The sequence below is a fragment of the Micromonospora sp. NPDC007230 genome (assembly GCF_042869115.1).
Lineage (GTDB): Bacteria > Actinomycetota > Actinomycetes > Mycobacteriales > Micromonosporaceae > Micromonospora.
Genome location: NZ_JBIAFE010000010.1, coordinates 172,706 through 229,503, shown reverse-complemented (window position 1 = coordinate 229,503; position 56,798 = coordinate 172,706). Strand labels below are relative to the sequence as shown.

50 protein-coding genes (2 of these 50 running past the window's edge) are annotated in these 56,798 nt (G+C 72.5%); 14 read left to right on the top strand and 36 right to left on the bottom strand.

Annotation, left to right across the window (positions count from 1 at the left end; genetic code table 11):
• On the top strand, positions 1 to 853 hold the 3' portion of the coding sequence (locus tag ACFYML_RS16945; RefSeq protein WP_387421490.1) for an RDD family protein. The gene continues 191 nt to the left of window position 1, outside the view; the window shows 853 of its 1,044 coding nt (coding positions 192-1,044); its start codon lies off the left edge, out of view; it ends in the stop codon at positions 851 to 853.
• Positions 854 to 878: 25 nt separating this feature from the next.
• Here the strand turns inward: ACFYML_RS16945 and efeB are convergent, their stop codons facing one another.
• The 15 genes from efeB to ACFYML_RS16870 all read right to left on the bottom strand — a co-directional run bounded on the left by efeB (position 879) and on the right by ACFYML_RS16870 (position 17,906).
• Positions 879 to 2,192: an iron uptake transporter deferrochelatase/peroxidase subunit gene (efeB, locus tag ACFYML_RS16940; protein WP_387421489.1), complete on the bottom strand. Its 1,314-nt coding sequence runs from the start codon at positions 2,190 to 2,192 to the stop codon at positions 879 to 881.
• Positions 2,189 to 3,322, bottom strand: coding sequence for an iron uptake system protein EfeO (efeO, locus tag ACFYML_RS16935; protein ID WP_387421488.1), 1,134 nt, complete (start codon positions 3,320 to 3,322; stop codon positions 2,189 to 2,191). Before efeO ends, efeB begins: the two co-directional genes overlap by 4 nt.
• A gap of 30 nt (positions 3,323 to 3,352) precedes the next feature.
• Positions 3,353 to 4,234 (bottom strand): iron uptake transporter permease EfeU, encoded by an 882-nt coding sequence (gene efeU, locus ACFYML_RS16930; protein WP_387421487.1) that lies wholly within the window; start codon positions 4,232 to 4,234, stop codon positions 3,353 to 3,355.
• Between the two features lie 294 nt (positions 4,235 to 4,528).
• Positions 4,529 to 6,028, bottom strand: coding sequence for an adenosylhomocysteinase (ahcY, locus tag ACFYML_RS16925; protein ID WP_387421486.1), 1,500 nt, complete (start codon positions 6,026 to 6,028; stop codon positions 4,529 to 4,531).
• A 301-nt stretch (positions 6,029 to 6,329) separates the two neighbouring features.
• Positions 6,330 to 7,481 (bottom strand): mannose-6-phosphate isomerase, class I, encoded by a 1,152-nt coding sequence (gene manA / locus ACFYML_RS16920; RefSeq protein WP_387421485.1) that lies wholly within the window; start codon positions 7,479 to 7,481, stop codon positions 6,330 to 6,332.
• A gap of 2 nt (positions 7,482 to 7,483) precedes the next feature.
• The gene (locus ACFYML_RS16915) at positions 7,484 to 8,494 is read right to left on the bottom strand and encodes a cation diffusion facilitator family transporter (RefSeq protein ID WP_387421484.1); all 1,011 of its coding nucleotides are present in this window, start codon (positions 8,492 to 8,494) and stop codon (positions 7,484 to 7,486) included.
• 28 nt (positions 8,495 to 8,522) lie between these two features.
• Entirely contained in the window at positions 8,523 to 9,719 is a 1,197-nt protein-coding gene (locus ACFYML_RS16910) for an SIS domain-containing protein (protein WP_387421483.1), read from the bottom strand.
• Positions 9,716 to 9,925 carry a Trm112 family protein gene (locus ACFYML_RS16905; protein ID WP_387421482.1) on the bottom strand — a complete coding sequence of 70 codons (210 nt, stop codon included), beginning with the start codon at positions 9,923 to 9,925 and terminating at the stop codon, positions 9,716 to 9,718. The genes ACFYML_RS16910 and ACFYML_RS16905 overlap by 4 nt, the downstream gene beginning before the upstream one ends.
• Positions 9,926 to 10,134: 209 nt before the next feature.
• Positions 10,135 to 11,139 carry a hypothetical protein gene (locus ACFYML_RS16900; RefSeq protein WP_387421481.1) on the bottom strand — a complete coding sequence of 335 codons (1,005 nt, stop codon included), beginning with the start codon at positions 11,137 to 11,139 and terminating at the stop codon, positions 10,135 to 10,137.
• Positions 11,140 to 11,378: 239 nt separating this feature from the next.
• Entirely contained in the window at positions 11,379 to 12,065 is a 687-nt protein-coding gene (gene nfi / locus ACFYML_RS16895; protein WP_387421480.1) for a deoxyribonuclease V, read from the bottom strand.
• The gene (locus ACFYML_RS16890) at positions 12,062 to 12,229 is read right to left on the bottom strand and encodes a hypothetical protein (protein WP_387421479.1); all 168 of its coding nucleotides are present in this window, start codon (positions 12,227 to 12,229) and stop codon (positions 12,062 to 12,064) included. Before ACFYML_RS16890 ends, nfi begins: the two co-directional genes overlap by 4 nt.
• Before the next feature lie 160 nt (positions 12,230 to 12,389).
• Positions 12,390 to 12,833, bottom strand: a complete 444-nt coding sequence (locus ACFYML_RS16885) for a hypothetical protein (protein WP_387421478.1) — start codon at positions 12,831 to 12,833, stop codon at positions 12,390 to 12,392.
• The gene (locus tag ACFYML_RS16880) at positions 12,830 to 17,110 is read right to left on the bottom strand and encodes a toxin glutamine deamidase domain-containing protein (RefSeq protein ID WP_387421528.1); all 4,281 of its coding nucleotides are present in this window, start codon (positions 17,108 to 17,110) and stop codon (positions 12,830 to 12,832) included. Before ACFYML_RS16880 ends, ACFYML_RS16885 begins: the two co-directional genes overlap by 4 nt.
• Before the next feature lie 24 nt (positions 17,111 to 17,134).
• Positions 17,135 to 17,491, bottom strand: a complete 357-nt coding sequence (locus ACFYML_RS16875; RefSeq protein ID WP_387421477.1) for a hypothetical protein — start codon at positions 17,489 to 17,491, stop codon at positions 17,135 to 17,137.
• A 1-nt stretch (position 17,492) separates the two neighbouring features.
• A complete protein-coding gene (locus tag ACFYML_RS16870; protein WP_387421476.1) occupies positions 17,493 to 17,906 on the bottom strand; it encodes a YbaB/EbfC family nucleoid-associated protein in 414 nt (137 codons plus the stop codon).
• A gap of 80 nt (positions 17,907 to 17,986) precedes the next feature.
• Between ACFYML_RS16870 and ACFYML_RS16865 the strand changes: the two genes are divergently transcribed.
• Complete coding sequence (locus ACFYML_RS16865) at positions 17,987 to 19,219, top strand: SUKH-3 domain-containing protein (protein WP_387421475.1); 1,233 nt, start codon at positions 17,987 to 17,989, stop codon at positions 19,217 to 19,219.
• A gap of 43 nt (positions 19,220 to 19,262) precedes the next feature.
• Here ACFYML_RS16865 and ACFYML_RS16860 read toward each other — a convergent pair whose 3' ends face one another.
• Positions 19,263 to 20,702: an aldehyde dehydrogenase family protein gene (locus ACFYML_RS16860; RefSeq protein ID WP_387421474.1), complete on the bottom strand. Its 1,440-nt coding sequence runs from the start codon at positions 20,700 to 20,702 to the stop codon at positions 19,263 to 19,265.
• A 140-nt stretch (positions 20,703 to 20,842) separates the two neighbouring features.
• On the opposite strand from ACFYML_RS16860, the gene ACFYML_RS16855 reads away from it, so the two are divergent.
• Together ACFYML_RS16855 and gabT are read left to right on the top strand one after the other, a co-directional pair.
• Complete coding sequence (locus ACFYML_RS16855) at positions 20,843 to 22,279, top strand: gamma-aminobutyraldehyde dehydrogenase (protein WP_387421473.1); 1,437 nt, start codon at positions 20,843 to 20,845, stop codon at positions 22,277 to 22,279.
• 3 nt (positions 22,280 to 22,282) lie between these two features.
• The gene (gene gabT / locus ACFYML_RS16850) at positions 22,283 to 23,554 is read left to right on the top strand and encodes a 4-aminobutyrate--2-oxoglutarate transaminase (protein WP_387421472.1); all 1,272 of its coding nucleotides are present in this window, start codon (positions 22,283 to 22,285) and stop codon (positions 23,552 to 23,554) included.
• A 133-nt stretch (positions 23,555 to 23,687) separates the two neighbouring features.
• On the opposite strand, the gene ACFYML_RS16845 is transcribed toward gabT, so the two are convergent.
• The 9 genes from ACFYML_RS16845 to ACFYML_RS16805 form a co-directional block, all read right to left on the bottom strand.
• On the bottom strand, positions 23,688 to 24,176 hold the full coding sequence (locus tag ACFYML_RS16845) for a hypothetical protein (protein ID WP_387421471.1): 489 nt from the start codon (positions 24,174 to 24,176) through the stop codon (positions 23,688 to 23,690).
• A 134-nt stretch (positions 24,177 to 24,310) separates the two neighbouring features.
• Complete coding sequence (locus tag ACFYML_RS16840) at positions 24,311 to 25,195, bottom strand: SDR family NAD(P)-dependent oxidoreductase (protein WP_387421470.1); 885 nt, start codon at positions 25,193 to 25,195, stop codon at positions 24,311 to 24,313.
• Positions 25,196 to 25,342: 147 nt separating this feature from the next.
• Positions 25,343 to 26,356 (bottom strand): agmatinase, encoded by a 1,014-nt coding sequence (gene speB, locus ACFYML_RS16835; protein ID WP_387421469.1) that lies wholly within the window; start codon positions 26,354 to 26,356, stop codon positions 25,343 to 25,345.
• Positions 26,353 to 27,555: a saccharopine dehydrogenase family protein gene (locus ACFYML_RS16830; protein WP_387421468.1), complete on the bottom strand. Its 1,203-nt coding sequence runs from the start codon at positions 27,553 to 27,555 to the stop codon at positions 26,353 to 26,355. The genes speB and ACFYML_RS16830 overlap by 4 nt, the downstream gene beginning before the upstream one ends.
• Entirely contained in the window at positions 27,555 to 28,976 is a 1,422-nt protein-coding gene (locus tag ACFYML_RS16825; protein ID WP_387421467.1) for an NAD(P)/FAD-dependent oxidoreductase, read from the bottom strand. The genes ACFYML_RS16830 and ACFYML_RS16825 overlap by 1 nt, the downstream gene beginning before the upstream one ends.
• Positions 28,973 to 29,809, bottom strand: coding sequence for an ABC transporter permease (locus ACFYML_RS16820; protein ID WP_387273468.1), 837 nt, complete (start codon positions 29,807 to 29,809; stop codon positions 28,973 to 28,975). The genes ACFYML_RS16825 and ACFYML_RS16820 overlap by 4 nt, the downstream gene beginning before the upstream one ends.
• A gap of 58 nt (positions 29,810 to 29,867) precedes the next feature.
• A complete protein-coding gene (locus tag ACFYML_RS16815) occupies positions 29,868 to 30,776 on the bottom strand; it encodes an ABC transporter permease (RefSeq protein ID WP_387421466.1) in 909 nt (302 codons plus the stop codon).
• The gene (locus ACFYML_RS16810; protein WP_357437153.1) at positions 30,773 to 31,927 is read right to left on the bottom strand and encodes an ABC transporter ATP-binding protein; all 1,155 of its coding nucleotides are present in this window, start codon (positions 31,925 to 31,927) and stop codon (positions 30,773 to 30,775) included. The genes ACFYML_RS16815 and ACFYML_RS16810 overlap by 4 nt, the downstream gene beginning before the upstream one ends.
• Before the next feature lie 5 nt (positions 31,928 to 31,932).
• The gene (locus tag ACFYML_RS16805) at positions 31,933 to 33,117 is read right to left on the bottom strand and encodes a PotD/PotF family extracellular solute-binding protein (protein ID WP_387421465.1); all 1,185 of its coding nucleotides are present in this window, start codon (positions 33,115 to 33,117) and stop codon (positions 31,933 to 31,935) included.
• 205 nt (positions 33,118 to 33,322) lie between these two features.
• On the opposite strand from ACFYML_RS16805, the gene ACFYML_RS16800 reads away from it, so the two are divergent.
• The 4 genes from ACFYML_RS16800 (at position 33,323) to ACFYML_RS16785 (ending at position 37,458) form a co-directional block, all read left to right on the top strand.
• The gene (locus tag ACFYML_RS16800) at positions 33,323 to 33,835 is read left to right on the top strand and encodes an Lrp/AsnC family transcriptional regulator (protein ID WP_073832829.1); all 513 of its coding nucleotides are present in this window, start codon (positions 33,323 to 33,325) and stop codon (positions 33,833 to 33,835) included.
• Between the two features lie 184 nt (positions 33,836 to 34,019).
• Positions 34,020 to 35,366, top strand: coding sequence for an aspartate aminotransferase family protein (locus tag ACFYML_RS16795; RefSeq protein WP_387421463.1), 1,347 nt, complete (start codon positions 34,020 to 34,022; stop codon positions 35,364 to 35,366).
• Entirely contained in the window at positions 35,351 to 36,082 is a 732-nt protein-coding gene (locus tag ACFYML_RS16790) for a pyridoxamine 5'-phosphate oxidase family protein (protein ID WP_387421462.1), read from the top strand. The genes ACFYML_RS16795 and ACFYML_RS16790 overlap by 16 nt, the downstream gene beginning before the upstream one ends.
• Positions 36,082 to 37,458: an NAD(P)/FAD-dependent oxidoreductase gene (locus ACFYML_RS16785; RefSeq protein ID WP_387421460.1), complete on the top strand. Its 1,377-nt coding sequence runs from the start codon at positions 36,082 to 36,084 to the stop codon at positions 37,456 to 37,458. Before ACFYML_RS16790 ends, ACFYML_RS16785 begins: the two co-directional genes overlap by 1 nt.
• 161 nt (positions 37,459 to 37,619) lie before the next feature.
• On the opposite strand, the gene ACFYML_RS16780 is transcribed toward ACFYML_RS16785, so the two are convergent.
• Positions 37,620 to 37,991 (bottom strand): DUF3499 domain-containing protein, encoded by a 372-nt coding sequence (locus tag ACFYML_RS16780; protein ID WP_073832831.1) that lies wholly within the window; start codon positions 37,989 to 37,991, stop codon positions 37,620 to 37,622.
• Positions 37,992 to 38,145: 154 nt separating this feature from the next.
• Here ACFYML_RS16780 and ACFYML_RS16775 point away from each other — a divergent pair, with 154 nt between their 5' ends.
• On the top strand, positions 38,146 to 38,595 hold the full coding sequence (locus tag ACFYML_RS16775; RefSeq protein ID WP_091260118.1) for a metallopeptidase family protein: 450 nt from the start codon (positions 38,146 to 38,148) through the stop codon (positions 38,593 to 38,595).
• 92 nt (positions 38,596 to 38,687) lie between these two features.
• On the opposite strand, the gene ACFYML_RS16770 is transcribed toward ACFYML_RS16775, so the two are convergent.
• The 3 genes from ACFYML_RS16770 to ACFYML_RS16760 form a co-directional block, all read right to left on the bottom strand.
• Positions 38,688 to 38,948 (bottom strand): WhiB family transcriptional regulator, encoded by a 261-nt coding sequence (locus ACFYML_RS16770; RefSeq protein ID WP_013284161.1) that lies wholly within the window; start codon positions 38,946 to 38,948, stop codon positions 38,688 to 38,690.
• Between the two features lie 1,118 nt (positions 38,949 to 40,066).
• Positions 40,067 to 42,574: a bifunctional FO biosynthesis protein CofGH gene (locus ACFYML_RS16765; RefSeq protein WP_387421458.1), complete on the bottom strand. Its 2,508-nt coding sequence runs from the start codon at positions 42,572 to 42,574 to the stop codon at positions 40,067 to 40,069.
• Positions 42,575 to 42,724: 150 nt separating this feature from the next.
• Positions 42,725 to 43,696 (bottom strand): hypothetical protein, encoded by a 972-nt coding sequence (locus tag ACFYML_RS16760; protein ID WP_387421457.1) that lies wholly within the window; start codon positions 43,694 to 43,696, stop codon positions 42,725 to 42,727.
• A 161-nt stretch (positions 43,697 to 43,857) separates the two neighbouring features.
• Here ACFYML_RS16760 and cofD point away from each other — a divergent pair, with 161 nt between their 5' ends.
• Both cofD and ACFYML_RS16750 read left to right on the top strand, forming a co-directional pair.
• The gene (gene cofD, locus ACFYML_RS16755) at positions 43,858 to 44,805 is read left to right on the top strand and encodes a 2-phospho-L-lactate transferase (protein WP_387421456.1); all 948 of its coding nucleotides are present in this window, start codon (positions 43,858 to 43,860) and stop codon (positions 44,803 to 44,805) included.
• A complete protein-coding gene (locus tag ACFYML_RS16750) occupies positions 44,802 to 45,890 on the top strand; it encodes a coenzyme F420-0:L-glutamate ligase (RefSeq protein ID WP_387421455.1) in 1,089 nt (362 codons plus the stop codon). The genes cofD and ACFYML_RS16750 overlap by 4 nt, the downstream gene beginning before the upstream one ends.
• A 150-nt stretch (positions 45,891 to 46,040) precedes the next feature.
• Here ACFYML_RS16750 and ACFYML_RS16745 read toward each other — a convergent pair whose 3' ends face one another.
• Together ACFYML_RS16745 and ACFYML_RS16740 are read right to left on the bottom strand one after the other, a co-directional pair.
• Positions 46,041 to 47,048, bottom strand: coding sequence for an ArsR/SmtB family transcription factor (locus tag ACFYML_RS16745; RefSeq protein WP_387421454.1), 1,008 nt, complete (start codon positions 47,046 to 47,048; stop codon positions 46,041 to 46,043).
• Positions 47,049 to 47,311: 263 nt separating this feature from the next.
• On the bottom strand, positions 47,312 to 48,349 hold the full coding sequence (locus ACFYML_RS16740) for a hypothetical protein (RefSeq protein ID WP_387421453.1): 1,038 nt from the start codon (positions 48,347 to 48,349) through the stop codon (positions 47,312 to 47,314).
• A gap of 39 nt (positions 48,350 to 48,388) precedes the next feature.
• On the opposite strand from ACFYML_RS16740, the gene ACFYML_RS16735 reads away from it, so the two are divergent.
• Positions 48,389 to 48,973: an NUDIX hydrolase gene (locus ACFYML_RS16735; protein ID WP_387421452.1), complete on the top strand. Its 585-nt coding sequence runs from the start codon at positions 48,389 to 48,391 to the stop codon at positions 48,971 to 48,973.
• A 31-nt stretch (positions 48,974 to 49,004) separates the two neighbouring features.
• Here the strand turns inward: ACFYML_RS16735 and ACFYML_RS16730 are convergent, their stop codons facing one another.
• A complete protein-coding gene (locus tag ACFYML_RS16730; protein ID WP_387421450.1) occupies positions 49,005 to 50,096 on the bottom strand; it encodes a mannose-1-phosphate guanylyltransferase in 1,092 nt (363 codons plus the stop codon).
• Between the two features lie 64 nt (positions 50,097 to 50,160).
• Positions 50,161 to 51,306 (bottom strand): glycosyltransferase family 1 protein, encoded by a 1,146-nt coding sequence (locus ACFYML_RS16725; RefSeq protein WP_357436516.1) that lies wholly within the window; start codon positions 51,304 to 51,306, stop codon positions 50,161 to 50,163.
• Between the two features lie 149 nt (positions 51,307 to 51,455).
• On the opposite strand from ACFYML_RS16725, the gene ACFYML_RS16720 reads away from it, so the two are divergent.
• On the top strand, positions 51,456 to 52,145 hold the full coding sequence (locus ACFYML_RS16720) for a TIGR03089 family protein (protein WP_387421449.1): 690 nt from the start codon (positions 51,456 to 51,458) through the stop codon (positions 52,143 to 52,145).
• Between the two features lie 40 nt (positions 52,146 to 52,185).
• On the opposite strand, the gene ACFYML_RS16715 is transcribed toward ACFYML_RS16720, so the two are convergent.
• Positions 52,186 to 54,174, bottom strand: coding sequence for an acetoacetate--CoA ligase (locus ACFYML_RS16715; RefSeq protein WP_387421448.1), 1,989 nt, complete (start codon positions 54,172 to 54,174; stop codon positions 52,186 to 52,188).
• 201 nt (positions 54,175 to 54,375) lie between these two features.
• The gene (locus ACFYML_RS16710; protein WP_387421447.1) at positions 54,376 to 54,894 is read right to left on the bottom strand and encodes an acyl-CoA thioesterase; all 519 of its coding nucleotides are present in this window, start codon (positions 54,892 to 54,894) and stop codon (positions 54,376 to 54,378) included.
• Between the two features lie 23 nt (positions 54,895 to 54,917).
• On the opposite strand from ACFYML_RS16710, the gene ACFYML_RS16705 reads away from it, so the two are divergent.
• Complete coding sequence (locus tag ACFYML_RS16705; protein WP_387421446.1) at positions 54,918 to 55,568, top strand: hypothetical protein; 651 nt, start codon at positions 54,918 to 54,920, stop codon at positions 55,566 to 55,568.
• 117 nt (positions 55,569 to 55,685) lie between these two features.
• Here the strand turns inward: ACFYML_RS16705 and ACFYML_RS16700 are convergent, their stop codons facing one another.
• Positions 55,686 to 56,798, bottom strand: the 3' portion of a protein-coding gene (locus ACFYML_RS16700) for an acyl-CoA dehydrogenase family protein (protein WP_387421445.1). Its footprint extends 48 nt past the window's final position; 1,113 of the gene's 1,161 nt are visible here — the last part of the coding sequence; its start codon lies off the right edge, out of view; the stop codon is at positions 55,686 to 55,688.

Genomic DNA, 56,798 nt, shown 5'->3' with positions numbered 1-56,798 from the left:
GTGGGACATCGTGGACGCCGCGCTGTCCGGCGCGTTGCAGACGGTGCTGGTGGTCGTCGTGCTGGTCGGCTACCCGGTGCTGATGGAACGCTTCGTCGGCGGCCGGACGCTCGGCAAGCTGGCCGTGGGGCTGCGGGTGGTCCGCGCCGACGGCGGCCCGGTGGGGATCGGCCAGTCGCTGACCCGGGCCCTGGTCGGCGTCGCGGTGGAGTGGCCGGGCCTGGTGCTGCCGCTGCTGAGCTGGGTGGCGAGCGTGACCGTGATGCTGACCGACCCGCGCGGGCGACGGCTGGGCGACCTGGTGGCCGGCACGCTGGTGGTGCACACCCGAGGCGCGGGCAGTTGGCGCCCGGCTCCACCGGCCGTGCCGCCGCTGCTCGGCTGGGCGCGGAGCCTCGACCTGACCCGGGTGGACGACGGGTTGGCCCTGGCCGTGCGGCAGTATCTCGGCCGGGTGCACCAGCTCGCCGAGCCGGACCGCCGCCGGCTGGGCCGGCAGCTCTGGGCCGAGGTCGCCGCGGTCACCTCGCCGCCTCCGCCGTGGGCCGCGCCCGAGCCGGCGTACCTGGCCGCCGTGCTGGCCGAGCGTGGCCGGCGCGCCGCCTACCGGCTGGGACGTACCCGAATGGTCACCGCCGCCCTCTGGCCGGAGCTGGCCCCGCCGACCGCAGCCACGGCACCGCCCGCAAGCCCGCCGCCCGCAGCGCCGGCCGCGGCCCCGCTGCGGCCCGCCGCGCCGGCACGCGCCGTCCCCACCCAGCCCGATCCGGTACGCGGACAGCCCACCCCGGTCGAGGCGGAGCCCTCACCCACCTGGCCCCGGCCGGCCCGAACGGATCTCGTTGATCGCTGACGGGTGACCGGCCCGGGTACGGCGGTCAGGAGAAGAGGGCGCGACCCCACCAGTCGGCGGCGTCGCGGACGCCCGGCGGGCAGGCGAAGAGCCCGCTGGAGACGTGCCGCAGGTACTCGTTCATCGCGTCGTTCCGGGCGAGCCGGGTCTGGATCGGCACGAACTGCCGGCGCGGGTCCCGCTGGTACGCCATGAAGAAGAGCCCGGCGTCGAGCCGGCCCAGACCGTCCGAGCCGTCCACGAAGTTGTAGCCGCGACGCAGCAGGTGCGCCCCGTTGTTCAGCGCGGGGTGGGCGAGCCGGACGTGCGCGGTCTCGGCGATCACCGGCTGCCCGTCGTCGCCCTTGGCGGCGAAGTCCGGCTCGTCGAACTCGCCGGCCCGGCCCAGCGGGGCGCCAGTGCCCTTGGTCCGGCCGACGATCTGCTCCTGCTCGGCCAGCGAGCTGCGGTCCCACGTCTCGATCAGCATCCGGATCTTGCGGGTGACCAGGTACGACCCGCCGGTCATCCAGTCCGGCCCGTCGCCGGGCTGCGCCCAGAGCTGCTCCCGGAGCAGGGTGGCGTCCTCGGCCTTCAGGTTGGCGGTGCCGTCCTTGAAACCGAACAGGTTGCGCGGGGTGGCCTGGTCCCGCGAGGTCGACGAGGTACGCCCGAAGCCGAGCTGGGACCAGCGGACGCTGACCACACCCATGCCGATCCGGGCCAGGTTGCGGATGGCGTGCACCGCCACCTGCGGGTCGCTGGCGCAGGCCTGGACGCAGATGTCCCCGCCGGAGATCTCCGGCCGGAGCGCGTCCCCGGCGAAGTGCGGCAGGTCGGCGAGGGCTGCCGGACGCTTGTCGGCGATGCCGAACCGGTCCTTGCCCTGGGCGTCGCGGAACAGCGTGGGGCCGAAGCCCACGGTGAGGGTGAGCTGCGACGGGGGCAGGCCGAGCGCCTCGCCGGTGTCGTCGGGCGGAGCCTCCGGGACGCCGCCGACCGCACCGACCAGGCCGGCGTCCTTGCCCGCGGTCATCCGGGCCGCGGCGGCGGTCCACTCCTGCAGGAGCGCGACGAGCTTCGCCCGGTCCTTGGTGATCACGTCGAACGCGACGAAGTGCAGCCGGTCCTGGGCCGGGGTGGTGATGCCGGCCTGGTGCTCGCCGTGGAACGGCACCGCCCCGGCGGCCTTGTCGGTGGCCGCCGCGTGGTCGCCGCCGCCGAGCAGCGCGCCCGCTCCGCCCGCCACTCCGGCCACGCCGGCCACGCCGACCCCGGCCAGGGTGATGGCCCGCCGCCGGGACAGGGTGGTCCCGGTGCTCTGCTCGCTCATGGCGTCACCTTCCGACCCGGTCGTCATCGGGCGACGACTGCGGCCACCTTGCTGACCGGCTCGGCCAGCGCGTTGATGCTGTCGGAGAGCTCCTTCAGCTCGGCCTTGCTGAGCTGGGTGTGGAGCTTCCAGCCGTCACCGGCTCGGTGCTTGCCGAGGGTCGACTCCACGTTGGCGAACTCGGTGTCGAGCTGCTTGACCAGCTCGGGCGAGCGCTGCTCCAGCGCCGGGCGCAGCGCGGCGATCGCCGCCTTGGAGCCCTCCAGGTTGGCGTTGAAGTCCCAGAGGTCGGTGTGCGAGTACCGCTCCTCCTCGCCGGTGATCTTGCCACTGGCCACCTCGTCGAGCAGCGCCTTGGCGCCGTTGGCGAGCTGGAGCGGGGTGAGCTTCTCGGCGTTGGCCTTCGCCACCAGGGCCTTGACGTCGGCGACCAGCTGGTCGGCGATCGGCCCGTCCTTGCTGATGTCGCCGCCGGTCCAGAGGTCCTTCTCGAGCCGGTGGTAGCCGGTCCACGCCATGCCCTCCTCGACGACCTCCTCCCGGCCGTCGATCTTCGGGTCGAGGTCGCCGAAGCTCGCCGCGACCGGCTCGATCCGCTCGAAGTAGGTCCGGGCGACCGGGTACAGCGCCTTGGCCTTCGCCACGTCGTTGGCCTTGACCGCGGCGGCGAACTCCTCGGTCTTGGCCAGGAACGCGGCAGTCTGGCTGTTGACGTAGCGCTGGTAGCTGGCGGTGGCCTCGCTCAGCGCGGCGTCGGGGGCGACGGAAGCGGCGGTGCCGCTGACCTTCAGCGCGCCCCGGATGCCCCGGCCGCTCATCCCCGGCTTGCAGGCCGTCTCGTACGTCCCGGCCGGCAGCTCGACCCGGAGCTCGCGGCTCAGGCCGGGAGCGATGTTCTCCACCTCGCCCATCACCCGGTCACCGGTGGCGTACACGTAGAACTCGTTGACCTTGGACCCGGAGTTGGTCACCTTGAAGGTCACCTGACCGGCCTCGATCTCCGTGGTGCCCACCTCACAGGCGCTGTCGGTGGCCTTGACCGCGATCGGCCCGCCGGACTTCGCGTCCGGCTTGTCGTCGCCACCACTGCAGCCGGCCAGGCCGGCGACGGCGAGCATCCCGGCGGCGGCGGGCACGACGAATCGAGTGGTACGCATCGGTGGTGTGTCTCCTCAGGAAACGGACGGTCAGGCGGGCTGCACGGGGCTGGCGGACGCGTCGGTGGCGGCCTTCGCCACCTCGGTCGGCTTGGCGACCGGCTTGGCCGGCTTGCGCAGGAAGAGGACGAGCACCGGCACCGCGTACGCCACCCAGGCGACCATCTCGAGCACGCTCGGGGCGGCGGTGATGTTGAACATGCCGCTGAGCAGGGTCGCGTACCAGGTGCTCGGGTCGAGCACCGAGGAGATGTCGAAGGCGTGGTTGTTGAGGCCGGGCAGCACGCCGGCCTCCTGGAAGTCGTGCACGCCGTACTTGAAGATGCCGGCGGCGACCAGGATCAGCAGCGCGCCGGTCCAGGTGAAGAACTTGCTCAGGTTGAGCTTGAGGGCGCTGCGGTAGAGCAGGAAGCCGATCAGCACGGCGGTGGCGATGCCCCCGACCAGCGCGAGCATGGCATCCCGGCCGGCACCGCCGACGGTGCTCTTCGCGGCGGAGTAGAAGATCAGTGCGGTCTCCAGGCCCTCCCGGATGACCGCGAGGAACGCCATGCCCATCACCGCGAAGGCGCCGACGGCGAGCGCCTCGGTGAGCTTGCCGCGCAGCTCACCGGCGATGCTCCGGGCGGCCTTGCGCATCCAGAAGATCATCCAGGTGACGAAGACGACGGCGGCGACGGAGGTGATCGCGTCGAAGAGTTCCCGCGACTCCGAGGTCCGCAGCAGCGCGGTCGAGGTGTACTCGATCAGCCAGCCGAAGAGCACCGACAGGGCCACGGCCGCGCCGACACCGAGCCACACGTGCGGCAGCCGGCTGCGGCGGTTCGACTTGACCAGGAACGCGACCAGGATGCTGACCACGAGGGTCGCCTCCAGGCCTTCCCGCAGGCCGATCAGGTACGTGGCGAACATCGGTACTCCGTGATTGGTTAGGCACGCCTCAGTTAACTTAGGGCAGCCATACCTTCCTCCGGATCCGGGCCGCCGTCAAGTCGTTCAAGCGAACGTCACCCGGATCGACGGCAACCGGACAAGCGCTGGTCAGCCCAGCTTTCCCTGACGGTGGCGAGGGTCACCAGGGCCATCCGGCCCCACCCGACCATCGGGATCCGGCGCGGCGCGCCGGGGCCGGCGGAATTGTCCGCGTACCAGAAAGGGACCGGGACGGCCGCGCGGCGGTCGACCCCGGTCCCTTTCTGGTGTGGCTCAGTAGCGGTAGTGCTCCGGCTTGAACGGCCCCTCCTGCGGCACGCCGAGGTAGGCGGCCTGCTCCTTGGAGAGGGTGGTCAGCTTGGCGCCGAGCGCGGCCAGGTGCAGCCGGGCGACCTTCTCGTCCAGGTGCTTGGGAAGCACGTACACGCCGATCGGGTATTCGGCGGTCTTGGTGAAGAGCTCGATCTGGGCGATCGTCTGGTTGGCGAACGAGTTCGACATGACGAAGCTCGGGTGCCCGGTGGCGTTGCCCAGGTTCAGCAGGCGGCCCTCGGAGAGCACGATGATCGCGTGGCCGTCCTCGAACCGCCAGACGTCGACCTGCGGCTTGATGTTCTCCCGGGTCACGTCCGAGCGCTTCGCCAGGCCGGCCATGTCGATCTCGTTGTCGAAGTGGCCGATGTTGCCGACGATGGCCTGGTGCTTCATCCGGGCCATGTGCTCGTTGGTGATGACGTTGAAGCAGCCGGTGGCGGTGATGAAGATGTCGGCCTGCTCGACCACGTCGTCCAGGGTGGCGACCTGGTAGCCGTCCATCGCCGCCTGGAGCGCGCAGATCGGGTCGACCTCGGTCACCACGACCCGGGCACCCTGGCCGCGCAGCGACTCGGCGCAGCCCTTGCCCACGTCGCCGTAGCCGAGCACGACGGCCATCTTGCCGCCGATCAGCACGTCGGTGGCCCGGTTGATGCCGTCGATGAGCGAGTGCCGGCAGCCGTACTTGTTGTCGAACTTGCTCTTGGTCACCGAGTCGTTGACGTTGATGGCCGGGAAGAGCAGGGTGCCGTTGCGGTGCATCTCGTAGAGCCGGTGCACGCCGGTGGTGGTCTCCTCGGTCACGCCCTTGATGCCGCCGGCGATCCGGGTCCAGCGCTGGCCGTCCTCGGCGAGCGAGCGGTGCAGCAGCTTGAGGATGACCGCGTACTCCTCGGAGTCGGCGGACTCGACCGGCGGCACGACGCCGGCCTTCTCGAACTCGAAGCCCTTGTGCACGAGCAGGGTGGCGTCGCCGCCGTCGTCCAGGATCATGTTGGGACCCTGCCCGTCCGGCCAGGTGAGCACCTGCTCGGTGCACCACCAGTACTCCTCCAGGCTCTCGCCCTTCCAGGCGTAGACCGGGACGCCGGCGGGGGCCTCGGGAGTGCCGTTCGGGCCGACGACGATCGCGGCGGCGGCGTGGTCCTGGGTGGAGAAGATGTTGCAGGACGCCCAGCGGACCTGCGCGCCGAGCGCCACCAGGGTCTCGATCAGGACGGCGGTCTGGATGGTCATGTGGAGCGAGCCGGTGATACGCGCGCCGGCGAGCGGCTGGGCGTCGGCGTACTCCCGCCGGATCGCCATCAGACCGGGCATCTCGTGCTCGGCGAGCCGGATCTCCTTACGCCCGAACGCGGCGAGCGACAGATCCGCCACCTTGTAGTCGCCCTCGGCGAGGGTGGTCGGCCGGGCCTCGGACGACGCGCCGCTGGGGGTCGCCGGGAGGGTGCTGGTCATGGAAGCTCCTGTCGAACGAAGTGCTGCGCAGCTCTTTACCTTACGCGCGTGGCCTTCTTCACCCGTGCCCGGTTGTCCGATGACGTCCGTTCCGCTCGGCGGACAGCGCACGGGGCGGTCGGTCGTGAACGGACTCTCCGCCCACGGTCCGGCCGCCCCGTGCATCCCCCCGGTTTGGTTCCCCGCGCGTTACCGGACCTTTCGTCGCGACAACACTGCGTACCCATAGAGTCACACTGAGCGACTGTCGCGTCAAGCTATTTCGGGAAAGTCGGACTCGCCCAGGTGGGCGGCCCTGCGGTCAGCGCAGCCCACAGGTGGCGACGAACGCCTCACCCTCGCCGCCGATCACCAGCGGCCCGCCGGCCGCGGTGCCCACCGCCGCCTGGCCCGGCCCCAGCACCACCGTGCCGACCCCGTCGTCCACCGCGAGCTTGCCGACGCGGCAGAGCACCACCCGCGGGCCGGGCAGCGTCAACCGCACCCCCGGACCGCCGGCCGCCACCTCGACCCGATGCAGCGCGAAATCCTCGATCGGGACCGGCCAGGTCACCACCCCGGGCGCCACCGCGACCGGCGCGACCACCGGCTCGTCGAGCACCTCGAACCGCAGCACCCGCAGCAACTCGTCCACGTCCACCCGCTTCGGGGTGAGGCCGCCACGCAGCACGTTGTCACTGGCCGCCATGATCTCCACGCCGGTGCCGCGCAGATAGGCGTGCAGGTTGCCGGCGGGCATCCAGATCGCCTCGCCCGGGACCAGCCGGACGTGGTGCAGCAGCAGCGCCACCAGCACCCCCGGGTCGGCCGGGTAGTCGACCGCCAGGCTCCGGGCCAGCACCGCATCCGGCCCGGCGACGTCCGCCGTCAGCACGGCCGCCACCAGCCCGGCCCGCTCCGCCTCCGGCCAGCTCAGCAGCAGGCGGACGGCCTCCCGCAGCCCCGCCGGCCCGGTGCGCAGCGCCGCCACCACCGGCTCCAGCACCGGTACGCCGAACGCCGCGAGCGCCGCCGCCGACTCGGCCGGATCCCGGAACCCGCAGAGCGCCTCGAACTCGGAGAGCGCCACCAGCAGCTCCGGCTTGTGGTACGGGTCGACGTAGTTGACCCGGCCGGTGTCGGCGGCGTGCCCGGCCCGGGCCTGCTCGGCGTCCGGATGGGCCTGGAGGCTGAGCGGGGCGTCCGCGGCCAGCACCTTCAGCAGAAACGGCAGCCGGGTGCCGAACCGGCCGACCACCCGCTCGCCCAGCCAGTGCGCCGGCTCGGCCAGCAGCAGCTCGGTGAGGCTGACCGGACTGCCGTCCCGGTCCACCGTGGCCGGGGCGCCCGGATGGGCACCCAGCCACAGCTCGGCCTCCGGCCCGTCGCTCGGCACCGGTCGCCCCTGCAACTCGGCGATCGCGATACGCGAGCCCCAGGCGTAGTCCCGGATCCGGCCCCGCAGCAGCTCCAAGGTCAGCTCCCGGTCGGCCCGGCCGCCTCACCCGGTCCGGCCTCGTCGGGCTGTGGGACCGCGGTGTGCGAGGCCGAACCGCTGCCGGCCCGGTCCGCCGCCGCACTGTAGATGTCGGGCTCCAGATAGATGACCCGGGCGATCGGCACGGCGGAACGGATCCGCGCCTCCACGGCGTTGATGCCCCGGGCCAGTTCCTCGGCCGTCTCGCAGGGCGGCACGGCGATCTTCGCGGCCACCATCAGCTCCTCCGGCCCCAGGTAGAGGGTCTTCATGTGGATGATCCGCTCCACCTCCGGGCCGGCGGTGACGGCCCGCTCGATCGCGGCCAGATCCTTCGGCTCGGCGCCCTCACCCAGCAGCAGGCTCTTGGTCTCGACGGCCAGGATGATCGCGATGGTCACCAGCAGCACGCCGATCATCGCCGTGCCGAGGGCGTCCCACTTACCGTTGCCGGTGGCCAGCGTCATGCCGACGCCGAACAGCGCGAAGACCAGACCGACCAGCGCGCCGAAGTCCTCCAGCAGCACCACCGGCAGCTCCGGGGCCTTGGCCCGGCGGATGAAGTGCACCCACGACTGCTTGCCCCGGACCTGGTTGGACTCCTTGATGGCCGTACGGAAGGAGAAGCCCTCCAGCACGATCGCGACCACCAGCACGATCACCGGCACCGCCTGCCACTTGGTGATCGCCTCCGGGTGCGACCACTTGTGGTATGCCTCGTACAGCGCGAACAGACCACCGAGGCTGAACAGCACGATCGACACGATGAACGCGTAGATGTAGCGCTCCCGGCCGTAGCCGAACGGGTGCTGCGGAGTGGCCTCCCGCTGGGCCCGCCGGCCGCCGAGCAGCAGCAGCCCCTGGTTGCCGGAGTCGGCGACCGAGTGGATCGACTCGGCCAGCATCGACGACGAGCCGGTCAGCAGGAACGCGACGAACTTGGTGACGGCGATGCCGATGTTGGCCAGCAGCGCGGCGACGATCGCCCTCGTGCCCCCGTTCGCGCTCACGCCGCCGCCTCGCTGATGGTTCGTTCGCTCACGGGTTTGCCAGCTCCTTCATCTCCGTGACGGCCGGTACGGCCATCGGGTCCAGCCCGTGGGCCAGGGCGAGGTAGACCGAGGCGAAGTCCGGCACCGCGATCAGCGAGGCGAGCCGCTCCAGCGCCGACCCGCCCTCGGCGGTGACCACGTCGCAGCGCACCCCGCGCCGCTCGGCGAGGGTCTGCACCGCGTCGGCCCGGCGTTCCTCCACGGCGAGCGGCTCGTCGGTGTCGTCCTCGGCGTTCAGGCCGCCGTCGCGCAGCAGCACCAGCCGCAGCCGGGTGGCATCGCCGCCGGCCTCGTCCGGGTCGGCGAAGATGTCCCGCTCCCCCTCGGCCAGCCCGCCGAAGACGCCGTCGAGCAGGCCGACCCGGCCCCGGCCCGCCTCGCCCAGCGCCCCGGTGGTCACCGGGTAGCGGGCGTTGGCCGAGAGCGTGTCACCGAACCGGCGGGCAGCCACCGTGGCCAGCGGGGACGAACCCCACACGATCGGGATCGACCCGGCCAGGCCCAGGGCCAGCGACTTCGCCGGGTTGACGAAGGACTCGGCGGTAGGCCGGGACCGGTCCGCGTCCGCGTCCAGCCGGGCCGCCGTCTCGGCCAGGTCCGCCTCGTTGACCTTCACCAGCCCGAGCGTACGGGCGGCGAGCAGGACCGGAACGGTGAGCGCCCAGAGACTGGCCCGCGCCGGAGCGCGCCGGGGCACGGGGATGAACGGCGCCCGGGCCCGCTCGGCCACCGACTGCAACTGGGAGTCCGGAGCGCCGACGGCGACCAGCCGGGCCCCCCGCCGGTGCGCGGCCTCGGCGGCACCCAGCGCCTCGGGACTGCGGCCGGAGGCGCTGACCGCGATCACCACGTCCGCCGCGCCCACCCAGCCCGGGACACCGGCGCTGCGGTGCGGGATGACGGGCACCGGGCAGCGCGGCCCGGCGACCGTGGCCAGCACGTCCCCGGTCCGCCCGGCGGTGCCGATGCCCGCGATGACCACGGCCCGCGGCCGCCCCTCGTCGGCGAGCACGCTCAGGTTCGCCTCGGCAGCCAGCGCCGCCGACTCGCGTACCTGGGCGCCGGCCGAGGCGGTGAACCGCAGCATGCCGCCGGGATCCTGCTCGGCGAGCAGATCCGGGTTGTCCAGCAGCGACTCGTCCGCGTGCCGATGCCCGCTGACCCCGGCCGTACCCTCCATCACCGCTGCGACTCCGAACCGCCACGCGCGTCGCCCACGGGCCCGCCGCGCGCCTCGTCCAGCAGCAGCACCGGCACGTCGTCGCGAACCTCGAAGATCCGGCCGCACTCCGTACAGGTCAGCGTCTGCGCCTGCGGGTCGTAGTCGAGCGGGGCGTGGTGTGTGTCCGGGCAGGCGAGGATCTCGAGCAACTGCGGGTCCAGGGCCACGGCGCGGCTCCTTCCACGTATGCGGTCTCACCGGTCGGCGGTGCCGTCCGGCGCACGCGATCTTATCGGCGAACCTGTGCCGGCACCGCGCCACCGAGCGAGATCATCTCGACCTCCTCGAACGCCCACCGGCCGCCGTGGCGGCGGCACCACTCATGTCGCCACCACACACCGTCACCGTAACCCCCGGCGGGCGGCCGGGTCCGGGCTCAGCGGGGCGGGCGGGGCAGCACCGTGGTGGCGTCGCCGCCGGCAGACGCCGGCGGTTCGCCAACTGGGCGGTCTCCCGCGGCGGGAGCGCCGTACACGTTGCCGGTCGGGCGGGGCGCCGCGGCCCCGCCGTAGACGGTGGGGGTGGCCGGCTGCTGCCCGTTCACCTGGCCCGCCGGGGCCCCAGAGCGGTACGTGGTGCCGGCGCTGCGCGGCAGCGGGACCGGCGGGTAGCCGGTGCCCCCCTCGGCTGATTTCTCCGCCCGGTTGCGGCGCACCAGCAGCACGATGAGGGCGGCGCCGACGAGCACCAGGGCGATACCGACCCACATGATCGGGGAACCTCCGGAGGATGTCTCGGCCGCCGCGGCGCTGGCCCCGGCGGTCGGGGCGAGCGCGGCCACCACGGCGGTCCCGCTGTCGGCCTCGCCCGCCGGCGTCGTCGCGGCGCTCGGGGTGGGGGTCGGGGACGGCTTCCGGGTCGGCGTCGGGGACGGCGTCACGGCCTTCGCCCCGCCCACCACGCGGGCCTCATCGGCTGCCCGGCCGATTTCCCGGCCGACCGCGGTGGTCGCCTCGCCGACGACGATCACCCGCCCGCCGGGCGCGCCGTTCAGGAAGGCGACCCGGTAGCGAACCGTGATCTCCTTGCCCTTGCACAGGTTCGGCTTGGCCGGAGACGTGGCCGATGTGCGCACCGTGCCGCCACCGGAGACCGGCACCGGCCACCAGCGCCCGTCATAGTTGACGTGCACTTCGACCTGGTTGGCCGCGAGGCCGTCGAGCCGCAGGCCCAACGCGGTCCGCAGCAGCACACAGCCATCGGTACGCTTGCGCACCTCGACCGCCACCGTGCCGGGCGATCCGCCGACCTTGAAGCTGTCCCCGACGCGCACCGACACCCGGTCGTCCTCGGCGAACGCCGGAGATGCGCCGACCGCCACCAGGCCGCCCAGCATCACGCCGACCATGGCCAGCCGCGCCGCATGCCGCCTCACCGACATCTCCACCTCACCGCATCCACCCCGTCCGGGTCCGCCGGTCAGGGTACTACCGGGCCTGGCCGGTACCCGCCCATCGAGCGCTCCACATGTGCGCCGCGACACCTCCTCCGGCCCCGCCACCCTCGACGCCCGCTGATCAGGGCAGCCCGCCGACAGCCGCCCGCGAGCACGCCGGTGGACGCCCGGCGACGGATGATCGGGGCCCTGCCGACAGCCGCCGGGCGAGCGGTGGCGGACCGTCAGGCGAGGGCGGCGGCCAGCGCCTGCCGGCACAGCCGGTCGGCCGTCCGGGTGGTCTCCGGCAGTCGGTAGCGCGGTGTCAAGGCGAGCACCCGATCGACCGCGTTGTCCAGGCTCATCCGATGGCCGACGCTCACGAACACCGGCTTCACCCCGTCCCGGGTACGCAGCACCCGGCCGACCACCTCACCGCCGTCGCGCAGCGGCGTCCAGGCGCCCCGCTCCGGGCCCGGCTCGTCCCACTCGCCGACCAGCGGGGTCTTGCCCACGCCGATCGCGGGCAGCCCGGTGACCAGGCCGAGATGGCAGGCCAGCCCGAACCGGCGCGGGTGCGCCAACCCGTGCCCGTCGCAGACCAGCAGGTCGGGACGGACGGTCAGCCGGTCCAGGGCCTCCAGCAAGGCGGGCAGCTCGCGGAAGGCGAACAGCCCCGGCACGTACCCGAAGGCGGGCCGGCCCACGCTGACCGCCTCGTCGACCACGGCCAGGGTGCCGGCGTCCAGCACGGTGACGGCCGCCGCGAGCCGGTCACCGCCCTCTGCGTACGCGACGTCGAGGCCGGCCACCGTCGTGGGCGCGGTCGGTCCCGGCCCGACCAGATCCACCCGCGACCGCAACTCCTCCTGTACGCGCAGCGCCTCCGCGACGTCGGCCGGCGGCCGGTACGGGATTCCCCCGGCCGTCACGACCGGTCGGACTTCCGGCCGACGCCGGTGAACGCGATCCCGAACGCCACTCCGATCCCGATACCCATGGCGATGCCTCCGGCGCCACCGATGGTGAGCAGCCCGATCACCAGGCCCAGCACGATCCCTGTCGCCCAGAGAGCGGCCTTCCGCGTACCCGTCACCAGTTCACGGTAGCCAGCGGATCAGTCCCGGGCCGGGAAGAGGTCCGCACGGGCCTCTTCCCGGCCCACCGCTCGCGCAGCAGATCGGCGTGCCCGGTGCCCAGGTCCGGCGTCGCGGCCACCAGGTCGCCGAGCCACCTGCAGCGCAGTTACCCGCTGCTCAAGAGGCGGTGGTGGCGATGGTCGGGTCAGCGCCCGGGTCACCGGCCCGCTGCAGCTGCTCCTCAAACATCACGAACGTCCGCCGCCGGATGCCCTTGATCAGCGCCTGCTCATGCGGCGTCGGATAGCGGCGCTCCTCGCGTAGGGTCTCCTCGATTGCCCGTACCGTCTCGTAGAGCGCGTAGACCGGCCCCTCGCCCCGCAGATAGTGGCCACGGTCCTGCTCGGTGTGCCAGACAAACTCGTCGCGGGATACTTCGTGGATCTCGTCACCACCGACGAAGAGCACCTTGTCAATGAGGTTGTTTGCAGGTCGCCAGCCGCCGGTATCAGGCGACAGCCGCCACCCGGCAACCCCACCGTCCGGCGTTTCCACCAACTTGACGGGTGAGTCGTAGTAGGTGAAAAACCTCGGCAGTGCCAGGCCTCTCAGCTGGGTCATTGCTGCGGCACCTCTCGGAATCCTTCAATTGCCCTCCAGTAGATGTCCTGCACACGCACTAGTAGGCCATCCCGGATCGCCCTCTCCACCTTCGTCAGCGGCCGTCCATCAGACTCGGTCAGCGCATCGAGATCCCGTCGGACCTCGTACAGCGCATGCTCCCACTCCGCCACATGCTCGACCGGGGCCAGCTGCAGTCGAAGCTCAGCGACGTGCCCGTTGGACAAGCGCAGGTTCAGAAGTATGTCTCGGTATCCGCTGCCCTGCGGCGACAGGAAGCGGTCCTTGATGTCGAGCATGACGACTCGCGGGTCGACAGCAAGGCGGCTGAGCGCCCGATAAATATCGTCGAGCTGGTCAAACTCCACCTTGGCAGCGGCCAGATCCTTCAACCGCGATACATCGTTTTCATACTCCACAAGCTTGTCCAGCACCCGCTCGCGGTCCTTCGGCCGGCTCCGCCAATCGGGCCGGCCGCGATTCCCGGCAACAGTGCTGGCGATGTCGTTCAACTCCGGCTGTGCCACCGCAGCCTCGACGTAAAGCTTCTCCACATACGCAAGGCGATAGCCCTCATCCTCCTGTCGCGCACGGTCGAAGCCAAGTTGCCAAGTGTCTTGCCTCCGGGCGGCCACCTCGCCGCTCAGCTGGCGCTGCTCGTCGGTCACGGGCGTTGGACGCGGGATGGGCTCGTCCACCGCGATGAGCGCGTCCGGGCCATGCTGGGCAAGGTCGTTGACCACCTCGCCGAGGACGTCGATCGCCTCTTGATGACTGGCAAGGTGGTGGAGAGTCAGCGGCCGCGCGGTGAGCGAGTTGGCCAGTTCGGGCGTGGCCAGGATCATCCGGACCAGTTCCGGACGCTGCGCCAACTGCCGTAACAGCGTTTCGGCCAGCAGCGGCTCGCCGCGCGGCGGCGCCTCCCAGGTCTGGTCGAGCATTCGCTGGACCCGTGGATCGGCGAGCAGCCGCGCCACGTCCCGGGCCGCCGCGTCGTCCAACTCTGGAGCCAGCCGCCGCAGGGTCGGCGCGTCCAGGTGGTGCACCAACTCGACCGGGGTCACCCCGGCGGCGAAGACCTGATCGAGGTTCGTGCTCGCAGTGATCGCGTCCCGGACGAAGAGTCCGGCGGAGATCCGCTCGGTGTGCGCATTAAGGTGCGCCCGCCGCACGTCGTCCGCGCCGGGCGCCGGCGCGCTGCCCGGGGACGACGGGCCGTCCGCCCGGTGGAACGTGGTGGACTCCCCGAGCAGGTGGACATGGTTGAAATCCGGCGGATCGTCCCCACCGTCGTACGGCGCCGGTGGGTCGGACGGTCGGGGCGGGTCGGGGCGCTCCAGCGGGTCGGGCAGGCGGTTGAAGTCGCCCGGTGGTCGGCCGGCGAGCGGCATCGGCCGGCCGTCCGGGCCGACCACCAGGGCGTCGATCCCCACCACGTTGGTCTCCTGGGACACCCCGCTGTGGGTGTAGAGCGGGCGATCCCAGACCGAACCCCACTGCGGGTCGAGGTATAGGACGGTCCCGTTCTGGTTCAGCGCCACCCAGGCGTGCGACCCGCCGCCCTGCCAGCTGGTGATGACGAACGCGTAGCTGCCGTGGCCGCCCGCGAGCAACTGCTCGTGCAGGTCGCGGTAGCCGGTCTCGACCATCTGCCGCACGCCGAGGTCGGTCGGGGGTTCGTCCACGCACAGCTTCTGGAACCGCCCCCCGGTGACCTCCTCCACCCGCAGCGGTCCGTCCTCCTCGCCACCGATCGGGCTGCGGACGTCCCCCATCAGGTAGCCGTCAAAGGTACGCGGGGCGGAGACCCGCGGCCGGCCGTGCAGCCAGGTGTCGTAGAGCGACAGGGTGCAGTCGAGGCAGTTGATGCTGCGCGTCGCATCCGCCTGTGGGCCGCCGTCGTTCGCGAGCTTGAACCAGCCGCCGTACCGGGGATCGGCGGTCCGCACCACGCTGCCGTCCGGGTTACGCGGCATCTGCCGTTCCAGGTCCGTCTGGTGCAGCGCAAGCGGCGGACGCAGCCCACCCCGCATGCCGTAGCGGCGGGAACGGTCGATCGGCAAGGGGTGCCCGTCACCGGTGAGGGCGGAGGTGTCGGATGTCTCCACGGCGCCGGGCGCGAGGTCGGCGACGTCGTCGTTGATCCGGTAGAAGTCCGCGTCGTCCTCGATTAGCACCGCGTCCGGCGCGAGCGACCCGGCGAGGACCATCTGGGCCTCGTCGCGCAGCACGTTGGCTTCGTTGCTGGACTCGCGCGCCTCGCGGTACCACCGCTGCGCGGCCAACTTCCGACCGGCCCGGCGGAGTTCCGTGGCCTGGGCTGCCCAGTCACTGGCCCGTTCGTCGTGGTAATCGGCCTGCTCGCGCAGCCAAGCCGCCCTCTGCTGGCGCCGATTCTCCTCGTACCACTGCCGCTGGTCCTGCAGGTAGGCCTGGTAGCGGCGTCGGTCGAGGGCTTCCCGCTCGGCGGCTCGCCGCGCCGCCAGTTCCTCGGGTGTCGGCCGGCGGGGCGGGAGCGGATCGAAGGGGCCAGGCAGGGCCGGCGAGGGGTCGCGGGCGGGCCCGGGTGCCGGCGCCAGCGTCTCCAGCAGCGGGAATCTCGGGTTCGGCGTCGGCCGGTTGTCCGGGCCGGTGACCGCCGGCCCGGCTGCGGGATCGACCGGGGGGCGGGCGGTGTGGTGAGCCGGTGGAGCGGTGAGCGCCCCGGCCTGCGGGGAGCCGCCGGCAAGGCGGTCCGCGGCGGTGGGGGACGCCCCGTTCGGCTGCGGCATGCTGGACGACGGGCCGCTCACCACCGTCGGTGCCGTGCTCGCCTGCACCGGAGCCGGCTGGTTCGACGTGGTCAGGTCGGTCGAGGTGATGGCGGGCATCGGAGCCGGCCTCGGCTCGGCGATCACCGGATGGGTGGCCACGACCGGCGCTTCGACCGCCACCGAGGAGAGTGTCGGGGTGGCCGGCACGTGCGACGGCCGAGCAGCGGAGTCTGTGGCCAGCGCGGCGACACCCGCCGACGGCTGCTCCAGGTGAACGGGTGACGAGAGCCGCTCCGCCGCCGGAACCGCCTGGGCGAGCCGGGTGGGATCAGGCGTTGCGCCCGGAGTGTCCGTCCCGCCGGGATGATGGACGTCCGGCTGGGCCGCGGAACCGGCAGCGGTGCTGCCGAGCGGGCCAGTCAGCGGCCCGACCGGGTCGGGCATCCGCTGGGCCGGGATGTGGCCCGACTCGCCGGTTGGAAGCGGAACGGCCAGGTCCACCGGCGGCGCGGAGAGGCCGGTCAGCTTTCCGTCGAGGCGGTGGTGCATCGCGGTCTCGGCCTGGCTGGTGGCCGAGCCGCTGACGCCGGAGACGGCGGAGCGAGCCAGGTCCTCCAGCGACACGCCCTGCCCGATGGCCAGCCCGGCCGCACCCTCGGCGAGCGTTTCGCCGGCCATCTCCCGCCCGAAGCGCTCCCCGACCTGGGCGAACCCCCCGTGCGCGTGCCGGCCCAGCCCGGCCAGCGGCGCCACCGCGCCACCGGCGAAGCCACCGAGCCCCGACATGCCCACGTCGGTCAGGTCCAGGCCGTCCCGGCGTCCCGTCGAGTTCTGGTACGCCTGGGTCGCCAGGCTGGTGCCCGCCTCCTGCCCGGCCTCGACCAAGCCGCCGATTGCGGCGCGGTGGGCGAGGCCGCGGGTGCCGCTCTTGACGACCTCCTTCGCGGCTCGCTCGCTGGCCTCCTTCAGCCCTTCCTTGAGGGCCTTGCGGGCAAGTTGTGCCACGAGCCGCTTGAAGATCTGCTGCACGACGATTCGACTGGCGGTGATGGCCGCGCCGGCGGCCGGTGACGCCGCGCCGAGCGTCAGCACGGTCGCGACTGCCAACGAGAGCAGCTCGACGACCAGGATGCCCAGCTCGATCCAGGCCTCCAGCTTGGCGCCCTCGATGTCGCAGCCGCAGGACTCGACCAGCTTTCCCAGCTCGCCGGTGACCGCGAGCAGGACCGGCAGGGGGGCTTCCGCCCCTTCGGCGACCCTGTGCCAGGCGATGTCGAACGCCTCGGCCACCAGGCCGACGCCGCCGTATCCGCTGCGGATCTCGCCCGCCGCGTCGGTCGCGTCGGTCCGCGGGCCGGCGAGGATCTCGGCGACGGCGTACCACTGGTCGGCGAGGTCCCAGACGGCACGCTCGTTGCCGTCCGGCCACTCCACGCCGACGACCCAGTCCAGGGCCTCGTAGATCCAGCCGGGCACGTCCCAGGGGCAGTAGTCGAGCGGGTGCGGGATCGGGCTGGGCAGCATGCTCACGCGCGGATCCTCCGAAGGTCAGCGCCAGTGCCGGTGCGGGGTGTGCTGCTGGTGCGGGATGTCGCCGAGTTGGCGGGCGTTGGTCAGGTCGGTTGCCACGGTGGCGGTCACGGACCGGACCACGTCGCTGCCCAGCCCTTCGAGGGATCGGCCCAGCATTTCCCAGACGCGCAGCAGCGTCTCCTCGTAGCCGCGGTAGTGCTTTTCGAAGGCGGCGCCGATGTCGTCCCGACCCCACGGCCGCTGCGCGCTGGCCTCCGCGATCGCCCCGCCGGCGTCCCGCCGCGTGGCGCTGACCGCCTCTGCGGCGAGGGTCAGGTCGGCACCGCCGCGGCGGGCCCGGTCCGGGTCCAGCCAGATCTGCACCTCCGCCACGTCAGTCTCCGCGGGAGAGGACGGCGTCCGCCCGGCCGAGCAGCGCGCCGAAATCGTTGGTGCGTAGGTATTCCACCGACGGTGAGCCGGGCGGCAGGTAGCCGGCGACCAGCTCCTGGGTCGCGGTGACCGCGGCGGCGGACGCCCGAAGCACCGTCGTGGTGATCTTCCGGCTCAGCGCCTTGGCATCCCGGTCGTGGAAGACCGATGGCGCAAGCTCAACGCTGATCAGCTCGCCCCGGGCTCCGACCACCGCGGTCACCTGGCCGTCGTCGGAGCGCTCGGTCACCCGCAGCTCGGCGAGCCTGGTCTGGAGTTCGTCCAATCCGGACCGAAGTCGCTGGTACTGGCCGTACACCTCGTCGAAGCGCGCACGCAGCGCGCGGTTCGCGTCCCGGTCGGCGCTCTCGGCCACCGCCACCCCTCTCCGTCACCGTCAGTAGGCCAGACCATACCGGGCGCCACGGAATCCGTGGGGTCCGGTAACTTCAGGCCGTGATCGAGCGACAGCAGGCCGAGCAACTCGCCGCCATCTGGGCGGAGCGGGATTCCGAGCGGCTGGGATTCCCGTGCACGCCGGTGGTCGAGGAGTTCGAGCTCGGCTACCTGATCATGTCCGCCGTGTCGCCCGACGCCCGCGCCCTCCCCGGCGACCTGCCGACCACTGTCGTCGACAAGGAGACCGGAGAGCTGTCAACCTGGCCTCGGCTGCCGTTCGACGCCGTCGCACAGATGTTCCGGCAGCGCCGGCCGCCGGAGCCGCGCCCGCCGCGTACGGTCGACCCGGCGAGCCAGTTGCTCCGCGAGATCACCCGACTTCCCACGCCCGGCGCTGTTGCGCATCTCACCCTCGACGGCCGCGTCCACGTGGCCCACGGAGCGAAGGGCGACATCGACCTTCACCACCACCCGCTGGTGCGGTCCTATCTGGACGGGCTGCCGCCCGGCCACCTGGTCCGGGGCGGCGAGCGGCACGCCGAGATGATTGTCGTCTCCGACGTGCTGCACGAGCACGACCATCGCCGTGCCGCGGATCGTCGCTCTCCTATAAGCCTCGAAGAAGCGAGGGCGCTGCTCGGCAGCGCGAAGATCGAGTTCTTCCGTGTCCGCGAGCCGGGTGATCCTGCGGCTGGGACGGCCGAACTCCGCTGTGCCTCCTGCATCAGATTCCTGGTGCATTTCAACGTGCTGCCGTGGTCCGATCTGGCCTATGCCGAGGAATGGCAGGCTGAATCCCAGACCGACCCGGACCCGGGCCGGTTTCCTCCAGATGTCGCAAACGCTCTTGTTGTCGCTGGCTGGCGTCCCCACTTCGGCGACGAGATCCTCGCCGCCGCCTCGATCCGCAAGATCACCGAGGTCAGCGGTCGACGTCATGTGCACGTAAGCTTTCCGGCCGCTCTGGCGACCATCACCGCGTTTCCTGGTCTCGTCGGCGCACGGCAAGGCCCGGGAGAACAAGTTTGGATCTCCCGGTTCAACATTCGTCCGCGCCATGTAGCGCATACCGCCGACACGCTCGCGGATTTCGGGGCGGTGCTGGGCGTACAACTCTTTCCACTCGGGACGGAGCGCCAGGAGAGCATCATCGCCGTCGACGAGCAGGGGCGGATCTTCGCGCTCGACCAGGCCGGCGAGTGGTTCCTCGGCCCGGACATCGACGCCGCCCTGACCACCCTGCTGCTCGGCCGCGCCCCCGCCCGGGTACGCGACGACGGCACCTGGTAGGCCGGCACCTACCAAGCCGAGTCAGGAGCCGAGTATCAGGAAGCTACAGCGCCAGCCCGGTCAGGACCATCACGCGCGGCTCGGTGTAATCCTCCATCGCGCTGCGCAGCCCTTCCCGCCCGACGCCGGAGCCCTTCACCCCGCCGTACGGCATCTGGTCGGCCCGGTACGACGGCACGTCTCCCACGATCACCCCGCCGACGTCGAGCGTCCGGGACGCCAGGAACGCGGTCTGCAGGTTGTGCGTGAAGACGCCGGCCTGCAGCCCGTACGGCGAGTCGTTGACGGCGGCGAACGCGGCCTGCTCGCTCTCGACCCGGGCGACCACCAGCACCGGCCCGAACACCTCTTCCGCACTGACCTTGGCCGACGAGGGCACCCCGGTCAGCACGGTCGGCGGGTAGGTCGCGCCCTCCCGCCGGCCGCCGACCTCGATGGTGGCGCCGGCGGCGACCGCCTCGTCCACCCACGCCTCGACCCGCTCGGCCGCCGCGACGGAGACCAGCGGGCCGACGTCGGTCAGCTCGGAGGTCGGGTCTCCGGTCCGCTGCGCCTCCACGGCCGCGACCAGCCGGGGCAGGAAGCCGTCGTAGAGCCATTCGTGCACGTACACCCGCTGCACGGCGATGCACGACTGGCCGGCCTGGTAGTTGGAGAAGGTGGCGATCCGGTGCGCGGCGAAGGTCAGGTCCTCGTCGGAACTCCAGTCCTCGCAGATCACCGCCGCCGCGTTGCCGCCGAGTTCGAGGGTCACGTGCTTGTCGGGGACGGCCCGGCGGATGGCCGCGCCGACCGGACCGGAGCCGGTGAACGACACCACCGGCAGCCGGGGGTCGGCGACGAGTTCGGCGGCGCGCTCGTTGGGCAGCGGCAGCACTGAGAACATCCCCTCCGGCAGCTCGGTCTCGGCGAGGATCGCGCCGAGCAGCAGCGCGGACAGCGGGGTGGCCGGGGCCGGCTTGACGATGATCGGCGCGCCGACGGCGATTGCCGGGGCCACCTTGTGCGCGACCAGGTTCAGCGGGAAGTTGAACGGCGCGATGCCCAGCACGGGCCCCTTCGGCACCCGCCGGACCAGCGCGATCCGCCCGGTCGCCGCCGGGTCGGTGTCCAGGCGTTGCAGTTCGCCGGAGAAGCGCCGGGCCTCCTCGGCCGCCCACCGGAACGTGGAGACCGCGCGACCCACCTCGGCCTTCGCCCACTTGACCGGTTTGCCGTTCTCGGCGGTGATCAGCGTGGCGACCTCGTCGGCGCGTTCGGCGAGGCGCCGGGAGACGTGATCGAGGGCCGCCGCGCGGGCGTGCGCGGGCAGGGCCGCGGCCGCCGCGGCCACGCCGGCGGCTGCCGCGACGGCGGCCTCGACCTGGTCGGGCGTGGCGAGGCTGGTACGCCCGACCGCCCGGCCGTCGTACGGGTGGGTGACGGTCAGCTCGCCCTCGCCGTGAACGGGGCGGCCGGCGACGAAGAAGGCTCTCGGCTCCACGACCGGCAGCGTAGACGACGCCACCCTCACGCGGAAACAGTTGCCTTAGCCCTTGTCTGTTGCGAATTCAGTAGCCAAGATGGCAGTCAGATTGCGATAACCTCCGCTGTCCTTCCCCCGGCCACCCTCGGAGACTTCTGATGAGTGATCAGCAGCAGCTGCGCAACTTCGTCAACGGCGAGTACGTCGACCCGGTGGACGGCGGCTACGCCGACCTGATCGACCCGTGCACCGGGGAGGTCTTCGCCCAGGCGCCGGTCTCGGGAGCCGCGGACGTGGACGCGGCGATGAAGGCCGCCGCCGCGGCATTCGAGACGTGGCGGGACACCACCCCGGCCGAGCGGCAGAAGGCCCTTCTCAAGCTCGCCGACGCGGTGGAGGCCCGCGCCGCCGACCTGGTCGACGCCGAGGTACGCAACACCGGCAAGCCGCGCCAGCTCACCGCCGACGAGGAGCTGCCCCCGGCCGTCGACGAGTTCCGCTTCTTCGCCGGCGCCGCCCGCCTGCTGGAGGGCCGCTCGGCCGGCGAGTACCTGGCGGGCCACACCTCGTACGTGCGGCGCGAGCCGATCGGCGTCTGCGCCCAGGTCACCCCGTGGAACTACCCGCTGATGATGGCGGTCTGGAAGATCGCCCCGGCGCTGGCCGCCGGCAACACCGTGGTGCTCAAGCCATCCGACACCACCCCGGTGTCGACGCTGCTGCTGGCCGAGATCGCGTCCGAGTTCTTCCCGCCGGGCGTGTTCAACGTGATCTGCGGCAACCGGGACACCGGCCGGGCCCTCGTCGCCCACCCGACGCCGCAGCTGGTGTCGATCACCGGCTCGACCCGGGCCGGCATGGAGGTCGCCGCCGCAGCCGCGCCGGACCTCAAGCGGACCCACCTGGAGTTGGGCGGCAAGGCCCCGGTGGTGCTCTTCGACGACGCGGACATCGCGGCGGCGGCCGAGGCGATCGCGGTGGGCGGCTACTTCAACGCCGGCCAGGACTGCACCGCCGCGACCCGGGTGCTCGCCGGAACCGGCGTCTACGACGACTTCGTCGCCGCCCTCGCCGAGCAGGCCCGCAACACGAAGACCGGCGCGCCGGACGACGAGGACGTGCTCTACGGCCCGCTGAACAACGCCAACCAGCTCGCCCGGGTACGCGGCTTCCTGGACCGGCTGCCCGGCCACGCGAAGGTCGAGACCGGCGGCTCGCAGGTCGGCGAGCGCGGCTACTTCTACGCCCCGACGGTGGTGTCCGGGGTGCAGCAGGCCGACGAGATCATCCAGGACGAGGTGTTCGGCCCCGTCATCACAGTGCAGCGTTTCTCGGACGAGGACGAGGCGGTGCGCTGGGCCAACGGCGTCGAGTACGGCCTGTCCGCCTCGGTCTGGACCAAGGACCACGGCCGGGCGATGCGGATGACCCGTCGGCTCGACTTCGGCTGCGTCTGGGTGAACACCCACATCCCGTTCATCTCGGAGATGCCGCACGGCGGCTTCAAGCACTCCGGGCACGGCAAGGACCTCTCGGTCTACAGCCTGGAGGACTACACCCGGATCAAGCACGTCATGCACAACATCGAAGGCTGAGCCATGACGTCGAGCGAGGAACTGCACAAACGGCGGGGCGCGGCGGTCGCCCGTGGAGTCGGGAGCGTCATCCCGGCGTACGTGGACCGGGCCGGCGGCGGCACGATCACCGACGTCGACGGTCGGGAGTGGATCGACTTCGCCGCCGGCATCGCGGTCACCAGTGTCGGCAACTCCGCCCCTCGGGTGGTCGAGGCGGTCAAGGCGCAGGTCGAGCGCTTCACCCACACCTGCTTCATGGTCGCCCCCTACGAGTCGTACGTGACGGTGTGCGAGCAGCTCAACGCCCTGACGCCGGGAGGCTTCGAGAAGCGCTCGGCGCTGTTCAACTCGGGCGCCGAGGCGGTGGAGAACGCCGTGAAGATCGCCCGGCACGCCACCGGGCGGCCGGCGGTGGTGGTCTTCGACCACGCGTACCACGGCCGGACCAACCTGACCATGGCGCTGACCGCGAAGAACATGCCGTACAAGCACCGGTTCGGGCCGTTCGCCGGGGAGATCTACCGGGTGCCGATGTCGTACCCGCTGCGCGACGGTGGGCTCGACGGGGCGACCGCCGCGGCCCTGGCGATCGAGCTGGTGGAGAAGCAGGTCGGTGCGGAGAACGTGGCCGCGCTGCTGATCGAGCCGATCCAGGGCGAGGGCGGCTTCGTCGTACCCGCGGAGGGGTTCCTGCCGGCGCTGCGCGAGTGGGCGACAGCCGCCGGGGTGGTCTTCGTGGCCGACGAGATCCAGACCGGGTTCTGCCGGACCGGGGACTGGTTCGCCTGCCAGCACGAGGGCGTCGAGCCGGACCTGGTCACCCTGGCCAAGGGCATCGCCGGCGGCCTGCCGCTGGCCGCCGTGACCGGGCGGGCGGAGCTGATGGACGCGGTGCACGTCGGCGGCCTCGGCGGCACGTACGGCGGCAACCCGATCGCCTGTGCCGCCGCACTGGCGGCCATCGAGACCATGCACGAGCTGGACCTGGCCGCCGCCGCCCGGCGGATCGGCGCGACCATGGTCGGCCGGCTGCGGGCGATCGCCGCCCGCGACCCGCGCGTCGCCGAGGTACGCGGGCGCGGCGCGATGCTCGCCGTGGAGATCGTGCAGCCGGGCAGCCTGACCCCGGACCCGGCCGCCACGGCGGCGATCTCGGCGGCCTGCCACGCGGCCGGCCTGCTCACCCTCACCTGCGGCACGTACGGCAACGTGCTGCGTTTCCTGCCCCCGCTCGTGATCGCCGACGAGGAGTTGACCCGGGGCCTGGACATCCTGGACGCGGCGTTCGGCTGACCGGCGGTCAGCACCTGTTCGTGGCACACCATGGTTGCCACGGAGGGTCGCGTAGGCCGGATCGGGGAATCGGGCCACCAGATCTCCACCGGCTCGTGAGTGACAGGAAGGCTCCGGATCCTGTCAAGAATGCCTAGCCGATCGAACGCGCAGTCCCGTCGGCGTCGACCGCAATCCGCCCCTGCGGTCGGTTCCCACCGCAGTCCCCTCCGGGCGGTTCAACCATCTTGGGATCAAGCATCAATGTCTGATCGACGATCCGGGTTCCCGCCGAATCGGTCAGGGTCACGGTCACCTCGACCGGGCGCGACGGCAGGTCGGGAACGTCGGCAAAGCCCGCCTTCTCGCCCGTGGCCTCGTCCTGTGCGACGCAGACGGCGTCGGGTCCACTCCCGGTGCAACCGTCGTCGATGGTTCGGGAACTCGGGCGCAGGGTGACCGGCCGCGTCCGGCAGGAACCGTCCCAGCACACGGCCATCTCGGCCGAGTCAACCCGCTCCGCGATCGCCGCGGCGACATTGATGCCGATCCCCTTCGGGGTAGCGATCAACGGACACGCTCGCGTCTCTGCGGTGGTGGCGCAGCCCGTCAGAGTCGTGAGGATCAGCGCCCCGACCAACAAGGGTCTACTCCTCGGCAAGACGGCTCCCATCGAGATAACACTGTGGACGCGACAGCCTCACTGCGGTGATATCGTCCCAGATCGACTTCATCTCCGGCCTCGGACCGCCCGTCGAGAAGCTGGCGACCAAGGATCTAGTCACAGCCGGGCGTACGGCTCTCGTCGAGCATGCCGCGCATGACCACGCTCATCATCCGGACCCGCAGAGGGCGCGGCAGCGGCCGCAGGGACCAGGTGAGCAGCTTCGCCAGGCCGCCGGGCAGCACCGTGCCCCGACGGCCGAGCGCGTTGAGGACGGGAGCCGCCACGTCGGCGGGGCGGGCGGCCAGCGTCATCCGCATCCCCGCCCGGGCAGCGAAGCCGCTGCGCACCGGGCCGGGCGCCGCCGCCAGCACGTCGATGCCGAGCGGCTTCCACTCCACGTGCAGCGCCTCGGCGAGCGCCTGCACGTACGCCTTGGTGGCCGCGTACGAGGCGGCGTGCGGGGCGCCCTGGAAGCCGACCAGCGAGGCCAGCAGCACCACGCCCCCGCGCCCGCGCGCGGCCAGTCGCCGCCCGAACCGCTGGGTCAGCGCCAGCACCGCCCGGCAGTTGACGTCCAGCATCTCCACCTCGACCGAAGGGTCCGCGTCCAGGAACGACCCGGAGGTGCCGAACCCGGCGGCGGCCACCAGCAGCCCGACGTCAAGATCCGTGCTGCCGGCGACGGCCGCGTCCACCCCGGCCGGCGTGGCGAGGTCGGCGTCGACCACCCGGGCCTGGACGCCGTACCGGTCGGTGAGCTCGTCGGCCAGGGTGAGCAGCACGTCCCGCCGCCGGGCGACGAGGACGAGGTGCAACCCGGCGGCAGCGAGCACCTCGGCGATCTCCCGCCCGATGCCCGACGACGCGCCGGTGACGAGCGCCCAGGGACCGTACCGGGCGCGGAACCGGTCCGGGTGGCGCAGCCGGCGCGGGGTACGCGGCACGGCAGCGGAGGCCGGCCCGTCGATCCGCGTGGCGGTCTCCTCCGGCGGCATAACGGACCACCCCTTCCCTGGCTGACGCTCCCTGCTCGCCACGATTCCCGGGTCAGCCGGTGGCGGTCCACCGCCATCGTGCGCAGCCAGGTGTCCGGCCCTGCCTGGCACCCGCCCGGGCGGACCGGACGGGGATCAGCCGGCCCGTCAGCGGCCGTCGAGAAGGGGCCGGCGCGGGTCCCAGGGCTGGCCGCCGGCGGCGTCCCGGCGGCGGCGGGCGATCGCCGACAACGCCTCCAGGACCACCCGGTTCCCCAGGTACGCGGTGATGTCGGCGTGGTCGTACGGCGGCGCGACCTCGACCACGTCCACCCCGACCACGGGCAGCTCGTAGCAGCAGCGCCGGACGGCGTCGAGCAGCTGCCGCGAGGTCAGCCCGCCGGGCTCCGGGGTGCCGGTCCCGGGGGCCATGCCCGGGTCGACCACGTCCACGTCGACGGAGAGGAAGACCCCCTCGCACTCGTCGGTGGCGATCCCGAACGCCTCGGTCAGGCACTCGTCGAGCCCGCGGGCCACCACCTCGGTCATCTCGTACGACCGCATCCGCTGGTCGGCCATCCAGGAGAGCGTCTCCGGGCCGGGCCAGTAGCCGCGCAGGCCGATCTGGAGGAACCGGTCACCGCGTACCGCGCCGGACTCGATGAGCCGGCGCATCGGCTGGCCGTGCCCGTGCAGCGAGCCGAACTCGATGTCCCCGGTGTCGGCGTGCGCGTCGAAGTGCACCAGCGACACCCGGCCGAGCCCGTGGTGGCGGGCGACCCCGGTGGCGTCGGGCAGCGCGATGGAGTGGTCGCCGCCGAGCACGATCGGGATCGCCCCGGCGGACGCGACCGCGTGGACGGCGGATTCCAGCGCGGACAGCGACCGTTCGATGTCGCCGGAGAACATCTCCACGTCGCCCGCGTCGTAGACGCGGAGGTCCTGCAGGCCGTCCACCCGCAGCGCCAGCGACGGGCGGGAGCCGTCGTGCGGCAGGTAGCAGGCCTGGCGGATGGCGGACGGGCCGAACCGGGTGCCGGGCCGGTGCGAGGTGCCGCCGTCGAAGGGCGCGCCCACGATCACCACGTCCGCGTCCGCGTAGCTGACCGGCTCGTCCAGGGTGCACGGGGGCACCCCGAGGAACGTCACGTCGGGGCCGAACATCGGGCCGTAGCGGGTCACCCCTCCTCCATTCCCCACGGCGAGCCGTAGCCGGTCAGCAGGTCGAGGAAGGGCCGCGGGGGCAGCGCCTCCGGGCCGAGCACCCCGGTGCCGGACCAGGCGCCGGTGGCCAGCAGTTCCAGCGCGACCACCGGGTTGATCGCGGTCTGCCAGACCACCGCCTGGTGGCCGTACTCCTTCATGGACCACTCGTTGTCGACCACGTGGTAGAGGTAGACCCGCCGTGGCCGGCCGTCGACCCCGGTGCCGGTGACGTACGTCCCGGCGCACGTCTTGCCGCGCATCCGGTCGCCGAGGGTGGCCGGGTCGGGCAGGCAGGCGGCCACCACGTCGCGCGGGGCGACCTCGACGCCGCGCACCGACACCGGGCGGGTCGAGTCGAGGCCCAGCTTGTGCAGGGTCTTGAGCACCTCGATGAACTCGTCGCCCAGGCCGTACTTGAAGGTGACCCGCTTGGCCTTCACCCAGCGCGGGATCAGCAGCACCTCCTCGTGCTCCACGTTGACGCACTCCACCGGGCCGATCCCCGCCGGGAACTCGAACACCTCCGGCTCCGAGAACGGCGGGGTGGTGTACCAGCCCCGGTCGGCGTCCCAGATCACCGGCGGGTTGAGACACTCCTCGATGGTGGTCCAGATGGAGAACGACGGGGCGAAGTCGTAGCCGTCGACGGTGAGGTTGGCGCCGTCGCGTACCCCGATCTCGTCGATCTCGGTGAAGAGTTCGTCGGCGGCGTAACGGGCGAAGACGTCGGACAGGCCCGGCTCGACGCCGATGCCGCAGAGCGCGAGCCGGCCAGCCGTGGACCACTGCTCAGCGAGAGCGAACTGGTCGTCGCCGAGCTTCACCCCGGTCTCCGCGTACGGATGCGCGGGGTGCGGGCGGGACAGCGACATCGCCATGTCCAGATAGTCGGCCCCGGCGGCGAACGCGCCCTCGAAAATCGGCATGACGAAGCGCGGGTCGACCGCGTTGAGCACGTGGGTGATCCGGTGCTCGCGGCAGAGCGCGGCGACCGCCTCCGCCGACGAGGCGTCGAGCGGGGCGGCGACGAACCGGGTGTCGTAATCCGCGATGGCCCGGCTGGCCCGGCCGAGGTCGTAGTCGGCGACCACCATCGTCTCGAAGAAGGAGCGGCGGGCGGCGATGGCGACGGCGGCGGAGCCGACGCCGCCGGCGCCGACGAGCAGGATGCGCATCAGGAATCGAACCCCAGTCCAAGACGATCGAGCGTACGGAGCCACCCGTTGCGCCGCCCCTGGCGCGCGTCGGCGCGGGCGAGCGACCAACGGGTGAGGTTGATGCCGGCGGCGCGGAACGGCTCCGGCGGGAACGGCAGCGGCTTGCTGCGCACCAGGTCGAGCCGGGTCAGCGGAGTCTCCTTCCCGCCGAGCAGGTCGAGCATCACCCGGGCGCCGAACCGGGTCGCCCCGACGCCGAGCCCGGTGAACCCGGCCGCGTACGCCAGCCGTCCCTCGTACGCGGTGCCGAAGAACGCACAGAACCGGGTGCAGGTGTCGATCACCCCGCCCCAGCGGTGGCTGAACCGGAGACCCGCCAATTGGGGAAAGGTGGTGAAGAAGTGCTCGGCCAGGGCGGTGAAGGTGGCCGGCCGCTGCGCCAGCTCCGGGGCCATCCGGTTGCCGTAGTGGTAGACCGCGTCGTACCCGCCGAAGAGGATCCGGCCGTCGGCGGTGATCCGGTAGTAGTGGAACTGGTTGCCGACATCGGCCAGGCCCTGCCGGTTCGCCCAGCCGATCGCCTTCCGCTGCACGGGCGTCAGCGGCTCGGTCATCAGCGCGTAGTCGTAGACCGGGACCAGCCAGGCGCGCAGCCGGCGCAGCAGCGGCGGGAACGCGTTGGTGGCGAGCACGACCTGCCGGGCCCGGACCACGCCGGGCGCCCCGTCCGGGCCACCGGCCGTCGTCGCGCGCAACGCGCCGCCGTCCCGGCGCAGGCCGGTGACCCGGGTGTGCTCGTGCAGGCGTACGCCCAGGTCGAGGGCGGCGCGGCGGAGCCCCCAGGCGAGCTTCGCCGGGTCGAGCAGGGCCACCCGGTCCCGGTCCCACATCCCGCCGAGGTACGTCGGCGAGTCCACCTCGGCGCGTACCTCGTCGCGGTCGAGCAGCCGGACGTCGTGGCCGTACCGGCGGGCCAGCTCGGCGTCCTCGGCGAGCCCGGCGAGCTGGTACGGCTCGACGGCGACCGCCAGTTCGCCGGTCCGCTCGAAGTCGCAGTCGATGTCGTGCCGGGCCACCGTGGCGGCGATGGCCGCCAGGTTCTCCCGGCCGAGCCGCTCCAACTCGTCGATCTCGCCGGGGAACCGGTCGACGCCGTTGGCCAGGCCGTGGGTGAGCGAGGCGGCGCAGAACCCGCCGTTGCGCCCCGACGCCGCCCAGCCGCAGGTGCCCGCCTCGACCAGCAGCACGTCCCGGTCCGGGTCGGCCTCCTTGGCCAGCAGGGCGGTCCAGAGCCCCGAGTACCCGCCACCGACCACCAGCAGGTCGGCGTCGTGCGGACCGGCCAGCGGCGGCAGCGGGTCGGGGCGTTCCGGTCGGTCGAGCCAGTACGGGACGGGCGCGGCGTCGGCCAACGCCCGGCCGGTATGCGGGAGTTTCATGATCCGCTCATCGCCGATGGGCGGGGCGCGACGGGGGTCGCGAGGGCCGCCCGCCGGGCTCGCCGGCCGCGCAGCGAGCTGGCCCCGACGAGCAGCAACGCGATCACGAACATCGCCGTGCCAATGACGTTGACCTGCGGCGGGATGCCCCGCTGGGCGGCGCCCCAGACGTACATCGGGAAGGTGACCGTGGTGCCGGCGTTGAAGTTCGTGATGATGAAGTCGTCGAAGCTCAGCGAGAACGCGAGCAGCGCGGCGGCCACGATGCCGGGCAGCACCAGCGGCAGCGTGATCCGCCGGAAGGTCTGCCACTCGCTGGCGTACAGGTCCATGGCGGCCTCCTCCAGCCGCCGGTCCATGCCGGCGAGCCGGGCCTTCACGGTGACCACCACGAACGACACGCAGAACATCACGTGCGCGATGACGATGGTCCAGAAGCCCTGCGGCACCCCGGCGGCCACGAAGAGGGCGAGCAGCGAGGTGCCCATCACCAGTTCCGGGGTGGCCATCGGCAGGAAGATCAGCCCGTTGATCCCGGCGCGCCCCCGGAAGCCGTGCCGGACCAGGGCGAACGCCATCAGCGTGCCGAGGATGGTGGAGACCACCGTGGCGATCAGGCCGATCTCCATGCTGCGGATGACGGCGTCGCACATGTCGGAGGTGGCGCAGGGCTGCGTCCAGTTGTCCAGGGTGAACTCGTTGAAGTCGTAGGACAGCCGGCTGGACGGCCGGTTGAAGGAGAGGCCGGCGACCACCAGGATGGGCAGCGAGAGGTAGCCGAGGACGAGCAGGGCGGCGCCCATCACCCACCGGTCGGCCAGCCAACGGCGCATCAGAACTCACCTTCATTCGCGACTGCGGGGCCTCGCTGCGCTGCGCTCCTCGCGCGCATCACAGCACCTCCTCGGTGCCGGCCTTGCGCAGGTAGACGAAGACAATCGCGAGGATCGCCGCCATCAGCAGGAACGACAGGGCCGCACCCTGCGGGTAGTCCAGCCGGACCAGGAACGCCGAGTCGATGACGTTGCCGATCATGTATTGGTTCGGGGTGCCGAGCAGCTCGGCGTTGATGTAGTCACCGGTCGCCGGGATGAAGAAGAGCAGCGTGCCGGCGATCAGGCCGGGCATGGACAGCGGCAGGGTGATCTTCTGGAAGGCCCGTAGCGGGCTCGCGTACAGGTCACTGGCCGCCTCCAGCAGGCGCGGGTCCAGCCGCTCCAGGCTCGCGTACAGCGGCAGCACCAGGAAGGGCAGGAAGTTGTACGTCAGGCCGAGCACCACCGCCACCGGCGTGGCCAGCAGCCGGCCGTCCGGCCCGAGCAGGTGCACGTCCCGCAGCAGCCCCACCACCCAGCCGTTGTCCGACAGGATGGTCTTCCAGGCCAGCGTCCGGACCAGGAAGCTGGTGAACATCGGCGCGACCACCGCGACCAGCAGCAGGTTCTTCCAGCGGCCGGCCTTCTGCGCGATCCCGTACGCCAGCGGGTAGCCCATCAGCAGGGCCAGCACCAGCGCGATCGCCGAATAGAGGAACGACCGGAGGAACTGCGGCCAGTACGCCTGCAACGCGTCCGGATAGTTGCCGACGGCCCAGGTCATCGCGTACCCGGTGGAGAGGGATCCGCCCGGGTCGTAGAGGCTGGCCGCGGCGAGCTGGAGCAGCGGCAGGGCGAAGAAGACCAGCAGCCAGGCCGCGCCCGGCAGCAGCAACAGGTACGGCAGCGCCCTGTGGCGTCCCCGCCGGGGTGGCGGCGCTGCCGCCTGCCCCGACGAGGTCGGTACGTGGGCCAACGCGCTCACGAGAGCACACCCACCGGCGGCTGGTCGAGCAGCGGGGTGGTCTGGTCGTCCGCACCGGATTCGCGCGGCAGCAGGAACGCGTGCCGCGGGTCCCAGTGCGCCACCACCGCGGCGCCGAGCGGCAGCTGGCCGCCGACCCCGCTGTTGGCCGAGAACGCGGACAGCTCGCTGCCCCACGCCGTCCGCACCAGATACTGGGTGCTCACGCCGACGTAGGACGCGTCGGTCACCACGCCGCCGACGTGCTGGTGGCCGGCGGGCACCTGCTCGGGGCGCTCGACCAGGTGCAGCTTCTCGGGGCGTACCCCGAGGAAGACCGACCCCCGATCGACCCGGGCCCGCCCGGCGGGCACCGAGAAGCGCAGGCCGTGCGCGGTGACCAGCACGTCGTCCCCGCTCCGCCCGGCCGCCTCGCCGGCCAGCAGGTTGGACTGGCCGAGGAAGTTCGCCACGAACGCGGTGGCCGGGTACTCGTAGAGGTCGGCGGGCCGCCCGAGCTGCTCGATCCGCCCGGCGTTCATCACCGCGACGGTGTCGGCCATGGTCATGGCCTCCTCCTGGTCGTGCGTGACGTGCACGAAGGTGATGCCGACCTCGGTCTGGATCCGCTTCAGCTCGATCTGCATCTGCCGGCGCAGCTTCAGGTCGAGCGCGCCGAGCGGCTCGTCGAGCAGCAGCACCTGCGGGTGGTTGATCAGCGCGCGGGCCAGCGCGACCCGCTGCTGCTGGCCGCCGGAGAGTTGCGCCGGCCTGCGCCGGCCGTACCCTTCGAGCTGCACCAGCGCGAGCATCCGTTCGACCTGGTCGCCGACGTTGCGGATGCCTCGCCGGCGCAGTCCGAAGGCCACGTTCTCGTGGATGTCGAGGTGCGGGAAGAGGGCGTAGCTCTGGAACACGGTGTTCACCGGCCGCTTGTACGGCCGCAGCCCGGCGATGTCCCGGTCGCCGAGCAGCACCTGCCCGCTGGTCGGCTCCTCCAGCCCGGCGATCATCCGCAGCGTGGTGGTCTTGCCGCAGCCGGAGGCACCGAGCAGGGCGAAGAAGGAGCCCTGCGGGATGGTCAGGCTGAGGTCGTCCACGGCGGTGAAGACGCCGAACCGCTTGGTCAGGTTGGCCAGGCGCAGGTCGCCGGCCGGTGTCTCGTGTCCCATCGTCCTCACGCCCCGATGACCTTCTGGAACTTGGCCTCGTACTCCTTCTCCCGCTGCTCGTCCAGGGCCATGAAGCCCCGGGCCTTCGACAGCAGTGCCTCGTCGGGGAAGATGAGCGGGTTCTTGGCCAGGTCCGGATCGAGCTTCTCCATCTCGGCCTGCGCACCCTTGACCGGGCAGATGTAGTTGACGTACGCGGCGAGTTTCGCGGCCACCGCCGGGTCGTAGTAATAGTTGATCAGCTCTTCGGCGTTCGCCTTGTGGCTGGCCTTGTTCGGCACCAGCATGTTGTCCGACCAGAGCATCACGCCGGACTCCGGCGACACGAACTTGATGTTGTCGTTCTCGAAGCCGAGCTGGATCACGTCACCCGACCAGGCGATGCAGGCGGCGATGTCGCCCTTGTTCAGGTCCTGGGAGTAGTCGTTGCCGGTGAACTTGCGGATCTGCCCGGAGTCGACGGCCCGCTTGAGCTTGGCCAGCGCGTCGTCGAACTGGGCGGTGGTGAAGTTCGAGGGATCGTGGCCGTTGGACTGCAGCAGCAGGCCCATGGTGTCCCGCATCTCGGACAGGGCGGTCACCTTGCCCTTGAGGTCGGGGCGGGTGAGCAGCTCGTCGACCGTGCGGATCTCCTTGGTCACCTTGGCGTTGTACGCGAGGGCGGTCAGGCCGGACTGCCACGGGACGGAGAGCTGGCGGTCCGCGTCGAAGGACGCATTGCGCAGCGAGGGCAGCAGGTTGGCCTCGACGTTGGGCAGCTTGGCCTTGTCCAGCTTCTGGATCCAGCCGAGCCGGATCATCCGGGCGGCCATCCAGTCGGTGAGCACCATGAGATCGCGCCCGGTGGGCTGGCAGCCGGCGAGCTGGTTCTGCACCTTGCCGAAGAACTCGTTGTTGTCGTTGATGTCCTCGTTGTAGGTCACCTGGATGCCGGACTTGGCGATGAACGCCTCGATGGTGGGCCGCTTGGACTCGTCCTTCTCGTCGACGTCGATGTACTGCGGCCAGTTGGAGAAGGCCAGCTTCTTCTCCGTCGCGGAGAGATCCTCGCTCTTGCAGCCGGCCTCGGTCTGTTGGGCGCCCTTCGTGCCGCAGCCGGCCAGCGTGCCCGCCGTCGCGAGCAGTGCGGCCGACCCGAGGGTGCCGGTGAGCAGACCACGCCGGGTGAGGGGCCGGAGGGGACTACGCATGTGACGACTCCTAAGGGGCATCGTCGGCGGCGGAACGGGGGAGGCGCGCCGGCGGGAGGGTCATGGCGATGGACGACTGATCCTGACATGATGTGACCTCCCTTACAAGGGATTCCGTTGTTGGATTAGCCAGCGACCACGAAATACGCCAGACTGCGCCCGGGCACTACGCTCAGCGCGAAGGAACCGGACAGGGGAGCGGTCGATGGCCAACCGGCAACTGGAGAACGGAAACGGGGCGCGCCGTGTCACCGTGCGCGAAGGCGCCAGTCACGTTCTGCTCGACGACGTGGCCAAACAGATCATCGAGCAACTCCAGGAGGACGGCCGGCGCCCGTACGCGACCATCGGCAAGGCGGTCGGCCTCTCCGAGGCGGCGGTCCGCCAGCGCGTGCAGCGCCTGCTCGACGCCGGGGTCATGCAGATCGTCGCGGTGACCGATCCGCTCCAACTCGGCTTCCCCCGCCAGGCCATGATCGGCCTGCGTACCGACGGGGACCTGGAGGCCGTGGCCGACCGGCTCGCCGATTTCGAGGAGATCGACTACGTGGTGATCACGGCCGGCTCGTTCGACCTGCTGGCCGAGGTGGTCTGCCGCAACGACGAGCACCTGCTGGAGATCCTCCAGAAGCTGCGCAGCGTCCCGGGCGTGCTGGCGACCGAGGCGTTCGTCTACCTGAAGCTGCGCAAGCAGACCTACAGCTGGGGCACGGCCTGAGCCTCGCCACGACACGGCCTGGGTACGGATTCCGTTGCCATCTACCCAACAACACGCTAATTCCGTCGCCTAGACGCCACTGGGCTACCGATCCCACTTGCTTCGGCGGCACGGACTGTGGGATAACCGTGGGCAGAGCGGCCGGTTTCACCCCTTGACCGGCCCGAGACCCGATGGGGCTGACATGGCCAACGCCACCGACCACCTCTGGATGCATTTCACCCGGATGGCCAGCTACTCCGCCGGCGAGGTACCGACGATCGTGCGCGGCGAGGGCGCCTACGTCTGGGACTCGCAGGGCCGCCGCTACCTGGACGGACTCGCCGGGCTCTTCGTCGTCAACGCCGGGCACGGCCGGACCGAACTCGCCGACGCGGCCGCCAAGCAGGCCGCCGAACTGGCCTACTTCCCGCTCTGGTCGTACGCCCACCCGAAGGCCGTCGAGCTGGCCGAGAAGGTCGCCTCGCTGACCCCCGGCGACCTGAACCGGGTCTTCTTCACCACCGGCGGCTCCGAGGCCGTCGAGGCGGCGTGGAAGCTGGCCCGGGCCTACTTCAAGCGCACCGGCCAGCCGAACAAGCACAAGGTGGTCAGCCGCTACATCGCGTACCACGGCACCTCGATGGGGGCGCTGTCGATCACCGGCCTGCCGGGCATCAAGTCCGACTTCGAGCCGCTGGTCCCCGGCGGCATCAAGGTGCCGAACACCAACTTCTACCGCGCCCCGGAGCACGGCGACTCCCCGGAGGCGTTCGGCCGCTGGGCCGCCGAGGAGATCGGCCGCGCCATCGAGCGGGAGGGGCCGGACACGGTCGCCGCGGTCTTCCTGGAGCCGGTGCAGAACTCCGGCGGCTGCTTCCCGCCGCCGCCCGGGTACTTCGAGCGGGTCCGGGAGATCTGCGACGCGTACGACGTGCTGCTCGTCTCCGACGAGGTGATCTGCTCCTGGGGCCGGCTCGGCGAATACTTCGGCGCCGCCCGATACGGCTACCAGCCCGACATCATCACCACCGCCAAGGGCATCACCTCCGGCTACGCCCCGCTCGGCGCGATGATCGCCAGCGAGCGCCTGATGGAGCCGTTCCTCACCGAGACCGGCATGTTCGCCCACGGGGTGACCTTCGGCGGCCACCCGGTCTCCTGCGCGGTGGCCCTGGCCAACCTGGAGGTCTTCGCCCGCGAGGACCTGGTCGGGCACGTCCGGGCCAACGAGGACGCGTTCCGGTCCACCCTGGAGAAGCTCAACGACCTGCCGATCGTCGGAGACGTCCGCGGCGACGGCTACTTCTACGGCATCGAACTGGTCAAGGACAAGGCGACCCGGGAGACCTTCGACGACGCCGAGTCGGAGCGGCTGCTGCGCGGCTTCCTCTCCACCGCGCTCTTCCAGGCCGGGCTCTACTGCCGCGCCGACGACCGGGGCGACCCGGTGGTGCAGCTCGCCCCGCCGCTGATCGCCGAGCAGCAGCAGTTCGACGAGATCGAGCAGATCCTGCGCGCCGTGCTGACCGAGGCATGGGCGCGCCTCTGACCGCCGGCTCGGGGTCGGACGGGGCCGGGACTCGCGACCGCGCGGACCGGCCCCGCCCCACGGCCGCCGGCGGGGACGACGCGAACCGGGCCGCCGTCGGCGGCACCGACCGGACCCGGGTACGCCGCCTGCCCGACCTCGCCGTCCACGACCGGGCGGCCCTGCACGCCGTCCTCGACGCCGGCCGGGTCGCCCACCTCGCCATCGCCGACGGCGGCCAGCCGTACGCGCTGCCCGTCGCGTACGCCCGGGACGGGGAGCGGGTGCTGGTGCACGGCTCCACCGGCAGCCGCCTCTTCCGGCACCTCGCCGCCGGTGCTCCGGCCTGCCTCACGGTCACCCTGCTCGACGGGCTGGTGCTGGCCCGCAGCGCCTTCGAGTCCTCGATGAACTACCGGTGCGCCATGGTGCTCGGCTGCCTCGCCGTGCTCGACGGCGCCGAGAAGCTGGCCGCCCTGGAACGGCTCTCCGAGCACCTGCTGCCCGGCCGCTGGGCGCGGATCCGGCCACCCTCGGCGAAGGAACTGGCCGCCACGCTGGTGCTCGCCCTGCCGCTCGACGAGTGCTCGGTGAAGATCAGTGCCGGGCCGCCCGACGACCCCGAGGACGACCTCGACCGGCCGGTCTGGGCCGGGGTGGTGCCGGTCGTCGAGGCGTACGGGACCCCGCAGCCCGATCCGCGGCTGCGGCACGACCTGCCCCCGCCGGAGTGGTGATGCGCTACCAGGACCTGTCGTACTGGCTGTCCAGCGTGGACGAGCCGCTGACGCCGCGCCCCGGGCTGCCCGGCGACACCGACGCCGACGTGGTGCTCGTCGGGGCCGGCTACACCGGGCTGTGGACGGCGTACTACCTGGCGGCGGCCGACCCGTCGCTGCGGATCGTGGTGCTGGAGCAGGAGATCGCCGGGTACGGCGCCTCGGGGCGCAACGGCGGCTGGTGCTCGGCCCTCCTGCCCACCTCGCTGCCCGCACTGACCCGCCGGCACGGCCGCGACCGGGCGCTCGCCATGCAACGCGCCATGCACGAGACGGTCCGCGAGGTCGGCCGGGTGGTCGCCGCCGAGGGAATCGACTGTGACTGGCGGGCCGCCGGCACCGTGGTGCTGGCCCGCACGGAGGTCCAGCTCGACCGGGCCCGGGCCGCCGTCGCGGAGGCCCGCGAGCACGGGCTGGCCGACGACGACCTGGTGCTGCTCGACGCCGCCGCGGCCACCGCCCGCTGCCGGGCCGAGGGGGTACTAGGCGGCACATACACCCCGCACTGCGCCGCGGTCCACCCGGCGAAGCTGGTCCGCGGGCTGGCCCGGGCGGTGGAGCGCCGGGGCGTGCGGATCTTCGAGCGGACCCGGGTCACGGCGGTGCGCCCCGGCGCGGCGGTGACCCCCGCGGGTGTGGTCCGGGCGCCGGTGGTGGTCCGCGCGACGGAGGGATTCACCCCCGGGTTGCCGGGGCAGCGGCGGGCTGTCGCGCCGGTCTACTCGTTGATGGTGGCCACCGAGCCGCTCCCGGCCGAAACCTGGGCGGAGATCGGGCTGGCCGAGCGGGAGACCTTCTCCGACTTCCGGCACGTCATCATCTACGGCCAGCGCACCGCCGACGGCCGGCTCGCCTTCGGCGGGCGGGGCGCCCCCTACCACTTCGGCTCCCAGGTCCGCCCCGACTATGACCGGGAACCCCGGGTCTTCGCGGCCCTGCGCCGGGTGCTGGGCGAACTCTTCCCGGTGCTCGGGCCGGCGGCGCCGATCAGCCACACCTGGGGCGGACCGCTCGGCGTCGCCCGGGACTGGACCGCCTCGGTGGGGCTGGACCGGGCGACCGGCCTCGCCTGGGCCGGCGGCTACGTCGGCGACGGCGTCGGCACCAGCAACCTCGCCGGCCGTACCCTGGCCGACCTGATCCGGGGTGAGGCGAGCGAGCTGACCGAACTCCCCTGGGTCAACCACCGCTCCCCGCGTTGGGAGCCCGAGCCGCTGCGCTGGCTCGCCGTGAACGCCGGCCTCAAGCTCATGTTCTCCGCCGACGAGGCCGAACTCCGCACCGGCCGCCCGTCCCGCCGCGCCGCCGCCTTCTCCCGCCTCCTCGGCCACTGACCCCCAACCCTCCCACCTCCCACCCCACCCCGCCCGACCTCGTTGATCATGAGGTTGGCGGCGTTGTTGATCGCCGTCACTGCCGCCAACCTCATGATCAACGGCGCGGCGGGAGGGACCGGGGCTTGCGCAGGGGGGCGGGGGTGGGGGTGGGGGTGGGGTCAGTGGGTGGGGGGGATGACGCGGAGGTGGCCGCGGCGGCCGGTCTGCTGGGGGCCCTGGGCCACCGCCTGGTCGTCCTCCGGAGGGCGGGGCGGGGCAGGGCGGGCAGCCTCGCGGACCGCCTCGGCCAGCGCGACCAGGTCGTCGGTGGTGGGCGGCGGCGGCTCGAACTCGCCCTCGTGCCGGACCACGTCCCAGCCGCGCGGAGCGGTCAGACTCCGGGCGTGCGGCTCGCAGAGGTCGTACGTGTGCGGCTCGGCGAAGGCCGCCAGCGGCCCCACCACAGCCGTCGACTCGTTGTAGACATAGGTCAATGTGGCGACCGCTTGCCGGGGGCAGCCATTACGGGAGCAGCGCCGTGGTGACCTCACGGCGGCAGGGTATCTCCATTACCGGCTCCGGCGCACCGCTTCGCGTTGCGACACGCCCGTCTTGGTGATCACAATTCGTCCGATCGGATCATCGGCACGCCGCACCAGCGACGCAACGGCGGGCCAGCCGGTGGTGCGGGCTACCCTGTGCGTCATGACGAGTCCGGAAAACCGCCGCCCCGGCTCCGGCCGGCGCACCCACCGCGACCGCCACGGCCGCGGGCTGCGGGGGCGGCTGGTGCCGGCCACCGTACCGCTGGCCCGGACCAAGGCCGAGGTCTTCGACGACCTGGTGCTGGACACGGTCGAGACCCTCGAACGACGGTTCGCCAAGGAACTGGCCGGCGTCGAGTTCGCGGTCGAGGACGTCCCACCGGACCTGAACGTCTACGACTCGGACGTGCTGGAGGACGGCGAGGTCCCGCTGGCCCGACTGCTGCCCGGGCGCCCCGGCCGGCAGGAGGTGCCACCCCGGATCGTGCTCTACCGGCGCCCGCTGGAGTTCCGCGCCATGGATCGCGAGGACCTCGCGGATCTCGTGCACGACGTGATCATCGAGCAGGTGGCGAACCTGCTCGGGGTCGACCCCGACGAGCTGGCCTGAGCCGCACCCGCGTTGCCGCACCCCGGCCGGCCCCCACCGGCCGAGCTGTCGGCCCGAGCCGGGCGGCCCCCACCGCCCAGGCCCGGTACGCGTCAGGCGGCGACCCGCCGCTTCAGCTTCCGCCGCTCCCGCTCGGAGAGCCCGCCCCAGATCCCGAACCGCTCGTCGTGCCCCAGGGCGTATTCCAGGCACTCCGTCTTGACTTCACACCGCGAGCAGATTCGCTTCGCCTCGCGGGTCGAGCCGCCCTTCTCGGGGAAGAACGCCTCCGGGTCGGTCTGCGAGCAGAGCGCCCGCTCCTGCCACTCCGGCGCGTTTCCGAGCAGGTCGGCCACCTCGAGCTGGCCGTCCATCAGATGCCTCCTTGTCGCGCACCGGCGTCATCGCCGCTGCAACCCCCCACGCGAAAGGCGTGCTTGTCCGTCCGGTCGCAATTTGTTGCGTTCCGTGCGAACAACCCCATTCAAATTACACGCGTGTAATGCGTGCGCCGTCAAGCCGAACTTGATAATGGAGTCGCCCTCCCGACACGTTCCGGTCGGCCATCTCAGCCGTCCGGGCCTCGCAACCTGCCCTATCGATTCAGACCCCGGACGAGTAACGCCTTCTCCGGCGAGTTGTCCGAAGTTTTCTGCCGTGGCGTACCGGAGTGGACACCGACGGAGGCCCCCGGTGGAGGCTCCGGCGGGCCGTACCCGGGCGGCCGCCGCGACACCGTCCAAGATCAGCATTCTGGTGCGCAAAGATAACGCGGCTCCCGCCGGATCGCCCGTCGAGCTCGGAATCGCCGACCGCGCCCGGTCCAGATGGTGGACGGAGCGCGACGGCGAACGGGACCCGGACGATCAGCCCGCCCCGGCGTTGCGCTGGTCGACCGACGAACTCGGCGATCGCGCCGCCGGTGACGGAGATCGGGCCGGCCGGCGTCCGACCGTCCCACCAGACGGTACAAAGACCCGCCTCCGGTGCCGGGTCGACGGCACTGTGGAACACCCGTCGCGGATGTGGCGCTCCCGCACCCCCGAGTGGGTGCGCACCCGACGCGGTCGGCCCGGCTGCCACGTCGGTGGCGCTGAGCCCGGAGTGACCGCGGCCGCCGCCGCGGCCGGGGTGAACGCCTGACCCACCAACGGCACGGGCAGCGACACGGCCCGCTCAGGACGCCCGACGAACTGGGCGAACCGCTTGTCCTTCGAGGGCGGGCAGCCTGTTCCAGAGGTCCATCCTGGACATCGGCACGACGGCCTCGTTCCTGCTGTTCAGCGACGAGATCGGTCCGGTGTGGTAAAGAAAGCTGCTCGGAATCGTCATCTCGGTGGTGAATTCGAAACGACAGGTGACATCCGGATAACGTCGCCGTCGTTGTCGACGTGAATCCCGTTCCGGACGTCGTCGCCGAACTCGAAGAAGTCCGGGCCTCCCGCCGCCGCCGGCATCGACTGGTACGGCCGCCGGACGGAAAGGTTCGACGTCAGGCGCCGGCGTGACCGTACGCGGTCGTCCGCTTGCGGGCCGGCCGGCCCGCCGCCGCGGCGATCGCCTTGAGCTGCTCCTCCGTACGGGCCGAGCCGTTGCCCGAGCCCGCCATCCGGGAGATGGTCTCCTCCATCAGCGTGCCGCCCAGGTCGTTGCAGCCGCCCTGGAGCATCGCCACGGTGCCCTCGTCACCCAGCTTCACCCAGGAGCACTGGATGTTGCCGATCCGGCCGTGCAGCAGCAGTCGGGCCATCGCGTGCACCGCCCGGTTCTCCCGCCAGGTCGGGCCGGGGCGGGCGATGCCGGCAAGATAGATCGGCGCGTTGGTGTGCACGAACGGCAACGCGACGAACTCGGTGAACCCGCCGGTGCGGTCCTGCACGCCGGCCAGCACCCGGAAGTGGGCCAGCCACTGGCCCGGGTGGTCGACGTGGCCGTACATCATCGTGGAGCTGGACCGGATGCCCAGCTCGTGGGCGGTGCTCACCACCTCGACCCAGGCGGCGGCCGGCAGCTTGCCCTTGGTGAGCACCCAGCGCACCTCGTCGTCGAGGATCTCGGCGGCGGTGCCGGGGATGGTGTCCAGGCCGGCCTCGCGGAGCTGGAGCAGCCACTCCTTCACCGGTACGCCGGCCTTCGCGGCGGCGGTCACGATCTCCATCGGGGAGAAGGCGTGCACGTGCATTCCCGGCACCCGGGCCTTGATCGCCCGCACGATGTCGGCGTACCCGGTGACCGGCAGCATCGGGTCGATCCCGCCCTGCAGGCAGACCTCGGTGGCGCCGGCCGCCCACGCCTCCTCCGCCCGGTCGGCGACCTGGTCGACAGAGAGCCGGTACGCGTCGGCGTCCCGTTCCCGTTGCGCGAAGGCGCAGAAGCGGCAGCCGACGTAGCAGACGTTGCTGAAGTTGATGTTGCGGTTGACCACGTACGTGACGTCGTCGCCGACCGCGTCCCGGCGGACGTCGTCCGCGATCCGGCACAGCTCGTCCAGCGCCGACCCGTCCGCGCCGAACAGCGCCAGCGCCTTCGCCTCGTGCACCGGGTCGAGCAGCGCCGCCGGGTCGTCGGCGGCCAGTCGCAGGCCCGCGCGCAGGTCGGGGTCGCTCGATCCGCCCGTCGGTACGCTGACCTTGCCCGCGACCGCCGACCAGTCGCCGTAGACGCTGTCGAAGTCGCCACGCCGGTCCCCGGTCCGCCCGGTGGTGTCGATGGTGGCGTGCAGGTCGGTACGCCCACCGAACACCTCCTCCGGCTCCTGCCAGGGGCGGCCGACCGGGCGGGCCGCCTCGACGGCGAGCCCGGTCGCCGGGTCCGCGAGGGCGGTGACATGCGGCAACAGGCGCGGATCCAGCCACGGGTCGCCGGCCCGGACGTACTCCGGATAGATGGTCAGCCGCTCGCGCAGGGTGAAGCCGGCCTGCGCGGTCTGCCGGGCCAACTCGTCGAGGTGCGGCCAGGGGCGCTCCGGGTTGACGTGGTCCGGGGTGACCGGCGAAACCCCGCCCCAGTCGTCGATGCCGGCGCGCAGCAGCAGCGCGTACTCGCCCTCGATGAGGTTCGGCGGGGCCTGGATGCGCGCCTTCGGGCCGAGCAGCACCCGGGCCACCGCCACCGTGGCGGCCAGGTCGTGCAGCTCCGCGTCGGGCATGCCACGCATCGCGGTGTCCGGCTTGGCGCGGAAGTTCTGCACGATCACCTCCTGGAGGTGGCCGTACTCCCGCATGGCCCGGCGGATCGCGAAGAGGGCGTCGACCCGCTCGGCCAGGGTCTCCCCGATGCCGATGAGGATGCCGGTGGTGAACGGCACGCCGACCCGGCCGGCGTCGTCGAGCACCCGGAGCCGGACCGCCGGTTCCTTGTCCGGCGAGCCGTAGTGCGGACCGCCCGGCTCCGACCAGAGTCGCGTCGCGGTGGTCTCCAGCATCATGCCCATGCTCGGCGCGACCGGCTTCAGCCGTTGCAGCTCCGACCAGGAGAGCACACCCGGGTTGAGATGTGGCAGCAGGCCGGTCTCCTCCAGCACCGCCACGGCGCAGGCCCGCAGGTAGTCGAGGGTGGACCCGTAGCCGCGCTCGTCCAGCCACTGCCGGGCCGCCGGCCAGCGCTCCTCGGGGCGGTCGCCGAGGGTGAACAGGGCCTCCTTGCAGCCCTGCGCCGCGCCCTCCCGGGCGATCGCCAGCACCTCGTCCTTCTCCAGGTACGCGGCCGGGAGCCGGTGCGGCACTGTGGCGAACGTGCAGTAGTGGCAGCGGTCCCGGCAGAGCCGGGTCAGCGGGATGAAGACCTTCTTGGAGAAGGTGACGACCCCGGGGCGGCCGGCCTCCCGCAGCCCCGCGTCGCGTACCTCGCCGGCGATCCGGAGCAGCTCGTCCAGCGCCTCGCCGCGCGCGGCGAGCAGGGCGCTCGCCTCGTCGACGTCCAGCGCCCGGCCGGTCGCGGCCCGGCCCAGGGCCCGCCGGACGCTCGCCTCGGTGGGGACGGACCCGGTGCGATCAACCATCCGTCCACCCTATGCGCTGCCCATCCAGCCCACGCCGTGCCCGCGCCCGATGGACGCCGTCGGCTCCGTCGCCGCCGACTCACGGAAAGGGTGGCCTCCCGGCGGGGGCGGCCACCCTTTCGTGCGAGTGCTGACCGTGATCTGGAGCGGTCAGCGCGGGTGGTTCGGGTCGTCCCGGTCGAAGCGCTGGGTACGGTCGCTGTCCGGTGTGGTCGGTTGGCCGGGCTCGGCCGGCTGGCGCGGGATGGCCTGGGTCGGGTCCGCCGACGGCGGCTGGCCGAAGGGCGGCGCCGGGTGCGGGGCCGGCTGCGGGGCCCCGAACGGCGGCGCGGACTGCGGGGCGTGCGGCGGGGCGGTGTTGAACGGCGGCGCCGACTGCGGCTGGCCCGGCTGGCCGGGCGGCGGGTAGCCACCGGGCTGGTTCGCCGGCCCGCCGGGCGCGTACCCGCCCGGGACGGGGTAGCCACCCGGCTGGCCGGGCGCGGGGTAACCGCCTGGCTGGCCGGGCGCGGGGTAACCGCCCGGCTGGCCGGGCGCGGAGTAACCGCCCGGCTGGCCCGGCGCCGGGTAGCCGGCCGGCGGCTGCGGCCAGCCCGGCTGCGGCTGCCCGTACACGCCGGGCTGCGGCTTCGGCCGGGGGACGTAGTAGAGGGTGCGCCAGACCTTGAAGACCACGAAGGCGGCGACACCGAAGATCGCCACCCAGGCCAGCCGGGTCAGCAGGCCGAGGAAGGCATCCAGCACCTCGGCCTCGGCGAGCCGGCCGACCAGCCAGACCAGGACGGTCAGCGCGCCGAAGAACGCGGCGAGGGCGTACTCGCCGAGGGCCGCCTGGGTGATCAGTTTGGCCTTGGGCAGCGCCGGGCGTACGTGGGTGGCGAGCAGGACGGCCAACACCGGCAGCACGGCCGACTCGACGCCGACGAAGATGAAGAAGGCGCTCCCCGCCCGACCGCTGAAGGTGCTGTAGCCGTCCATCGGCACCAGCAGGCGCAGCAGGCCGACGAAAAGCAGCACGGCGTTGGCGCCGAGCAGGACGAGCGCGGCCAGTTCGCGCAGTGGCTTGGTCAACTGGCTGGCCTGCGTGGCGTCGCCGGACGCGGGCTCGGCGGGGCTGGTCACGAACTCCCCCTGGGGACGAAAACGGACAGGTGGCGACGTGAGCCTAACCTGCTTCCCACTGGTTGCTCATAGTTGAGCGGTTCGGACGGTTCGCTTCCGCATCCCGCACAGTCCCCCGGCCACTGGCCGGGCGACGGTGGCGCGTAGGGAAGGATGGAGCCATGCGCATCGTGGTACTGACCGGCGGGATCGGGGGCGCGCGGTTCCTGCTCGGGGTCCGGGCGTACGCCCGGGAGGTGGGGGCCGAGGTGACCGCCGTGGTCAACGTCGGCGACGATCTGCTGCTGCACGGGCTGAAGGTCTGCCCCGACCTGGACAGTGTGATGTACACGCTGGGCGGCGGCGCCGACCCGGAGCGGGGCTGGGGCCGGGTGGGCGAGACCTGGACGGTCAAGTCCGAGCTGGCCGCGTACGGCGCGGAGCCCGCCTGGTTCGGCCTGGGCGACAAGGACATCGCCACCCACCTGGTCCGGACGACGATGCTCAACGCCGGCTACCCGCTGTCCGCCGTGACGGCCGCGCTGGCCACCCGGTGGGAGCCCGGGCTGACCCTGCTGCCGGCCACCGACGACCGGCTGGAGACCCACGTCGTCGTCGACGGGGACCAGGGGCAGCGGGCGATCCACTTCCAGGAGTGGTGGGTGCGGTACCGGGCGGACATCCCGACGCACCGGTTCGTCTTCGTGGGCGCGGATACGGCGAAGCCGGCGCCGGGTGTGCTGGAGGCGGTCGGCTCCGCCGACGTGGTGCTGATCGCGCCGAGCAACCCGGTGGTGAGCATCGCCCCGATCCTGGCCGTACCGGGTCTGCGCGACGCGGTGACCGACGGGCCGGCCCCGATGGTCGGCGTGTCCCCGATCATCGGCGGCGCGCCGGTACGCGGCATGGCCGACCGCTGCCTCGCCGTGCTCGGCGTGGAGTGCAGCGCGGCCGGGGTGGGCGGCCTCTACGGTGGCCGGTCGGCGGGCGGCCTGCTCGACGGCTGGCTGGTGGCGCCCGAGGACGAGGGGACGCTGGTGCCGGACGCGTCCGTACGGTCGGCACCGCTGCGGATGATCGACGAGGCGGCGACGGCGGCGATGGTCCGGGCCGCGTTGGAGCTGGTGTGAGACTGGAGATCCTGCCCGTGCTGGGCATCGGCGACGTGACCGAGGGCGACGACCTGGCGGCGATGATCGCCACTGCGGCGCCGTGGCTGCGCGACGGGGACGTGCTGGTGGTGACCAGCAAGATCGTGTCGAAGGCGGAGGGCCGGCTGGTCGACGTGCCGGCGGACGGGCCCGACCGGCTCGCCGCACGGGACGAGGTGCTCGCGGCGGAGACCGCACGGGTGGTGGCGGCCCGGGGTGCCACCCGGATCGTGCAGACCCACCACGGGTTCGTGATGGCTTCCGCCGGGATCGACGCCTCGAACGTGGACAAGACCCGACTGGTGCTGCTGCCCCGGGATCCGGACGCGTCCGCCCGCGCGCTGCGGGCCGCGCTACGCGACCAGTACCACCTGGACGTGGCGGTCATCATCAGCGACACCATGGGCCGGCCGTGGCGCAACGGCCTGACCGACGTGGCGCTCGGCGTGGCCGGGATGCCGGCGATCCGCGACCACCGGGGGGAGATCGACCCGTACGGCAACGAGCTCCAGCTGACCCAGATGGCGGTGGTGGACGAGCTGGCCGCCGCCGGTGAGCTGATCAAGGGCAAGTGCGACCAGGTACCGGTCGCGGTCGTCCGCGGCTACCTGGGGGTGGCGGGGGCCGACGACGGCGAGGGTGCCCGGGTGCTGGTCCGGGAGGCCGCCCTGGACCTCTTCTCGCTGGGCACCGCCGAGGCGAAGGCGGCCGGGCTGCGCGAGGCCGCGCTCCTCGCCGACGGCCCGGGCCCGTCGCCGGCCGACCCGGCCGCCGTCGACCGGGCGATCGCCGCGGTCGCCGGGGTGGTCGCTTCCGGCACGGTCTTCACCCAGGTCACCGACGCCGAGGTACGCGCCGGCATGGTCGCCGGCGTGCCCGGCTGGCCCGCGCACGCGAGCGGACTCGTGCTCGGGGCGCCGCCGGCCCCGGCCGACCAGGGCGACCTGGTGCGCTTCGGCGCCGACCTGCAGCGCCTGCGGACCGCGCTGGCCGCGGAGGGCATCCCCTCGGCGGTGTTCCCGCCGCCGGCCGGCAGCACCGCCAGCGCCGCCCTGGCCCTCTGACCACCGCTCCGGACTCGGACCCCGTCCCCCACTCGCCGACCCGGCGCGGGCCCTGATGCCGCGCCACGTCGCCGACCCGGCGGGGTCCGGATCCCGCCGACCCCGCCACCTCGCCGAACTGGCGGCAGCCAACCGGCCCGGCGCAAGGGGTCAGGCGTCGAGGACGGCGCGGCCGAGCGGGGTCAGGGTGTGCAGCACGGTGTTGCGGTCACGGTGGCTGACCAGCAGTCCGGCGTTGCGCAGCACGCTGGTGTGCTGGCTGGCCGCGGCGGCGGAGATGCTCAGCCGGCGGGCCATCTCGCCGGTGGTGCATCCCTCGTCGGCGGCTTCCAGCACAGCGGCGCGGGTGCGGCCGAGCAGGGCGGCCAGGGCCTCCCGGCTGGCGCCGTCGGCGTTCCGCCGGGCACCGAGCCCGGGCGCCGGGGTGAGCCCGCCGAGCCGGTCGACCGGATAGACCAGCACCGGCGGCAGCGCCGGGTCGACCAGCGCGACCGGGGTGCGCGCGCAGAAGAACGACGGGACCAGCAGCAACCCCCGGCCGTCCAGGTGCAGTTCCCGGGTGTCCGGATAGTCGAGGACCTCGAGCACCCCGTCCGCCCACCGCATGCTGGGCCGGAGGCTGGCCAGCAGCCCTTCGGCCCCGCCGTCGAGCATCGCCCGGGCCCGCCGCGCCCGGTCCGCCTCCACGGCGGCCTGGATCCGGGACCAGTACGGGGTGACCGCGAGTTCCTGGTAGCGGGCCATCGAGCCGGTGAGGTGACGCAGCACCTCGGGTTCGCCCCGGGCCAGCCCGGCGGCCGGGGCGGGCAGGACGTTCTCCTCGGCCAGCCGGGTCAGGTCCCGGTGCAGCATGTCGACCGGGGTGCCCCGGACCGCTTCCAGCCCCGCCGCCAGGCCGTTCTTGCTGGCGTACGGGGTGAGGAAGTCGGGGAAGTAGCCACGGGGTGGGTTGAGGGCCAGGAGGAGACGGAAGCGTTCCCCGGAGCTCTCCTCCATCCGGAGGGTGTTGGCCACGGTGCGTCGCCATGGCGTCAGCAGCGGGTCACGCCCGCGACCCTGGAGCAGGTGCAGGCTGAGGACCAGTTCCCAGACCGGGTCTGCGGCGGGTGCCACCCTGGTCCGCAGGATGTCCTCGCTCGAGAAGATGATCTTCAGCATGGAGCGCTCCCGGGGCGGACAGAGGGAGAGCCCGCCACCAGTGGCACTGTACCCGGCGGCACTAATCTCCATCTTTAAGCGTGGGCTGAAAAACCTCGACGCCGACGGGGCCGGTTGGGCATGCTTCCCTTGCCCATCCGGCTTGGGACGGTGGTTGCACCCACCCGGGGCCCGGGGAGACGGACGACCGGACGGCATCACGAGGGTCTGCGGCGGGTTCTCCGCAGAGATGCCATCCGGTCGTCCGACCTGGCACGGTCGTCTCAGTCGATCCAGAGCGCCACCCGGTGGTCCTCGTCCGTCACGTAGTAGCAGCGCCCGTCCAGCTCGGCCAACCCCTCCACATGGTGGAACGGCGCCAGCTCGGCCACCAGCTTTCCCGCCACCCGCGCGTCCGGCGTGACGTCCCACCGGAACCGGACGTGCCGCGAGGTCACCGCACCACCGTGCGGGTGGTCGTCCAACAGCACCGAACCCTTGCCCAACGCGTCGATCGACCCGATGACCGCCGCGTACCCGCCGTCGGGGGTGGGGGTGACGGCCCGGAAGCCGGTCAGCGCGCCCGGCGGGGTCACCCCGCTCAGGGCGTACGCCCCGACGGCCCGGGGCCAGCCCGGTTGAGCGCCGAACATGTCGGGCACCCCGGCCAGCTCGACCAGGATCGGCTCCCCCTCGGCGGTGACCGGGAAACGCAACCCGAGCAGCACCGTCCCGGCCGGCGTGAACGCGGCGGCCTCGACGTTGAGCGGCACGTCGTCCGCGGCGAGCCGGCACACCCAGCTCTTGGCCCGGGCGGTGCCCCGGGCCAGGGTCTCCACGATGAACCGGTGCCGGACCCGGTCGCCCGGCGGCAGCGGGGTCAGCGGGGCCGCGGCCAGGGCGTCGTTGACCGCCCGGTGCAGCCGGAACTGGTTGCGGACCACGTGCACCGGCAGTGTCCCGTAGGCGGCGTCCTCCTCGCGGAACCGGGCCACGAACGCGCGGCGGGGCCGCAGCGGGCCGGCCTTCGACCCGAAGTGCGAGCCGAAGACGTACACCCAGCCGTCGTGGTGGGCGAGGGCCTCGCCGTCCTCGGTGCGGCCGTTCTCCCGACCGGCGTCGGCGGCCACGTGATGCGCCACCCACTCGCCGTCGTGGCGTTCCACCAGCAGGGCCAGGCAGCGTTCCACCGGGCCCTCGTCCAGCACCGTCCAGAAACCCCGGCGGGCGCCGTGGGCGCGCAGCAGCGCCGGCGAGCGTACCGGCAACAGGTCGCTGGCCTCGTTGCCGGCCACGACGAACTCGACGGGTCGCAGGGTCACCGGGCCAGGGTACGAAGACCACGCTCGTAGAGTGTCGGAGTGCCCGAGACCCGCACCGACCTCCCGGCGTACGCCGACCTGCACGCCGACGCCGCCGCGCTGCTGAACCGCTGGACGCCGACCAGCCCGGCGGCCGCCCTGGCCCGGGACCGGACCCTGGAGCTGCTGTCCGCCGGGCCGGTGGCGATGAGCCGCGCCCACCGGGCCGGGCACGTCACCGCGAGCGCCCTGGTGCTCGACCACACCGGCGCGCGGGTGCTGCTCTGCCTGCACGGCAAGTTCCGCAAATGGGTGCAGCTCGGCGGGCACTGCGAACCCGGTGACCCGACCCTGGCCGCCGCCGCGCTGCGCGAGGCCGGCGAGGAGTCCGGGATCGCCGGGCTGACGGTCGACCCAGAGCCGATCGACGTGGACATTCACCCGGTCGCCTGCCAGGGCGGGTCACTGCACTACGACGTCCGGTTCGCCGTGCTCGCCCCGCCGGGGGCGACCGAGCGGGTCAGCGACGAGTCCGAGGCGCTGGGCTGGTTCCCGCCGGACCGCCTGCCCGAGCCGCTGGCCGACGGGACCGTCCAGCTCGTCGCGCCGGCCCTCGCCGCCCTGGCCCGCCGCGCCGCCGGCTGACCCGACGGCCCGGCGGGGGCGCACGACCCGGTCAGACCAGGCCCTCCTCGCCGCGCTCCTTCAGCTCGTCGACCAGCTTCTTCACGTCCTGGGCCCGGTCCCGCGGGCAGACCAGCAGCGCGTCCGGGGTGTCCACCACGATCAGGTCGCGGAGGCCGAGGGCGGCCACCAACCGGCCCGAGTGCGGCACCACCACCAGGCCGCTGCTGTCCCGCAGCAGGACTTCCGGCTTGGCGTCGGCGCCCAGCACCACGTTGCCGTCCGCGTCGGCGGGCAGCACGTCGCCGAGGGTGTGGAAGTCGCCGACGTCGTTCCAGCCGAAGTCACCGGGTACGGTGGCCACCCGCCGGGCGGTCGCCGCGCCCTCCATCACCGCGTAGTCGACGGAGATCTTCGGCAGGGTCGGCCAGACGGTGCCGAGGACGTCGTCCTGCTCCGGAGTCCCCCACGCCGCCGCGATCGCGACGATCCCGGCGTGCAGGGCCGGCTGCTGCCGGGCCAGCTCGGCCAAGAAGACGTCCACCCGCCAGACGAACATGCTGGCGTTCCAGAGGTGCCGTCCGGAGCGGACGTATCCCTCGGCCACCTCGGCGGCGGGCTTCTCCTTGAACTCGAGCACCGGACGCAGCGGACCGTCGCCCGTCGGCTCGCCGGTCTCCAGGTAGCCGTAGCCGGTCTCCGGCCGGGTCGGGGTGATGCCCACCGTCATCAGCAGCCCCTGCTCGGCGCCGCGGATCGCCTGGCGTACGGTCTCGGCCCACGACGCGGCGTCGCCGATCAGGTGGTCGGCGGCGAACGAGCCCATCACCGCCGTCGGCTCGCGCTCCGCGATCACGGCCGCCGCCAGCGCGATCGCCGCACACGAGTCGCGCGGCGAGGGCTCGACCAGGATGTTCTCCTCCGGCAGGCCAGCCAGTTGCCGGGCCACCGCCGCGACGTGCGCGGCCCCGGTGACCACCAGCGTGCACTCGGGTGTGGTCAACGGCGACAGTCGGTCCACCGTCGCCTGGAGCAGCGAGGCCGGGGTACCGGTCAGCGGGTGGAGGAACTTGGGATGGCCGGCCCGGGACAGCGGCCACAATCGTGTGCCACTGCCTCCCGCCGGGATGACGGCGTAGAACATCAGCACATCATGCCCGAACCACCACGGCACGGACGCCACGTCGGGCGGACGAGCATCCGACAGGTCAGGCCCGGGCCCGGCTCCACGCGGCGATGTGCACCTCCGCGCTGGACTCCCAGGTGAACTCCTTCGCCCGGTCGAAACCGGCCTTCGCCAGGGAGAGCCGGCGCTGCTCGTCGTCCAGCAGGGCGGTCAGGTCGGTGGCGATCTGGTCCGGGTCCTCGCTGGTGTACGCGACCGCGTCGCCACCCACCTCGGGCAGGGAGAGCCGCGGCGTGGTCAGCACCGGCGCGGCACACGCCATCGCCTCCAGGATCGGCAGCCCGAAACCCTCGCCGTACGACGGGTAGGCGGCGACCAGCGCGCCGCCGAGGAAGCCGGGTAGGTCGGCGTAGCGGAGGTAGCCCGGGCGGAGCAGCCGCAGGTGCGACGGAACCTCGGCCACCGCGCGGTCGATGTCGTCGTCATGCCCCTGGCCGCCGGCGATGACCAGCGCCGGAGGGTTGTCCCGGTCGGCCACCGCGCGGGCCCAGCCCCGGATCAGGTTGGGCACGTTCTTGCGCGGCTCCTTGGCCCCGAGGAACGCGACGTAGCTGCTGCTGCCCAGCCCGAGGCGCGCGCGGACCCGGGCCTTCTCCTCCTCGCTCGGGGCGTGGAAGGCGGCCTGGTCGACCCCGTGGTAGGCCACGTCGATCCGGGTCGGGTCGGCGTCCAGCAGGCGGATCAACTCGTCCCGGGTGGCCTTGCTCGGCACGATCACCCGGTCGGCGCGGCGCAGCGACGTCTTGATGGCGCTGCGGAAGAACGTCCGCCGGGACTTGTCGTAGTGCTCCGGTTCGGTGAAGAAGGTCGCGTCGTGCACGGTGACCGTCACCGGGCAGCCGGCCCGCAGCGGGCAGGTGTAGAAGGGCGAGTGCAGCACCTCCGCCGCCACCTGCTGGGCCAGCAGCGGCAGGCCGGTCTGCTCCCAGGCGAGCCGGGCCGGGCGGTGCGCGACCGCCGCCGGGGCGGGGATGACCTCGGCGCCGGGCAGCATCCGGGTGTAGCGCTCCAGGTCGGTGCGGAGGCTCACCACGACCAGATCCACGCCGGAGCCGCAGACCCGGCCGAGGGCGCCGAGCAGACCGTCGACGTATCTACCGACGCCGCCACGGTCGGCGGGGACACTCGTGGCGTCGATGAGCACGCGGGGCGGGCGACCGGCGGTCACGGGGCGACTCCTCAGGCTGTCGGCTGTGGGGAACAACACTGTCGGCAAGCCTACGCCGGGCCCGGGTCCCGGCGGTGACTGCGACCCGACGGTACGCCGACTTGTCCTTGCCATCGAGTACGGGCCACCGGCGCGTATCGTTCGCGACGATGGCCGACAACATTGCCCGGGTCTTCGCCGACGCGATCGCGACCGACCCCACGCGCCCCCTGCTGACCTGGTACGACGACGCCACCGGCGAGCGCACCGAGCTGTCCGGGGCGACCTTGGCGAACTGGGTGGCCAAGACGGCCAACCTGCTCGTCGACGAGGTGGCCCTCGCCCCCGGCGACCCGGCGGCCGTGCTGCTGCCCCCGCACTGGCAGACCGCCGCCGTGCTGCTCGGCTGCTGGTCGGCGAAGCTGACCGTGGTCGATGCGCCGGATGCCGTGGACGTGCTCTTCGCCGCGGCGGACCGGGTCGACGAGGCGGCTGCCTGGTCGGCCGGCGAGCGGTACGCGCTCGCGCTCGACCCGTTCGCCCTGCCGATGCGGCAGGTGCCGGCGGGCTTCGCCGACTTCGTGTCGGCGGTACGCGGCCACGGCGACCACTTCACGCCGCACCCGCAGGGTGGCGACGGGGACGCGGAGCTGCTGGCCCGCGCGGAGGCCCGGGGCGTGGAGCTCTGCCTCACCCCGGGCGACCGGCTGCTGGTCGACACCGGGCGGCACCCCGACCCGGTCGACTGGCTCCTCGCCCCGCTGGCCGCCGGCGCCAGCCTGGTCCTCTGCGGCAACCTCGACCCGGCCCGCCTCGACTCGCGCACCGCCACGGAGAAGGTCACCCGCAGCCTCGCCTGAGCGGGTGCCGCGCGGGGCGCTCCCCGGCCGGCACGCACCGTCAGGCGGGGGCGGACTCGTCGGTGTGGGCGCGGCGCTGGGCGAAGGCCGCGAATGCGGTCAGCGACTCCGGGTTGGCCAGGGCGCCCTTGGCCGCGGCGTGGTCGACCGGGGTGCCGGTGAGGATCTTCTTGACCGGCACCTCCAGCTTCTTCGCCGAGAGCGTGCGCGGGACCGCCCGGACCTGGTGGATCTCGTCCGGGACGTGCCGGGGCGACAGGGCGGTCCGCAGCTCGCGGCAGATCTTCTTCCGCAGCTCGTCGTCCAGCTCCAGCCCCTGGTCCAGCACCACGAAGAGCAGCAGCTCACCCGCCCCACCCTGGTCGTCCTCGAGGTGCACCACCACCGAGTCGACCACCTCGTCCAGCCCCTCGACCACCGAGTAGAACTCGGCGGTGCCGAGGCGTACGCCGCCCCGGTTCAGGGTGGCGTCCGAGCGGCCGGTGATCACGCAGCCGCCCCGCTCGTTGACGGTGATCCAGTCGCCGTGCCGCCAGACGCCCGGGTAGACCTCGAAGTACGCCTCCCGGTAGCGGGTGCCCTCCGGGTCGTTCCAGAAGCCCACCGGCATGCTCGGCATCGGCGCGGTGATGACCAGCTCGCCCAGCTCCCCGATGACCGGGGTGCCGTCCGCGGAGCGGGCCTCGACCTTCGCACCGAGCGCCCGGCAGGCGATCTCCCCGGCGTGCACCGGCAGCAGCGGCACGCCCCCGACGAAACCGGTGCAGACGTCCGTGCCGCCGGACAGCGACTGGAGCTGGAGCCGGTCACCGACGGTCTCGTACACCCAGGTGAAGCCCTCGGCGGGCAGCGGCGCGCCGGTCGAGCCGAGACCGCGCAGCGCGGACAGGTCGGCGATCTCCTTCGGGACCAGGCCGGCCTTGCGGCAGGCCAGCAGGAACGGCGCGGAGGTGCCGAAGTAGGTGGTGCCGGTCTGCGCCGCCAGCCGCCAGAGCGCGCCCAGGTCCGGGTGGCCCGGGTTGCCGTCGAACAGCACGATGGTCGCGCCCACCGCCGGACCGGAGACCAGGAAGTTCCACATCATCCAGCCGGTGGTGGTGAACCAGAAGAAGCGGTCGGCCGGGCCCAGGTCGTGGTGCAGGGCCAGCATCTTCAGATGCTCCAGCAGGATGCCGCCGTGGCCGTGCACGATCGGCTTCGGCAGGCCGGTGGTGCCGGAGGAGTAGAGCACGTAGAGCGGGTGGTCGAAGGGCACCGGGGTGAAGGTCAACGGCTCGTCGGTCTCCGCCGCCAGCTCCGCCCAGGAGATCGCGTTCTGGGGTGGCGTGCCGGCCGGGTCGAGGTACGCGATGCCGACGGTGTGCGCCAGCGACGGCAGCGCGGCCCGGATGGCGGCCACCTCGCCCCGCCGGTCCACCGGCTTGTCGCCGTACCGGTAGCCGTCCACGGCGACCAGGACCTTCGGCTCGATCTGCTGCCACCGGTCGGTGACGCTGCGGGTGCCGAACTCCGGCGCGCAGGAGGAGAAGATCGCGCCCAGGCTGGCGGTGGCCAGCAGCAGCACGAAGGTCTCCGGGATGTTCGGCGCGTACGCCGCCACCCGGTCGCCCCGGCCGACGCCGAGCCGGCGCAGCCCGGCCGCCACCCGGCGGACCCGCTCGCGCAGCTCCGCGGCGGTCAGCGTCTCCGGCGCGCGGGTCTGCCCGTGCGCGATCACCACCGGGTCGTCGTCCCCCCGGCCCGGCATCCGCAGCACGTTCTCCGCGTAGTTGAGCGTCACGCCGGGGAACCAGCGGGCGCCCGGCATGGCCGGGTCGGTGAGCGTGGCGGTCGGCGGGGTGTGCGCCACCACCTCGAAGTAGTCCCAGATCGACCGCCAGAAGGCGTCGAGGTCCGTCACCGACCAGCGCCACAGCGCGTCGTAGTCGGCGAACTCCAGCCCCCGGTGTTCAGCCAGCCAGCGCAGGTAGTCGCCGATCCGGGACCGCTCGCGCACGTCGGCCGGCGGCGTCCACAGCACGTCACCCACTGCTCCACCCTCCCTGAGGCCCCGTCACGACACTGTGCATGGGCCGTGGCGCCATCTTGCCCTACCCAGCGTCGCCATTCTCCGCACCGGGTGCCGCTCGGGGGGCGTGCCCACCCCACATCTCCACCCGTCCAACAGTGTGGCTGGGCGGGGAGGCGTGCCGCCAACGCCGCGCGCGGTGGCGGGCTGCTCGGTGCCTCGTCAGCCGGCCCGGTGGGCCTGGATCGCCCGGCGGCGGGCCAGCCGGTGGGCGCGGCGGATCTCCGCCTCCCGGTAGCGGCGCTCGTCCTCCAGGGTCTCCGGCAGCACCGGCCGGACCGGGCGCGGTGCGCCGCCCACGTCCACCCCGACGAAGACCAGGTACGCCGTGGCGACCGGGACCGGCTCGTCCTCGGCCGAGTCCCAGCGCTCGGCGACCACCTTGACCCCGACTTCCATCGAGGTGTGCCCGGTCCAGTTGACCTGGGCGTGCGCGTGCACCAGGTCGCCCACCCGGACCGGCTCCGAGAAGACGATCTCGTCGATCGAGGCGGTGACCGCGGTGCCACCGCTGTGCCGGGCCGCGGCGGCCCCGGCCACGTCGTCGACGAACTTCATCAGTACCCCACCGTGCACGGTCCCGTACAGATTGACATCGACTGCGGTCATGATCCGGCTGAGCGTGACCCGCGAATACGAGGTCGGCTTGCCCACCGGCCCGGTGGAGGGGTGATCTGTCATGCCGGAAACGGTACGGTGCGCGGATGCGACATCTCTGGAGCTTCCTCGCCGGGTTGGTGGTGGCGCCCGTCACCTGGGTGCTCGTCACCCTCGGTCAGGACGGGTCTGCAGGCACCGTGCACCGCTGGGTGGAGATCGGCACCTACAGCACGCCCAACCTGATCGAGCCGGCCGTGTATCTCGGGGTCGCCGGCATCCTGCTCGGCCTGCTCGGCACGCTGCGCTTCTCGCCGCTCGGTCCGCTCGTGGCCGGGCTGCTGCTGGTCATCCCGTACCTCGGGCTGTTCGTCTCGCCATTCACCGTCCGGGACTGGATCCCCGAGGGCTGGAAGATGCTCGGGGACCCGCTGCCACTGCGTCAGCCGGTGGAGAACGGCACGCTGTTCCTGATCGGCATGCTGCTGCTGATGGCCGTGCTCAGCGGGCAGCGCTGGCGGCAGTGGCCCGGGCGGCCGGCGGCCGAGGCGGAGCTGACCCCGGCCGACAAGCCGATCGAGCAGACCCAGTCGTTCAGCTGGCCCCCGGCCGACACGACGGACACCGCCCCGCTGACGCTGGGTTACCCCGACGCCACCCCCACCGAGCCCCTGCCCCGCCGCACCGCCGGCGAGTCGCCGTGGTCCGCGCCGCCGCGGGCGACCGGCCGACCGGAGGGCACCACCGAGACCCGTTGAGCACCGCGGGCGGGCCGGGGTCCCGGCCCGCCCGCCCGATCACCGCGCGGTGACCTCCTGGAAGACAGCGAACCCCGCCTCCCGCAAACGGGAGACGGGGTTTCCGCAGGTCAACGCCTACTTCATCAGCTGGCGAGCCATGACGATGCGCTGCACCTGGTTGGTGCCCTCGTAGATCTGGGTGATCTTGGCATCCCGCATCATCCGCTCGACGGGATAGTCGCGGGTGTAGCCGTACCCGCCGAGCAGCTGCACGGCGTCGGTGGTGATCTCCATGGCGGCGTCGGAGGCGAAGCACTTCGCGGCGGCGCCGAAGTAGGTGAGGTCCGCGTCACCCCGCTCGGACTTGCCGGCGGCGGCGTAGGTGAGCTGCCGGGCGGCCTCCAGCTTCATGCCCATGTCGGCGAGCATGAACTGGATGCCCTGGAAGTCGGCGACGGGCTTGCCGAACTGCTTGCGCTCCTGGACGTACCCCTTGGCGTAGTCCAGCGCGCCTTGGGCGATGCCGACCGCCTGAGCCGCGATGGTGACCCGCGTGTGGTCCAGGGTCCGCATCGCGGTGGCGAAGCCGGTGCCCGCCGCGCCGATCATGCGGTCCGCCGGGATCCGCACGCTGTCGAAGTAGACCTCACGGGTGGGCGAGCCCTTGATGCCGAGCTTCTTCTCCGGCGCGCCGAAGCTGACCCCGGGGTCGGACTTCTCCACCACGAACGCGGAGATGCCCTTCGACCGTGCTGTGGGATCCGTCACAGCGAAGACGGTGTAGTACTCGGAGACCCCGGCGTTGGTGATCCACCGCTTCACGCCGTTGAGCACCCAGTGGTCGCCGTCCCGGACCGCCTTGGTAATCATCGAGGCGGCGTCGCTGCCCGCCTCCGGCTCCGAGAGGCAGTACGAGAACATCGCGTCGCCGGCCGCGACCGGGGTCAGGTACTTCCGCTTGAGCTCCTCGGAGCCGGCCAGGATCAGCGGCATGGTGCCCAGCTTGTTCACCGCCGGGATCAGCGAGGACGCGGCGCAGGCACGGGCCACCTCCTCGATCACGATGGCCGTGGCCAGCGCGTCCGCGCCGGCGCCGCCGTACTCGACGGGGATGTGCGGGGCGTGGAAGTCGGCCGCCCGCAGCGCGTCGTACGACGCCTTGGGGAACTCACCCGTCTCATCCGCCTCGGCGGCCTGCGGGGCCACCTTCGCCGCACAGACCTCCCGCACCGCCTCCCGGATCGCCTC

What these genes read in the sequence shown, in the direction of transcription:
- efeB (WP_387421489.1), bottom strand. Translation starts at nt 2,192, where the DNA reads ATGACGACCGGGTCGGAAGGTGACGCCATGAGCGAGCAGAGCACCGGG.
- efeO (WP_387421488.1), bottom strand. Translation starts at nt 3,322, where the DNA reads ATGCGTACCACTCGATTCGTCGTGCCCGCCGCCGCCGGGATGCTCGCC.
- efeU (WP_387421487.1), bottom strand. Translation starts at nt 4,234, where the DNA reads ATGTTCGCCACGTACCTGATCGGCCTGCGGGAAGGCCTGGAGGCGACC.
- ahcY (WP_387421486.1), bottom strand. Translation starts at nt 6,028, where the DNA reads ATGACCAGCACCCTCCCGGCGACCCCCAGCGGCGCGTCGTCCGAGGCC.
- ACFYML_RS16900 (WP_387421481.1), bottom strand. Translation starts at nt 11,139, where the DNA reads ATGTCGGTGAGGCGGCATGCGGCGCGGCTGGCCATGGTCGGCGTGATG.
- ACFYML_RS16885 (WP_387421478.1), bottom strand. Translation starts at nt 12,833, where the DNA reads ATGACCCAGCTGAGAGGCCTGGCACTGCCGAGGTTTTTCACCTACTAC.
- ACFYML_RS16880 (WP_387421528.1), bottom strand. Translation starts at nt 17,110, where the DNA reads ATGCTGCCCAGCCCGATCCCGCACCCGCTCGACTACTGCCCCTGGGAC.
- ACFYML_RS16855 (WP_387421473.1), top strand. Translation starts at nt 20,843, where the DNA reads ATGAGTGATCAGCAGCAGCTGCGCAACTTCGTCAACGGCGAGTACGTC.
- gabT (WP_387421472.1), top strand. Translation starts at nt 22,283, where the DNA reads ATGACGTCGAGCGAGGAACTGCACAAACGGCGGGGCGCGGCGGTCGCC.
- ACFYML_RS16840 (WP_387421470.1), bottom strand. Translation starts at nt 25,195, where the DNA reads ATGCCGCCGGAGGAGACCGCCACGCGGATCGACGGGCCGGCCTCCGCT.
- ACFYML_RS16830 (WP_387421468.1), bottom strand. Translation starts at nt 27,555, where the DNA reads ATGCGCATCCTGCTCGTCGGCGCCGGCGGCGTCGGCTCCGCCGCCGTC.
- ACFYML_RS16825 (WP_387421467.1), bottom strand. Translation starts at nt 28,976, where the DNA reads ATGAAACTCCCGCATACCGGCCGGGCGTTGGCCGACGCCGCGCCCGTC.
- ACFYML_RS16820 (WP_387273468.1), bottom strand. Translation starts at nt 29,809, where the DNA reads ATGCGCCGTTGGCTGGCCGACCGGTGGGTGATGGGCGCCGCCCTGCTC.
- ACFYML_RS16810 (WP_357437153.1), bottom strand. Translation starts at nt 31,927, where the DNA reads ATGGGACACGAGACACCGGCCGGCGACCTGCGCCTGGCCAACCTGACC.
- ACFYML_RS16805 (WP_387421465.1), bottom strand. Translation starts at nt 33,117, where the DNA reads ATGCGTAGTCCCCTCCGGCCCCTCACCCGGCGTGGTCTGCTCACCGGC.
- ACFYML_RS16800 (WP_073832829.1), top strand. Translation starts at nt 33,323, where the DNA reads ATGGCCAACCGGCAACTGGAGAACGGAAACGGGGCGCGCCGTGTCACC.
- ACFYML_RS16795 (WP_387421463.1), top strand. Translation starts at nt 34,020, where the DNA reads ATGGCCAACGCCACCGACCACCTCTGGATGCATTTCACCCGGATGGCC.
- ACFYML_RS16790 (WP_387421462.1), top strand. Translation starts at nt 35,351, where the DNA reads ATGGGCGCGCCTCTGACCGCCGGCTCGGGGTCGGACGGGGCCGGGACT.
- ACFYML_RS16785 (WP_387421460.1), top strand. Translation starts at nt 36,082, where the DNA reads ATGCGCTACCAGGACCTGTCGTACTGGCTGTCCAGCGTGGACGAGCCG.
- ACFYML_RS16775 (WP_091260118.1), top strand. Translation starts at nt 38,146, where the DNA reads ATGACGAGTCCGGAAAACCGCCGCCCCGGCTCCGGCCGGCGCACCCAC.
- ACFYML_RS16770 (WP_013284161.1), bottom strand. Translation starts at nt 38,948, where the DNA reads ATGGACGGCCAGCTCGAGGTGGCCGACCTGCTCGGAAACGCGCCGGAG.
- ACFYML_RS16765 (WP_387421458.1), bottom strand. Translation starts at nt 42,574, where the DNA reads ATGGTTGATCGCACCGGGTCCGTCCCCACCGAGGCGAGCGTCCGGCGG.
- cofD (WP_387421456.1), top strand. Translation starts at nt 43,858, where the DNA reads ATGCGCATCGTGGTACTGACCGGCGGGATCGGGGGCGCGCGGTTCCTG.
- ACFYML_RS16745 (WP_387421454.1), bottom strand. Translation starts at nt 47,048, where the DNA reads ATGCTGAAGATCATCTTCTCGAGCGAGGACATCCTGCGGACCAGGGTG.
- ACFYML_RS16730 (WP_387421450.1), bottom strand. Translation starts at nt 50,096, where the DNA reads ATGTTCTACGCCGTCATCCCGGCGGGAGGCAGTGGCACACGATTGTGG.
- ACFYML_RS16720 (WP_387421449.1), top strand. Translation starts at nt 51,456, where the DNA reads ATGGCCGACAACATTGCCCGGGTCTTCGCCGACGCGATCGCGACCGAC.
- ACFYML_RS16710 (WP_387421447.1), bottom strand. Translation starts at nt 54,894, where the DNA reads ATGACAGATCACCCCTCCACCGGGCCGGTGGGCAAGCCGACCTCGTAT.
- ACFYML_RS16705 (WP_387421446.1), top strand. Translation starts at nt 54,918, where the DNA reads ATGCGACATCTCTGGAGCTTCCTCGCCGGGTTGGTGGTGGCGCCCGTC.